Consider the following 57,671-nt stretch of genomic DNA (forward strand, 5'->3'; position numbering starts at 1 on the left):
CAACTTCGGCACCGCCTCGACGTTCTCCACCCAGCAGCGCACGGCCACCTCCACGACGGGGCAGACCATGCGCCTGCGCTGCACGCAGGGCGTCACCCTGAGCATGACCATCGATGGCGGCACCCATTCCAGCAGCGGCCAGCGCAACCTCCAGCGCGCCGCAACCACCTCGCGCATTCCCTATACCCTGTGCCGCGATGCCGCCTGCACGCTGCCGATAGCCATCGGCACCGCGTACAACTCCGTGATCACCACGAGCAACAGCGAGGACGTGCGCCTGCCGATCTACGCCACGCTGACCCTGCCCGGAACGCTGCCGCCGGGCACTTATACCGACACCCTGACCGTCACTCTCGCATGGTGACCCGCCATGTTTCCAGGAGCCCGCCGATGCGCACCGTCTTCCGTTTCCTCGGCCTGGCGATGCTCTGCTTCCTCGCGATCCTCCTGCCTCTTCCAGTCGCCGCGCAGTCGCCGGGTTCGCTGCTGATCTGGCCGATCAGCCCGGTAATCGAGGGCGATGCCCCGGCAGCGGCGCTCTGGCTGGAGAACCCCGGCAAGGCGCCGATCACCTTGCAGATCCGCATCTTCGCCTGGACCCAGCAGAACGGCGAGGACCTCTATGGCGAGCAGAAGGACATTCTCGGCACCCCGCCGATCCTCAGCATCGAACCAGGCCAGCGCCAGCTCATCCGCCTGACCCGGCTGGTGCCGCCGCCCGGCGTTCCCGAAAAGCCCTACCGCGTCATCGTCGACCAGATCCCGACCGCCGACGCCGCAGCCACGCCCAGCGGCACTCAGGGTGCCGCAGTGACATTCCGGATGCGCTATTCGCTGCCGCTGTTCTCGCTTGCCAAGACCGGAGATGGCAACAAGAAAGCCGTTCCCCCGCCGCCGCAGCTCGGCTGGAAGACCGGAAGCGACGGCCAGGGCCGCTACATCGAAATCCGCAACAGCGGCACCGGGCACGCGCGGCTCAGCGATGTCGCCTTTTCGCGTACCGGCAAGCGCTCCGGCCTTGGCGAGGGGCTGTTCGGCTACGTCCTGCCCGGCGCGACCATGCGCTGGCCGCTGCCTGAGGGCACGGATGTTCAAGGCGTGTTGACGGCAACGCTGAACGGCAGGGCGCTGGCCCATATCGAGCATCTGCCGGAATGATCCGCAAGTGTCCGGAGCCGAGCCATCGCGGAGACGTCCGAAGCGAGTCCCGACCGGGATCGCCACCGGCGTCGTCGCGCTGCTGCTCGCAACGGACTGCCTCGCTGCGCCCGATGCACCGGACGCCCCCGATGCGGCCCCGCGCGCGGATTTCTTCTCCGACCTGCCGCCGCCGGTCGACCGGGCGGATTTCGACGCCGAGCAGACGCTACAACTCGAACTCTACGTCAACGGCATGGCCAGCGGCGTGCTAGCTTCGGTGCTCAAGCGCGACAACCGCTTCCAGCTCCGCACGGCGGACTTGCGCCGCGCAGGGATGGTACTGCACACGACCGATGAAAAGCTGTTCCTCGATACGCTGGACGGGGTGAGTGCCGACTACGATTCCGCACGCCAGCAACTGCACCTCACCGTTCTGCCCGACTATCTCCCTAACCAGCAGATCGGCCCGCACGGCCGCCCCCACGAGCGGGCGAAGCGGGACACCGGCGCCCTGCTCAACTACGACGCCTTCCTCACCGGCGGCGGGGGTCTGCCCCTCCAGGCCTCGCTCTGGCACGAGGCGCGGGTGTTCGGTAAGTTCGGCATGGTCTCGACCACCGGCGTCGTCAGCACCTCTCCGGGCAACACCTCCGAAGACCGCCGCCACCGCCCCTACATCCGTTACGACACATATTGGCGCTGGTCCGACGAGCGCAGCATGACGACGGTGGAAGCGGGCGACATCATCACCCGCACCCTCCCCTGGGCACCAGCAATCCGGCTGGGCGGGGCGCAGATCTCCCGCGATTTCTCGGTGCGGCCGGACATCGTGACCTATCCGCTACCCGAATTCGCGGGGAGCGCCGCCCTGCCCTCCACCGTCGATCTCGTCGTCAACGGCCAGAGGATCGCCGGCAGCCAGGTCAATCCCGGTCCGTTCTCGCTCGGCACCCTGCCGCCGATCAACGGCTATGGGCAGGCCAACCTGATCGTCACCGACATGCTCGGGCGCAGCATCGCAACCTCCGTGCCGTTCTACGTCAGCAGTGCCCTGCTGCGTCCGGGGCTGACCGAATATGCGCTGGCTGCAGGCTCGTTCCGCCGCAACTACGGCATCCGCAATTTCGACTATGAAGGCCTCGCCGTCAGCGCCTTCGCCCGGCACGGGCTGACCAGCGCGCTTACGCTGGAACTGCGCGGCGAAGCGGCCGAGGACATGCGCCTGTTCGGGGCCGGGGCGGTGTTCCGGGTGGGCGAGCTGGGGGTGGTCAACGCCTCCTACAGCCGCAATTTCGGGCAGAGTTCCGGGGGAGAGCTGACGGTCGGCTACGAATACCAAGCCCGGCGGTTTTCCGTGGGCGTGCGGCATATCCGGCACGACGCCGACTACGTGGATCTCGCCCTGCTCGACCAGCCCTACCGCCGCGGCTGGGAGCGCCAGACTTCCGCCACCGCCAGTTTCTCGCTCGGCGGCGGCGGGACGCTCGGTCTCGGCTATTTCGACCTTGCGCGGCAGGGCGCCGACAGCGGCAAGCTCGCCAACCTCTCCTGGACGGTGCCGCTCTGGCGCGAAAGCCGAATCTATGCGGGCGTGTCGCGAGACTTCGCCAGCAAGAGCTGGTCCGGCGCGCTGACGCTCACCGTACCGTTCGGCACCGGCTATGCCAGCGGCGGCGTGGCGCGCGATCAGGACGGGCGGACCGGGCTGACGGCGGACTACTCGCGGCCGATCCCCACCGAGGGCGGGTTCGGCTGGAACGCCAGCGTCTATGGCGAGCCCGGAGACCAGCCCTACTTGCGCGGCGACCTTGCCTGGCGCACCCAGCCGATCCAGCTGCGCGCCGGGGCCTATGGCCAGGGCGACTACACCGGATGGCTGGGGGCGAGCGGATCGCTGGTCTTCATGGACGGCGCCCTCTTCGCCGCCAACCGCGTGACCGACGCCTTCGCGCTCGTCACCACCAACGGCGAGGCGGGCGTGCCGGTGCGCTACGAGAACCAGCTGATCGGCGAGACCAACCGCGACGGCCGCCTGCTCATCCCCACGGCCAGCGCCTGGTATCCCGCCCATTACGATATCGACACGCTGTCCCTGCCGCCCAGCGTCCAGGCCGATGTCGTCAGCCGCCGCGTGGCGGTGGCGGCGGGTAGCGGCTATGTAGTCCGCTTCCCGATCGACCGCACGACCGTCGCGCGCGGCGTTCTCGTCGATGCCTCGGGCAAGCCGGTTCCGGCCGGTTCCGCCATCCTGCTCAACGAGAAGACGCGGACTTACGTCGGATGGGACGGAATGATCTTCCTGGAGGGCATCGCCGCCGAAAACGCGCTGGTGGCCACGTTCCCCGAAGGCGGCACCTGCCGCGCCCGCTTCGCGGCGCACCTGCCCGCCGAGGATATTCTCGACATCGGAACCCTGACATGCCGACCGTAAGCCGCCTTCTCGCGCTGTTCACGGCCATGCTGACATGCGTGCTGCTTTCGGCCCGCGCCGAGGCCTGCACCGTTTCCGCGGGCAGCGCCAACCTGGGCCAGGTGAGTTCCTACACGGTCGGCACCACGTCCCAGCAGGGCAGCGGCTCGGCCGGCTTGCAGTGCGACATCACGCTCGCTCTGCTGGCCACGCACTATCTCGGCCTTCGTATCGAGAACACCACGCTCCTGCTGACCGGACCCGGCGGACTGACGATCCCCTATATCCCGTCCGCCACGCAGAATGGCGCCGCCCTGCCCCTGAACACGTTCGAGAACGTCTCCTCGACACCCCTGCTCAGCCTGTTCTCCGGCGCGGGCGGCACTGTGCCGATCTACATACGCACCACGGCCACGACAGCCCTGCGGGCCGGAGACTATACCGGCTCCTTCGATCTGCGCTGGTACTATTCGATCTGCACGGTCGGCGTGGCCGTCTGCCTTGCTTACGACAACAGCCCCGGCCTCGTGCGCCCGCTGCTGACCGCGCCGACGAACTGGGGTACGGGGGTGGTCGCGCGCATAACGGTAACGCTCACCGTCCAGAACGACTGCATCATCAACGCCCCCGCCGCCGGGTTCGGCTCGGCTCCGCTGGTAGGCAGCTTCAACCCGATCACCCGCACGATCCAGATCCGGTGCAGCGCGGGAACCTCCTATACGGTGGGCCTCGACGATGGCGCCAATCCCAGCGGCAGCGTGCGGCGGATGCGCTTTACGTCCGGCACGACCTCCAACTACCTCAACTACGAGATCTACAAGACGACATCCTCCACCGAGCGCTGGGGTTCGGTCGGCGCGGCAAGGCGCGGCAGCGGCACGGCGGAAACCAATCCCGGCATCTACGACTCCGTGACCACGCAAAGCTATACCTACCGCGCGGCGATCCTGCCCGGACAAGTCACCCCGCCCGGCGGGACCTATACCGATACCGTCCGGCTCGACGTGGCATTCTGACCCTTCGCCTCTTGCAATTTTTATATCTCGATACGATATAAAATGGGAAGGTCTCTGGGAGAGGAGCCTGCCATGTCCGTCCTGAAAATTCTATTCGAGGCGATACTCGAAACCGGCGCAAGCATGCTTATCGTCGCCGCCGTCACGGCCCTCTGCATCAAGGCGGCCATGCGCATTCATCATGCCTTTGCCGCCGCTCTGGCGATGACCGCATTTCTGGTCGTCTTTGTGGTATCGGGCCTGGGGAGCGGAAATCTGCGGGCCATGATGCTGACGTTCGGATGCGTCGCCGCGGCAGGTCTCGTGCTCTGGGCCCAAAATGGCAAGCGGCCCTCAGCCAAGGGCTCAACCGAGGGAGGAGGCCTTCGACAAGGATGGCACTACCCGGCCCTGATCGCCCGCATCGGTGAGGAACGACAGCCCACGCCCGCAGAGCTTCGCGCCTTGCTGACGCGCCTGCGCACGGAAATGCAGCCTTCGCTCCCTGCCGACCGACCGGCGTGCCACGAGATCAAACGCGTGGCCAGAAGGGTAACGGCCAGAAGGGTCACAGAAAGCCCGAACTAGGCGGCGAGCGCCATTCCGGGCGGCTTTCCCGAGCCTCGCCGCAGCCGCCGCAGCAGCGGCACTTCGATCAGATGATGCACGGAAAGGCCGCAAGCGAGCGCACCGGCCAGCAGGAAGACGTAGCAGGACACGGGATGGGCGGCGGTGTCGATCCCGCTACGCAGCCAGACCTGCCAGGCCACGCCTATGCCCAGAAGGTGGAAGAGATAGAGGCTGTAGGACGCCTCGCCCAAGGCCACCGGCAGAGCGGGAACCCACCGCTGCGCGCCCGATTCCCACAGGGCCAGCCCCGCGATCAGTAGCGCGCAAGGCAGACCGTAGGCCAGCCGGGCGAGATTGCCGTAGCCATCGATCCGGCCCAGTGCCTCCATCGTCCCCACCAGCACGAGAAGCGCCATGGCCGCGAGCGCCAGCAGTCCTCCGCGACGGATCCAGCCCCGGTTCACGGCCAACGCCGCCCCCATGCCGAACAGGAACTGGAGATTGAACAGGCTGGTGAAGCGCGGCAGGCCGAAGTCCGTCAGCAGCCCGATCCCTTGCGCCATGCCCCAGAGCAGCCAGAGCGAAAGGCAGGCCAGCCCGAGCCTCCGGTCGAGTATCAGCAGCCCGAAGGCGGCGTAGAACAGCAGCTCGTGTTGCAGGGTCCAGGCGACGCCCAGCAGCGGGTCCTGCGCGACCGGCAAGAGGCTGGCGGAGAACAGCACGCGGGCCGGCGTCACGTCGCCGCCGTGATGCGGCAGCATCAGCGCGATCGTCGCCGCCAGCGCCACCCAGTAGATCGGCATGAGCCGCGCGAACCGCTGCCAGGCGTAGCGCCCGAGCGCCTGCGGATGGCCGATATCCTGCCGGTGGACATGAAGGATGATGAAGCCGGACAGCACGAAGAACAGGTCCACCCCCGCATGGCCGGGCTGGGTCAGGCGGGTGATCGCCGATGCGTCCACCGCCTGACCGAGGTGCCGGGCGGCATGATAGGCGACCACCGCCAGCACGGCGATCCCGCGCAGGGCCTGGATGCTCCGGAGCTTCGGCGTACGCGTCCCACTCACGCTTCAGCGCTCCGGCTGCGGCGGGACCATCGCGATCCAGCCGTCTCCGATACGGCGGAAATCCATGTTCCCGACAGGAAAACCGGAAGCCCGCAAATGCGCCGAGACGGCACCGGCATCGAACTGTTGCTTGCTGTCATGCTCGCCCCAGAACACCGTCGGGCAGCCATTCGCCATCTCCCGCGATCCCACCTGAGCAACCGAAAAACCGAAGGAGCGCGCCACGTACCGATAGGCGAAAGGCACGACCTGCGCATTGTCGCGCGGCAACATCGCCATGATTTCGGCATTCCAGAACGGGTCGACATGCACCACCGTACCCGGACAGCGGGCGACTTCCTGCGCGATCGCGCGGCCGGTGGTGAACCAGCTCACCCGGCTCACCGCAAGCGGCACGTTCTGGACGAGCGCCAGCAGCGTCGCCGCGAAACCGGCCAGCAGCGCCAGCAGCCGCCAGCGCGGCGACAGACCTTCGAGCAGCCGCCCTCCTGACAGCCCGACCCCGACCGAGACCGCCGCAACCAGCGCCATCAGATACTTCTCGATCAGGATCGGCCGCAGCATGTGCAGGGCAACGAGACCGCCCGCCGCCAGCACGACGCCGATCGCCAGCAGCGCCAGCGCTCCGGCCTCGCCGCTCGGCTTCCGGCGCTGGAGGACGTCGCGGCCCAACAGGACCGCCCCTGCCAAGGCCCCCGCCAGCACGACCGGATTGGCCTCCAGCGTGCGCAGCAGCGCCCATTCCACCGACCAGCGGGCGGAATCGAAGCCCGGCTCGATCCAGAACACCTTGGTATTGCTCAGCCAGATCGGAAGCTGGAGCGCGGTGATCGCGGCGAAGACCAATCCGGCGACTACCACCGGCACGCCGATCGCGCGTGTCTCCCGCCAGTCGCGGCGCACGGCGGCGGCCAGCAGGAACGGCAGGGCCAGCGCCGCGCAGGTCAGCGAGGTGATGATATGGACATTGAAAGCCGTGAGCGCGGCGATCCAGAACACCGCCTGTCGCCGGACCGAGCCCGCCTCTCCGGTCAGCCGGACGGCACAAAGCCCCAGCGCAAACACGACGACGGCGCAAAGCGAGAGGAAATACGAGCGCAGCTCGCTCCCGGCGATCAGCGACCAGGGGTTGGCGGCCAGTTCCAGCACCAGCACCGCTGCGGCAGGCGCGAGGCGCGGCACCTCGCGCACGAGAACCGCGCCGCCCGCCACCGCCAGCACTCCGAGCGCCGCATTGAGCAGGCGGTGATGTGCGATCGAGCCGAGCCACGCAGTCGCGCGGGCCAGCACGTAGTAGAGCGGCGGATGGTTGTCCGCGAGCCAGCTTTCGCGCAAGGCCGCCGTCCAGGGCACGCCGGGGCGCGTCACGAACTGGGTGTAGAACTCGTCGTACCACGGTCCGCGCTGCAGGCAGGTCCAGACCAGCGCGCAGCCGAGCAGAAGCAATGTGGCGAAAACCAGTAACCGGCTGGACGAACGGATCAACGACAGGCTCCGCAACTTGCGCGCCCGCTTCGGACGCAGGCAAGGCGTTTAGGCAGGTTTGGCGAATGAAGCGTTAACTCTGCTTCGGCGCCAAGCCAAGGTCCAGCCGTCACAAGCGCTTGAAACCCGGCCGCTCTCCGCGTTAGCATGGAGGCATGCGGAGACATGTTTTCCTGGCCCTCGCTGCGCTTTCCCCGTGCCTTCCGGGTATGGCCCTTGCCAACGATTCTTCCGCCCACCTGGCGGCAGGCGGCCTCGTGCTGACGCGCAGCGATGCCATCGAGATGCAGACCGAGGATCTCGAAATCTCCCGTTCGGCGGTCAAGGTGCGCTATACCTTCCTCAACACCAGCGGCAAGGATGTGGTCAGCCGCGTCGCCTTCCCGCTGCCACCCGTGGGCGGTCGAGAGATGTTCGAGATCGACGTCGCGATTCCCGTCGATTCTCCCGACAATTTCCTCGGCTTCGAAACCCGCGTGGACGGCAGGCCCGTGAAGATGGAGATCGAGCAGAAGGCCATGGTCGGCAAAGTCGACCGGGCCGCCTGGCTGCGCGCCAACGGGATTCCGCTCGCCCCGCATCTCGGCCCCGCGCAGGAAGCGCTGGAGCGCCTGTCCCCGGCGCTGCAGGCGGAAGCGAAAGGCCTGGGCCTCGTGGATGAGGAAGGCTACCCCGACTGGAAGCTGGAGACGACCTACCATTGGCTCCAGCGGTTCCCGGCAGGCGTGCCGGTGCTGGTCGAGCACGACTACAAGCCCTCGGTCGGCGGCACGGTCATGACGATGCTGGGCCGGGATGCGGCGCCGGAGACCGTGCGGGGCTACTGCGTCGATCCCGCATTGCTCACGACAATGCGCCGCGCCGCCGCGAAAGAGGTCATCTATTCGGAAAACTGGCTCGACTACATCCTCGTCACCGGCGGCAACTGGAAGAAGCCGATCGGCAAGTTCCGCCTCGTCGTCGACAAGGAACGACCCGAAGATCTCGTGAGCTTCTGCGGCGACGGCGTCCGCAAGATCGCGCCGACCCGCTTCGAAATGACGAAAACGAACTGGCGACCGGAAAAGGACCTCTCGATCCTGTTCCTCGAACGCCGGACCGAAGGAGAGTAAAGTTTCCTTAAAGACAGCCCGCATTATGAAATCTCAACGGGCCGCCGCCTGACCTCGTCTGGAATTCACACGCACCTCCTTTTAATTTTCGAGGCATCGGCCCGGTCGTTCCGAGGCCGATTGTCTACGTAACTTTGAGGAGCGTATCGTGATCGAATCCTTCGGCACTGCGGAGCCCGATCAACAGGGGTCCGTGCTCTATGTCGGCCAGGACCGGGCCGGACACTGGCTGGTCCAGGAAAACCACGGCCTTCTGGAAGGCAGGTTCATTTCCCGCGACGCCGCCTGGCGTTTCGCGCGCAGCGAAGTCCACGGCTTTCCGGGCGCGGTGATCGCCTTGGCAACGGAATGGCTCGTGCCCGCGATCCCCTTCGAGCCAACGCTCGAACGCGCCGCCTGACGGGAGAATCGACCATGCCTTACGCGCTTTCGCTGAAAGGTGCCTCGCCCTGGCCCGCCGTGTCGATCACGGCGGCGCTACGACCCCTGAAAATCGCCCCCGCCCCCTGCGAAGACCCTCGCTGGCCCGCTCTCTCGGCCCGGCTCGAAGTGCTGCGCGAAAGTGGCCGACGCGCCCTGCGCATCGTCCACGTCCCGTGCGGCGACGGCGCCCTGCTCATCGCAGCCGCCAGACGGGCAAGGTCTCTCGGCTTTCTGTCGATCGAGGCCGTTGGCGCGGATGTGGACCCCGAGCGCCTCGAACGCGCTCGCCGCCGTGCGAGCCTTCACGCGGACTCCGCCATCGGGTTTGCGTTCAAGCTAGCGCAGCCGCTCGCAAGCCTCGAAGCGGAGGCGGAGTTTCCGGCCGATATCGTGCTTTGCGAAGCACCGGCAGGCGCTCCGAAAGACCTTCTGGAGGCAGCGGCGCGCGCCGGCGATCTTGTCCTGCGTGCGCGGCTCTCCGCATGACACGGCGGGACTTTCGCTGGCGAGCGCTCGGCGCGGTGCTCTTCGTCGGTGGGCCTTGCCTGGCGCTGCTGACGCCGGGCCGGGCTGCCGGGCCGCATGGCCTCGTCACCGTGCTGTGCCTTGTGGCGACGCTGCTGGGCCTTGTCCTGCTGATACGGGGCCGGAAGGTCGCGCTGGCCCTGCGCGTCGAAAACAGCCCGCATCGCATGTTGCCCGCAATGCTGCACGAACGACGCCTGAAACGCCGCAGGCGGCGGGGCTGATCGCTATATCGAAAAAGCCCGGCATCCCCCGATGCCGGGCTTTCCTCCCTGTCAGAATGCCGCCGTCACCGAGGCAACGACAGCGGCATCGGCAATGGAGCCGGTGCCGTCCTGCCCCTTGCTGAAGTTCGGCTGGAGCCGCGCAGCATCGGCGCCGCCGATATCGGTATCGACGTAGGACACGTTGAAGGTCAGGTTGCGCCAGGCAGCGTCCAGCCCGAGCGACCAGTCCCAATAGCTGCCGGTGGGCGCGACGCTGGTGCCGTTGGGACCGAGACCGGGATTGCCGTTCGAATGGCCCAGATGGGCCTTGGCCGTCAGCGGCGTTCCGGCAATCGCCAGCGCACCGTCGCCCCAGAGGTAGAGGTTGTCCTGCTTCTGGCCCCGGCTGTTGGGCGCGTTCGAGACATTGGCGAGCGCATATTGCTTCGGCGCATAAGCCGCGCCTGCCGTCAGGGTGGCCGGGCCGGCGGTGCCCGAGAGCTTGACGTAGGGCTCGGCGAAATCGGTATCGTCCGCGCCGCCCGGATACATGTACCAGGTCAGGCCGACGTCCAGGGCGGCGTTGTCGCTGAGCTTCGCCTTGTAACCGCCGATCAGGTCCAGCTCCATGTTGGCGCCGCCGAAGGTGCCCCAGCCCGAAAGGTTCGACGCCCAGGTTCCGACGTAGAGTCCGCTCTCATGGGCGATGGTAAGGCCGCCCTGAACCGCCATCGCCTTGTCCGACTGCGAGGCGCCGCGGAAGCGGTAGTCGGACGTCAGCGTGGCGGAGCCGGACACGGTCACGGCGCTCGGTACGGCCTCCTCCTGGGCCTGAACGGCCAAGGGCGCGAACCCGGCAAAAAGAGCGACCAGCAGAGCGGCGGGGGTAGCAATGGATTTCATGATGTCCTCTTGAGTTCTCCGCAAAAGGGCGGAGCGATTCGAGGACGCCCAAGTAGAACAGGATCGCATTTGATATCGAGAGCGAGGCAAGTGCGATCGCATAGTGTTTTCATTACTTTATTATCGCGGCGACAGTTCAGGCAGCGGAGCGGCGGGTATCACGAAGTGGCAGCACGGTTCTGGTCTCCGGGAAATCGATGATTTCCTCGGCCGCTGCATGTTCCGGATGGCCGAACACCTCGACCTCTCGGGGAGCGACCAGAACGGCGCTCCACCGGGCCGGAATCGCGACCTCCCTCCATAGCCCCGGCCCGACGAACAACAGGGCATTCCCAGTCACCAGCAGCAGGACCAGCAAGGCGCAGAGCCCCAGTTCGCCCAGGCTCGCCGCCCTCGGCGGATGCGCATGAACGCTTTTGTAGAGCAGCGAGCCGACGAACCAGGCGGCGCTCAGCAGAGCGCCGCCGCCGAGCCGCAGACCGAGCCGGGCTGCGAGAGTTTCATGCCATTCGGCCATCGTGCACCTCCTTGGGGAGGCACACCATCTATAGGCGCGCGCATAGCAATTCGAGAGCAGGGAACGGCCCGCGGCATAGAGATTTCACAATGCCGCGGGGCCGATTTCAGGCCGCGTCTTCGGGAAGGCGCAGGCGGTAGCCGATGCCCACGTCGTTGCTGATGATCTGCGGCCGCTGGGGATCGGTTTCCAGCTTCTGCCGCAGCGACCGCACCAGAACGCGCAAGTATTCGACGTGACGCTCGGACTCGTTGGGCCAGACGTTCACCATGATCTGGTCGTGGGTGATGACCCGCCCCGGAAACTTGGCGAGCTGCGCCAGCACCGCGTATTCCTTGGGCGTGAGGTGGACTTCCTTGCCCGCCTTGGTGATCTTGCGGTTCATCAGGTCGATGGAAAGATCCCCGGCGGTCACCGCCGGCACGCCGCCGCCGCGCGTCATGCGGTTGCGCAGCGCGACGCGGACGCGGGCCAGCAATTCGTCGGTATCGAACGGCTTGGTCAGGTAGTCGTCGGCGCCGAGATCGAGCGCGGCGACCTTTTCCTCGGTCGCCTCGCGGGCGGAAACGATGATCAGCGTGGTGTCGCTCTGCTGCTTGATGATCGGCACGAGTTCCAACCCGTCGCGGTCCGGCAGGCCGAGGTCGAGCAGCACGATGTCGGGCCGCTCCTGCCGCAGCCGGTCGAGCGCCTCGCGCCCGTTCACCGCCTCGATGGCGAGATAGTCGGCCCGCCCGAGCGCGGCGAGGATGAGGCGGCGGATCTGCGGCTCGTCATCGACGATGAGGACCTTGTGGCGGATGGTCATGGTACGTCCCTATCCTCGAAACTCTTGAGTATCAGCGCATTCGGAATGCGGATGGTGAAGCAGGCGCCGTGCGGGGTCTCGTTGTTCGACGCTTCCACCGAAAGCCCCATGGCCTCGGCGAAACCCTTGACGATGGCGAGGCCGAGGCCGGTGCCGTGGCGCACGCGGTCCGATCCTTCCAGGCGCGTGAACGTCTCGAACACGCGCTTTTCCTGGCCTGCGGGAATGCCCGGCCCCTGGTCGATCACCGAAAGCAGCAACAGGTCCGGCGCCCGGCGGCAGCGGATCACGATCGGCGTGCCGGAATCGGCATAGCGTCCGGCATTGTCGAGCAGGTTGATGAGGCAATGGTGCAGCAGGACGGGATCGACGCGCACCAGCGGCACGTCGGGCGGAATGTCGAGCTGCACCGCGTGCCCGTGCAAGGCGGCGCGGGTATCGTGGGCGGCACCGGCCACCGCGTCGAACAGGTCGGTCGGCTCCGGTTTCATCGGCAGGGCACCGGCCTCGACGCGGGCCATGTCGAGCAGGTTGGCGACGAAGCGGTTGAGCCGCAGCGCCTCGGTCTCGATGGCCTCGGCCAGTTCGCCCGAGGGGTGCTGGCGCATCTCCTGCGCCGCCGTCAGGATCGTGGTAAGCGGGGTGCGGAGGTCATGGCTGACCGAGGAAAGCAGCGCCGAACGCAGCCGGTCGCGCTCGCCCACAGCCTGCGCCTTGAGGTTCTCCTCCTCCAGCATCAGGCGGTCGAAGGCGATCGAGGCCTGGTCGAGCAGGCTCATCAGCAGCGGCAACTGGTCGGAGCGCAAGGGATCGGCGGCATCGGTGCGGGCAATGCCCAGCACGCCGAGGACGCCGCGCCCGGACGCGGCTGAACTCCGCAGGGGGTTGAACAGCCAGTCGGAGGCAGTGAGCGTGGCGGAACCGCGCCCGGCGGGCTGGTCGTTCTCCATCGCCCACTGCGCGGCGGCGCGCTCGATCTGTTCGAGCCGGTCCTCGGGTGGCAGCGCGGCGGCGAGCACCGGGCCGTCGGCGGAGGGCAGCAGCAGCACGGCGCGCACGTCGAGCAGGCGGGAGACTTCCGCGCAGATCGCCTGCATCAGTTCCTCGCGGGTGACGGCGGCGGTAAGCTGGCGCGAGAAGCTGGCGAGCGCGGCGTTCTGGCGCGCGCTCGATCCCGCCAGATCGGCCTGCGCGCGCACTCCGGCGGCGAACTGGCTGGTGACGATCGCGACGCCCAGCAGCACGAGGATCGAGATCACGTTCTCGGGATTGCTGACCGTCAACGTGCCGGTGGGCGGCAGGAAGAAGAAGTTGTAGGCGAGGCTGGAGGCGAGGCCCGCGAACAGCCCCGCGCGCAGCCCGAACGTCGCCGCCGCGAACATCACCGGGACAAGGAACAGCAGCGCGATATTGCCGAGATCGAGCGCTTCAAGCAACAGCCGCCCGATCACGGCCATCGTCGCCACCATCAGCAGCGACCAGAAATAATCGACCGGGTTTCCCCATTTCCCGCGCCGCCGCTGCCGTTCCCTGCGGCCGGGCACGGTGTCCTCGCCCGAGGGCAGGACATGGACCGCGACATCGCCCACCGAACGCACCAGCCGGTCCACCACCGAACCGTGGCGCATCTCGAACCACCAGGAGCGGCTCGACTTGCCGATGACGATCTGCGTCGCCCGCGCCTCGCCCGCGAACTGGCGCAGGCCCTCCACCACGTCGGCTGCGGGAATGCTGGCGGTCGAGGCGCCCAGCCGGGTGGCGAGCGCCAGCGTGTCCGCAAGCTGGCGGCGCTCCTCGTCGCTGAACTGGCGGTGGCGCTGGGTCTCGATATGCACGGCAGTCCACGGCGCCCTCAAGGCGTCCGCCATGCGCTTGCCCGCGCGGACCAGCCCGGCGGCGTGCGGCAGCTCGCTCACCGCGACAACGATACGTTCCCCGACGGCAAAACTGCCAGCCAGCGCATTGGCCCGCACATGCTCCAGCATCTGCGCATCGACCGCCTGCGCCGCGCGGCGCAGCGCCAGTTCGCGCAGGGCCGTGAGATTGGATTTGGAAAAGAAGTGGCCCAGCGCCCGCGTCGCCTCGTGCGGGATATAGACCTTGCCGTCCTTCAGCCGCTCGATCAGTTCGTCGGGCGGAATGTCGACGACTTCGATCTCCGCCTGTTCGAGGATGGAATCGGGCACCGTCTCCCGCACCCGCACCCGGGTGAACGAGGCGACGACATCGTTCAGGCTCTCGACGTGCTGGATGTTGATCGTGGAATAGACGTCGATCCCGGCGTCGAGCAGTTCCTCGACATCCTGATAGCGCTTGGGATGGCGGCTTCCCGGTGCATTGGTGTGGGCAAGTTCGTCCACCAGCACCAGTTGCGGAGCGCGCGCGAGAATGGCGTCGATGTCCATCTCGCCGAGGCTATGGCCCTTGTGCTCGACATCGCGGCGCGGGATCACTTCGTGCCCTTGCACCAGCGCCTCGGTTTCGCGCCGGCCATGAGTCTCGACGACGCCCACCACCACGTCCACCCCGGCATCGCGCCGCTGGTGGCCCTCGGTCAGCATTTCCCAGGTCTTGCCGACACCGGGCGCGGCGCCGAGGAATACCTTCAGGCGGCCGCGGCCTTCCTGCGCGGCAGCGCGCAGGAAGGCTTCCGGAGAGGGTCTGTCGTTTTGAGTCACGGGGTCTGCTTAGCGCCGATACCGTCCAGTCGTCGATTGAGTTCGAACACGTTTACGCGCGGTTCGCCGATGAAGCCGAGCAGCGGCCGCTCGACGCTCTCTTCCACAAGGCGGCGGACGGCGGCGGGGTCGAGACCCCGCACCCGCGCCACGCGCTCGACCTGATAGACGGCCGCCTCGGGTGTGATATCGGGATCGAGACCCGAACCCGAAGTGGTCACAAGATCGGCGGGGATCGGCTTGCCGGGTTCAGCCGCCTGCATCGCGGCGACCTGATCCTTCACGCGGTCGTGCAGGACTTGCGAGGTCGGACCGAGGTTCGATCCGGACGAGGCCAGCCCGTCATAGCCCTTGCCCGCCGCCGAAAGGCGCGTCTGGAAATAGCGCTCCGAGGTGAAGGCCTGGCCGACCACGGTCGAGCCGATCACGCGCCCGCCTTTTTGGCCGCTTTCCCGAACGAGGCTGCCGTTCGCCTGACTGGGGAAAAGCAGCTGCCCCACGCCGGTCATCGCCAGCGGATAGCCGAGGCCGAGCAGTGCAGCGAACAGCCCGGTCATGACGATCGCGGGGCGAAGGGATGAAGTTATATCGTTGGTCATTGTGTATCTCCTTGGCCGGAGCCAAATTCCTTGCAGTCGCCAGGAACACCTGCGCCCGCCCCCTTCGTCACCCTGAACTCGTTTCAGGGTCCATTTCGCCGTTCACACCGCCGGTCGATCGGCGCGATGGATCCTGAACCAAGTTCAGGATGACGATGAGGAAGGGCGCCGCGTTCCGAAGGCCTGCTCCCTTACGCCAGCCCCAGCCCGTTCACGGCCAGGTCAATGAGCTTGATGCCGATGAACGGCGCGATCAGGCCGCCGAGGCCGTAGATCGCCAGGTTGCGCGCCAGCAGCGGACCCGCGCCCATCGGCTTGTACTTCACGCCCCGCAGCGCCAGCGGCACGAGGCAGGGAATGATCAGCGCGTTGAAGATGATCGCCGAAAGGATCGCGCTCTGCGGGGTCGCGAGGCCCATCACGTTGAGCACGCCCAGCCCCGGATAGAGCACGATGAACATGGCCGGGATGATCGCGAAGTACTTGGCGACGTCGTTGGCGACCGAGAACGTGGTCAGTGCCCCGCGCGTCATCAAGAGCTGCTTGCCGAGGCCGACAACCTCGATCAGCTTGGTCGGATCGCTGTCGAGATCGACCATGTTGCCCGCCTCGCGCGCGGCCTGCGTGCCGGTGTTCATGGCGACGCCCACGTCAGCCTGCGCAAGAGCGGGCGCATCGTTGGTGCCGTCTCCGCACATGGCGACGAGCTTCCCGCCCTGCTGCTCCTTGCGGATCAGCGCCAGCTTGTCTTCGGGCGTGGCTTCGGCGAGGAAGTCGTCCACGCCCGATTCCGCCGCGATCGAGGCAGCCGTCAGCGGGTTGTCGCCGGTAATCATCACCGTGCGGATGCCCATCTGCCGCAACTCGCCGAAGCGCTCGCGAATGCCCGCCTTGACGATGTCCTTGAGGAAGATCGCACCCAGCAGGCGGCCGTCTACGGCCACGGCAAGCGGGGTGCCGCCGGCGCGGCCGATCTCGTCAGTCACGCGGCGCAGTTCGGTGGCGGCAGCGGTCGTCCCGGCCTCCGGATTGGCGCGAAGGATCGCCTGCACCGCACCCTTCTGGATCACCCGGCCGCCCGTGTTCACCCCGGAGATACGGGTCTGCGCGGTGAAGGGGATGACCTCCGCGCCTTCGGGCAGCACGGCCGTGGTCAGGCCGAACTTCTCGCGGGCGAGGACGACGATCGAGCGGCCTTCCGGCGTCTCGTCGGCGAGGCTGGCCATCAGCGCGGCTTCGGCCAGTTCGCTGATGTTCACGCCGCCCACGGACCGGAATTCGGTGGCCTGGCGGTCGCCGATGGTGATCGTTCCGGTCTTGTCGAGCAGCAGCACATCGACGTCGCCCGCCGCCTCCACCGCGCGGCCGGACTTGGCCAGCACGTTGAAGCGCACCAGACGGTCCATACCGGCAATGCCGATGGCCGAAAGCAGCGCCGCGATCGTGGTCGGGATCAGCGTGATGAGCAGCGCGGCGAGGATCGAGACCGGCACCGAACCGCCCGCATAGCTGGCAAAGCCCGGAATGGTCGCCACCGCGATCAGGAAGATGATCGTCAGGCCGACGAGCAGCAGGGTCAGCGCGATCTCGTTGGGGGTCTTCTGGCGCTCGGCGCCTTCGACCAGCGCGATCATGCGGTCGAGAAAGCCCTGCCCCGGATTGACGGTGACGCGCACGCGGATCTCGTCCGAGATGACACGGGTGCCCGCAGTCACCGCCGAGCGGTCGCCGCCCGCCTCGCGGATGACGGGCGCGGATTCGCCGGTGATCGCGGCTTCGTTGACCGAGGCGACGCCGGAGATGACTTCGCCGTCCGAAGGGATCAGGTCGCCGGTCTGCACCAGCACCACGTCGCCTTTCTTCAGCTGACTGGCGGGCACGTCGTCGAACCGTGCGCCGTCACCCTTGAGGCGCTTGGCGGTCAGTTCCGCCTTGGTGGCGCGCAGCGAAGCCGCTTGCGCCTTGCCGCGCCCTTCGGCCAGCGCCTCGGCAAAAGTGCCGAACAGCACCGTCAGCCAGAGCCATACGACGAGCTGGAGCTTGAAGCTCGCGGCCAGACCGTCATGGCCGACGATCAGCAGCACCGTCAGCAGCACCGCGACGACGGCGGTGGTGAACATCACCGGGTTGCGGATCAGTTCCCGGGGATCGAGTTTGCGGAAGGCGTCTCCGATCGCCGGAACGATCAGGTCTGCCGTGAAGAGAGATTTGGTTTCGGAAGCTTTTGCAGGCCGGGCCATGTTGCAAGGTTCCTTAGAAAAGCTGGCCACGGATCATCGCGAGATGATCGGCGATGGGACCGAGCGCGAGGCTGGGCAGGAAGGTCAGGCCGCCGACGATCAGCACGATGCCGATCAGCAGGCCGGTCCAGAGCGGTCCCGTGGTGGGGAAACTGCCTGCGGTCTCCGGCGTGTACTTCTTGGCGGCAAGGCTGCCTGCCACGGCCAGCATCGGGATGATGATGAAAAAGCGGCCGATCCACATGGCCACGCCCAGCATGCCGTTGTAGAACGGCGTGTTGGCGGAAAGTCCCGCGAAGGCGGAGCCGTTGTTGGCGACGGCGCTGGTGAAGGCGTAGAGGATTTCCGAGAAGCCGTGCGGCCCCTTGTTGAGCGGTCCGGCAAGACCCGCAGGCAGCACCGAGGCCACCGCGCTCATGCCCAGGATCGTCAGCGGCAGCACCGCGATCGCCAGCACGGCCAGCTTGACCTCGCGGCTCTCGATCTTCTTGCCGACATATTCGGGTGTGCGTCCGACCATCAACCCCGCCACGAAGACAGCGAGGATGGCGAACAGCAGGAACCCGTAGATGCCCGCGCCGACGCCGCCGATAACGACTTCGCCAAGCTGCATGTTGAACAGCGGGATCATGCCGCCGAGCGCCGTGAAGCTGTCATGCATGGCGTTGACCGCGCCGCAGCTCGCCGCCGTGGTGACGACCGAGAACAGCGACGATGCGGCAATGCCGAAACGGACTTCCTTGCCCTCCATGTTGCCCCCGGCCACGCCGAGGTGATGGAGCACGGGATTGCCTGCCGCCTCCTGCCAGTAGGTCACGGCGGTTCCCGCGAGGAACAGCGCCATCATCGCCGCCAGGATCGCCCAGCCCTGGCGCGTGTTGCCCACGGCCTTGCCGAACGTATAGGTCAGCCCCACGCCGATCGCGAAGATCGACAGCATCTGCACGAGGTCGGTCAGCGCCGTCGGGTTCTCGAAGGGATGGGCCGAGTTGGCGTTGAAGAACCCGCCGCCGTTGGTGCCCAGCATCTTGATCGCCTCCTGCGAGGCGACGGGGCCGAGCGCGAGCGTCTGCTTCACGCCTTCCAGCGTGGAAACGTCCACCGAGGCGGCCAGGGTCTGCGGCACCCCGCTGGCGATGTAGAACAGGGTGAGCGCGATGCAGAGCGGCAGCAGCAGGTACAGCGTCACCCGCGTCATGTCGGCCCAGAAATTGCCGATGCCCGATGCGCTACGGCGTGCGAAACCGCGAAACAGCGCGAAGGCCAGCGCAATGCCGGTCGCCGCCGAGAGGAAGTTGTGAATGGTCAGCGCCAGCATCTGCGACAGGTTCGACATCGTCGATTCACCGCCATAGCTCTGCCAGTTGGTGTTGGCGCCGAAGCTGATCGCCGTATTGAACGAAAGGTTCTCGCTCAACGCGCCGTAGCCCAGCGGATTGAGCGGCAGCAGCGCCTGCGCGCGCAGCAAAACGTAAGTGAGCAGGATCAGCACGGCGTTGAAGATCAGCATGTGCACGGCGTAGCGGCGCCACGACTGGTCCTCTTCGGGATCGATCCCGGAAAGCCGGTAGAACCCGCGCTCGACAGGCCCGAACACCGCATGAAGCGGCGTGCGGCGCCCTTCGTAAAGCGCGTGGAGCCACAGTCCCATCGGCTTGGTAAGCGCCAGCAGAATGCCGACGAAGGCCGCAATCAGCAGCCATCCCTGTAGGGTCATTGGGGCGCGCTCCTAGAAGCGTTCGGGCCGTGCGAGCACGGCAACGAGATAGACGAGAAGGCCGAGCGCGGTGAATCCCGCCAGCCAGAGGTCGATGGTCATGTCCGGCTGCCCCTCACGCCTTGTTGCACAGGCCGACATAGCCGAGGCTAGCCGCCAGCAACGCGAGGGTCAGGCCGATCCAGAGGATGTCCTGCATGGGTATTGCTCCTGCAAGCTCACGTCGCGGGAGGCGCGGCATGAGTCGAATGCAGCAGACCCATTAGGATAATCCGCCGTTGAAGTTCGAGACGAGCTGTTCGGCGAAGGCGTAGTATTTGCATATGATTCATCGTTTGCTTCAGCATTTGAAGCAGCGTTGGATTTCGTGTTTCGACTTCGCCGCGCAGGCGCTATCGGAGCAGCGATGTTCATGCCCCCCCATGAAGCGCCGCCCAACGCCCTGTCCCGCGCCGCCGCCCTGCTCGAAGAGGATGCGGATCACCGGGTCTTGCGCCGCCTGCGCACCGTCTCGCGGTTCCATGCGCCGCGCCCCGGCGTGCCGTGCCGGATCGGCGTGGCCGTGGATGTCGAGACGACCGGGCTGGACAATACGTCCGACCGGATCATCGAACTCGCCGTCCAGCGCTTCCGCTTCGACGACGCCGGGCGCATCGTGCAGGTCGGCCAGCCCCGCGTCTGGCGTGAAGACCCCGAGCGCCCGCTCGATCCGCGCATCACCCAGCTGACGGGCCTGACCGACGAGATCCTGAAGGACCAGGCGATCGACGAGGAAATGGCCGTCGAGATCCTCGGCTCGGCGGACCTGATCGTTGCGCACAATGCCGCGTTCGACCGGCCCTTCATCGACCGGCGCCTGCCCGCCCTCTCCGGCAAGGCCTGGGCCTGCTCGATGGCCGAGCCGGACTGGCTCGAACTCGGCTTCGACGGACGGGCGCTGGGCTATCTGGTCTCGCAATGCGGATGGTTCTTCGAGGGCCACCGCGCGGAGAACGACATCCTTGCCCTGCTCTACCTGCTGGCGCACGACCTGACCGACGGCCGCACCGTGCTCACCGACCTGCTCGCCCGGTCGGAGCGGCCCAGCTACCGGGTGAACGCGGTGGACGCGCCGTTCGAGGCCAAGGACCGCCTCAAGGCACGCGGCTATCGCTGGAACGCGGCGATGCGGTTCTGGTCGAAGGAAATCGCCGAAGCCGAGCACGAGGACGAAGCGGCCTGGCTGGCGGCCGAAGTCTACACCGGCCACGGCAGCCCCGCGTTCTTTCCGGTGACCGCCAACGATCGCTACAAGGGCGCATGACCGTTCAGGATTGCCAGCCGGGGCACCGGGCACTTATGGCTGCGATCCATCCATCTATCCGCCGGGAATCCTTCCGATGCTGCGTTACGTCATTCCAGCCCTCCTCGCGACTTTCGGCGCCGCGCTTCCGGCAGAGGCCGAGGAGCGGCTCAGCATCGACATCTACGCGATCCCATCCCGCCCCATCGTCGATGCGGTGGAGAAGGCCAGCCGCGACCTTGCCGGGCGCGGCATGACAACGTTCTTCGCGAAAGGCCAGGCGCCCCATGTCACGCTCTACCTCACCCAGTATCCGGCGGATGCCGCACCCCGGCTGAAAGCCGCCGTGGCCGCCGCCGCGCAAGACTGCAAGGCGATCCCGCTGACCGTCCGCGGCACCGAGCTTACGGCTTCCAACTGGCTGTTCCTGCATGTCGAACACAGCGCCGACCTGCAACGGCTGGCGGACCTCGTGACCCTCGCGGCCGAACCGCTGCGCGATCGCACCGTCACGCCGCCCGGCTGGATGAGCGCCTATCCGGCCAAGCTCCCCGCCTTCGAACGCTACGGCTCGCCCAACGTGTTCACGCAGTTCGAGCCGCACCTGACCCTGCTCGCCAACGAGAGCAACCCCGGGCTTGCCGGGTTCATGGCCGACATGGCGCGCACCCCGCCCGCCGCGACCGGCGCCGTGGACGGCATCGGCATCGGCCTCGTCGACGGTGACGGGCAACTGGTGAAGACCCTCGCCGAGTTCCGCTGCACCGGCGGCGCCTGACCGCAACCCAGCGGCGTTCCCACAATACCATTGCGTTTCAGAAGGCTGGAGGCATAGTCTCCCCCGATAAAGCCGGAATGAAAAGGGCATGAGGACGTGGAGAGCGAAAACGATACCGCGATGTCGTTGACCGAGATCGCCTCGGATCCGCGCTACCGCGAACTGGTCCGCCGCCGCGCCCGCTTCGGATGGATTCTGACCGGGGTGATGCTGGTCGTCTTCTTCGGCTTCATTCTGGTGATCGCCTTTCGCAAGGACCTGCTGGCCCGGCCGATCGGCGATGCGACGACGACCTGGGGCATCCCCGTCGGCCTCGGCGTGATCCTCGTGGGGATCGTGCTCACCGGCCTCTACGTCCTGCGCGCGAACCGCGATTTCGACCCGATGGTAGAGGCGATTTGCAAGGATGCCGCGAAGTGAGGGGCGGTCTCGGCGCCGCTGCGCTCGCTCTAGCCTGCTGCCTTCCTTTCCCCGCCCTTGCCGATGCCCTGACCGGACAAACGCAGCAACAGGCCACGAACTGGCCCGCAATCCTGATGTTCGGGGTCTTCGTCCTCGCCACCCTCGGGATCACGCGCTGGGCCGCCAGCAAGACCCGCACCACCGCGGACTTCTACACGGCAGGCGGCGGCATCACCGGCTTCCAGAACGGACTGGCGATCGCCGGTGACTACATGTCGGCGGCCTCGTTCCTCGGCATTTCGGCGCAAATCTTCGCCGACGGCTATGACGGCCTGATCTATTCGACGGGGTTCCTGGTCGGCTGGCCGATCATCCTGTTCCTGCTGGCCGAGCGCCTGCGCAATCTCGGTCGCTACACTTTCGCCGACGTCGCCTCGTTCCGCTTCGCCCAGACCCCGGTGCGGCTCTTCGCCGCCTCCAGCACGCTGGCCGTCGTGCTGTTCTACCTGATCGCGCAGATGGTCGGCGCGGGACAGCTCATCAAGCTGCTGTTCGGGCTGCCCTATTCCTATGCCGTCGTGATCGTCGGCGTGCTGATGACGCTCTACGTCCTGTTCGGCGGCATGATCGCCACCACCTGGGTCCAGATCATCAAGGCGGTGCTGTTGCTGGGCTGCGCCACGCTGATGGCCTTCGCCGTGCTGGCGAGCTTCGGCTTCTCTCCCGACGCCCTCTTCGCCCGCGCGGTCGAGGTGAAGACGGCCCTGGCGGTCGATGCCGGAGCCGATCCGGCGACGGCGGCAGCCAAGGGGCGCTCGATCATGGGGCCCGGCAACTTCATCAAGGACCCGGTCTCGGCGATCTCCTTCGGCATGGCATTGATGTTCGGGACGGCGGGCCTGCCGCATATCCTGATGCGCTTCTTCACCGTCCCCGATGCCACGGCCGCCCGCAAGTCGGTGCTCTGGGCCACCGGCTGGATCGGCTATTTCTACATCCTGACCTTCATCATCGGCTTCGGCGCGATCGTGATGGTCGCCACCGAACCGGCCTTCCTCGATCCGGCGACGGGCGCCCTGCGCGGCGGCGGCAACATGGCCGCACTCCATCTCGCCGATGCGGTCGGGGGAGACCTGTTCCTGGGCTTCGTCTGCGCCGTCGCCTTCGCAACGATCCTTGCCGTCGTCGCCGGGCTGACCCTGGCCGGAGCCTCCGCCGTCAGCCACGATCTCTACGCCTCGGTCCTGCGCAAGGGACAGGCGAGTTCCGCGGACGAACTGCGGGTATCGCGGCGGACAGTGCTGGTGCTCGCGGTCGTCGCGATCCTGCTCGGCGTCCTGTTCGAGAACCAGAACGTCGCCTTCATGGTCAGCCTGGCTTTCGCGCTGGCCGCTTCGGGCAACTTCCCGGTGCTGCTGCTCTCGGTGCTGTGGAAGGGTTGCACCACGCGCGGGATCGTATGGGGCGGGTCCATCGGGCTGACCCTGGCGCTGGTGCTGACCGTGCTTTCCCCGGCGGTCTGGGTGTCGGTGCTGGGCCACGAGGAGGCGATCTTCCCCTTCACCTCGCCGACGCTGTTCTCGATGCCGCTCGCCTTCTTCACGATCTGGATCGTGTCCCGGCTCGACCGCAGCGGCCGTGCGGCCGTCGATCGCGCGGGCTATCTCGAACAGCGCGTCCGTTCCGAAACCGGGATCGGTGCCGCCACCGCCAGCACGCACTGACCCCGCTTCCCCCGCAGCGCTGCGCCGAGGGGCTTGCCCGCAAGGGAGAAAATCATGCTACGGTGGGCCTGATCGGCAACGGACGGCACCTGCATTCATGACGAAGCGTTTCACATCGGCATCCTCGACCGCCCTCGGCGCAGCCCTCGCGCTCGTGGCGCTGCCCGGCTCCGCCCTGGCGCAGGAAAGCGTCGAGCGGCTGATCGGCCATGTCGCCCCCGGCGAGGACGGCGGCGCGCAAGTGGACGTGCGCTTGCTCAACACCGGCACCGCTGCCGTCACCGCCGAACTGCCCGAAACCGTCGAGGCCCGGCTTTCCCGTCCCGGCGCCTTCGGCCGGGGCCGCACCGTCACCCTGCACCGCGACACCGCGACGCCCGCCGCGCTCCCCGTCGCACCCGGCAGCTTCGCGAGCGCCCGCTACCGGCTGGCGGCGCCCGACGTCGCCGACGGCGCGCTGCTCTCGGTGCCCGGCTGGGGCGGCCAGTCGGTAACGCTGGCCGTGGCTCCGGCTTCCGCCCCCACGGCATCCCCGAATGCAGCGGAAGTCAGGGTCGCCGCCGCCGATCCCGCACCAACGCAAGTTCCCGCCACGCCGCCGCCGAGCGACCGCACCGTGGGCAATGCCTTCATCGAGAACATGAGCGCCTACGAGCCGATCTACGCCGTCTACGGCCCCGGCACCGACGACGAGGCGCGCATCCAGCTCAGCTTCAAGTACCAGCTGTTCGGCAGCCGCGCGCGGGCGGACCGGCCCGCGCTGGGCGACGGTCTGTACTTCGCCTATACCCAGCGCATGTTCTGGGACCTCGGCGCGAATTCCTCGCCGTTCCGCAACATCGATTTCCAGCCCGAGGTGTTCTACATCACCCCGCCCAAGGCCCTGTCGGACAAGACCACGGTCAGCGCGCAAGTGGGGCTGCGACACGAATCGAACGGGCGCGACGGCGTTTCCTCCCGCAGTCTCAACACCGTCTACCTCGCCCCGGCGGCAGCCTTCTCGCTGAGCGGCGATCTCCGCCTGACGGTGGCCCCGCGCGCGTGGTTCTACGCCGGAGATCTTTCGGACAACCCGGATATCCGCCGCTATCGCGGCAATACCGGCCTGTTCGTGGAGATCGGCGAGGCGGACGGGCTGCGCTTGTCTTCGTCCAGCCGCTTCAACTTCGGCAGCGGCAAGGGCGCGATCTCGGCGGACCTGTCCTATCCGCTGCGCCGCCTGCTGGGCGGCGGCCCGGACTTCTACCTCTTCGCGCAGAGCTTCGCCGGCTATGGCGAGAACCTGCTGGACTACAACCGCCGCGTCACCCGCCTGCGCGTCGGCGTGGCCCTGGTGCGCTGACGGCAGGACCGGCGCGAAAACGCGATCAAACCGCTTCCAGCACCCGTTCCATCTCCCTGCCGACGCGATTGCGCCCGCCGCGCTTGGCCTCGTAGAGCGCGCGGTCGGCGCCATCGATCAGCGCCTGAGCATCGGCGCTTCCGGGCATGAGCTGGGCCAGCCCTATGCTCACCGTCACCCGCCCGCTCGGCGCAGGCGACGCAAGATGCATGTCCTCCACCGCCGCGCGCATACGCTCGGCCAGCGGCACCGACTGGCTCGCCTCGGTCCGGGGCAGGATCACGGCGAATTCCTCGCCGCCGTAGCGCGCCACCAGATCGCTGCCGCTCCTCGCGCAGGCCTGGAGCGCCGAGGCGACGCTGCGCAGTCGCACATCGCCGACCGGGTGGCCGAGATGGTCGTTGAGCAGCTTGAAATGATCGATATCGATCATCAGCAGCGCCAGCGGCGTCCGGTCGCGCTGCGCACGCAGCACTTCGCGCTGGAGCACCTCGTCGAACAGCCGCCGGTTCGCCACCCCCGTCAGCGCATCGTTGTGCGACAGGTGGGTCAGGCGATCCTGCTCGTCGTAGCTGCGCAACTGCACGAGCACGCTGCGAACCCCGTAGCCCGCCGTCGCGAAGAAGGCCCCGGTCAACACCAGCGGCACGTCGTGGGAGACGAGCAGCGCCGAGACGGTCAGCAGCGTGACCGGGATCATCAGCGGACTGCCCGCCTTGACGACCAGCGCAAATCGCCGGGACACCGCAGGCACCGGGAACCGAGGCGATCCCGCCGCCGCGAGCGCGAGGAACAGGAACGGCAGGTCGACCAGAAGGTCCGGCCAATGGCCGAACTCGGTATCCGATTCGACATGGTTTATATAGGCCGCGACCAGCATATAGAGGCCCGCATAGACGGTCAGCACCCGCAGGAACCGGCTTTGCGCGGCATCGGTGCAGGCGGCGAGGCGGATGGCGGCGAAGACCAGGATATAGATGTTCTCGATGTCGAACATCAGCCGCAGCGCGACCGACCCCGCCACAGCCGTCCCGGTCATCGTCGACATGATCGAGACGTATCGGAAGAACACGTAGCCCAGCGCCGCCGCGAGCAGCGCGTCCACCACGCGGACGTACCACGCTTCCTCGGCCGGGCTGGTGAGGGCGAAGATGATCGGCACGCCGTAGAGCACGTAGAGCAGCATGCTCAGGCTCAGTTCGCTTTCGACCTCCAGCGCCATCAGGCCGAGCACGGTGGCGGCCATGCCAGCCGCCCAGAGCAGCATGGCGAAGGCCAGCGGCAACCAGCCCTCCCATCCGTCCCGCTTCGCCCGCAGCATGCACAGGATGCCCGCCATCACCGGGGTGCCGATCAGGAAAACGAAGGTCCCGGGAGCCGCCCCCGGTCCCGCCAGCAGGACGAGACCGTGCACCGCAAACACGAGCAAGGCCGCCGGGGCCACGAACCTGGCCGTGGCGCCCTCTCCCCCCGCCGATAGAAGACCGGTATCGACTTTCATGGCCTTACCCACGCTGACCGCAATCCGGTAAGACCCTAGATCCCAAAGGTTAAGCCATTGCTGCGCGCCGGATGACGGGGCAGCGTCATGCGCCGGTGAGCGGCGTCCACTTCCGATCCGATGCCGCATCGGCGATGACGCTCTCCACGAAGGCCATCGTGCGCAGCCCGTCCCCGACCGAAGGGAACGTGCCTGCCATGTCCTCACCGGCAATGCGCTGGGCGAAAGCGCGGTAGAGGTTGGCGAAAGCCTCGATATAGCCTTCCGGATGCCCCGCAGGCGTGCGCAGGCGGCGCAAGGTGGACTCGCCAAGCCCCGGCCCGCCTGCGCGGACGATCTCGGTGGGGCGATCCAGCCAGCGCAGGACCAGGCTGTTCGGCTCCATCTGCGACCATTCCAGCCCGCCGCGCTCGCCGTGGATGCGCAGTTTCAACCCGTTCTCGTCCCCGGCGGCGACTTGGGTGGCGTTGAGGACGCCGCGCGCGCCGTGGTCGAGGCGAAGCAGCACGCTGACATCGTCGTCCAGCCTGCGGCCGGGGACATGGGTCGCAAGGTCCGCGCAGAGTTCCTGCACCCGCAGCCCCGAGACATGTTCGGCAAGGTGGAAGGCATGCGTGCCGATATCGCCGAGACAGCCGCCAAGCCCGGCGCGCGCGGGATCGGTCCGCCATTCCGCCTGCTTGTTGCCGTCCCGGTCGATCGGCTGGCTGAGCCAGCCCTGCGAATATTCGACCTGGACCAACCGGATCTTGCCGAAATCGCCGCCCGCCACCCGGGCGCGGGCCTCTTCCACCAGCGGATAGCCGCTATAGGTGAAGGCCAGCGCGAAGTGGCGGCCGGAACGCTCCGCAGCCTGCGCAATTGCCTTGGCCTCTTCCATGTTCAGCGCCATCGGCTTTTCGCAGAAGACGTGGAAACCGGCGTCCAGCGCGGCGATCGCCATGGGGGCGTGGAGGTGGTTGGGGGTGACGATCGACACCGCATCCACCCGCTCTCCATCCGGCAGGGCGGCTTCCGCCGCCAGCAGGGCTTCCAGCGAGGCATAAGTGCGATCCGGCGCGATACCCAGCCCTTCGCCCGAGCGGCGATTGCGTTCGGCATCGCTGCTGAAGGCCCCGGCCACCAGCCGCCAGTCGCCATCCAGAGCCGCCGCCGCACGGTGGATCGCCCCGATGAAGGCGCCCTCGCCGCCTCCGACCATGGCCAGACGCAAGGTCCGTGTCATCACCCTCTCCTTTTTCTTCGCTTTCGATAAGCCGCTTATTTCAGGCCTTGATCCGATATGATTTACCGGTAAACGTAAGGCAACGAGAAAAAATGCAACAATAAATAAGACGGAGAGTCGAGGATGCGCATGACAGCAAGCCTCTGCCTGACACCGATCGTCGCTGCCGCGGCGATGTTCACCGTGCCCTTCACGGTTCAGACTGCCATGGCACAGGCAGCGCCTTCCGCGTTCAATGCCTGCCGTGCCTGCCACAGCGTGGAAAAGGGCGGCAAGAACGGCATCGGCCCCAACCTGAACGGCGTCGCCGGCAGGCAGTCGGCCTCGGCCCCCGGTTTCAATTATTCGCCGGCGCTCAAGGGCTCCAAGCTGCGCTGGGACGATCAGAGCCTCGACACGTTCCTGGCGGCACCCGCAAAGAAGGTGCCGGGCACCCGCATGCCGATCGGCACGCCGGACCCGGCCAAGCGCGCGGCGATCATCGCCTATCTCAAGAGCCTGAAATGACGGAACGAAAGGCCATGCGCGGCCCGGCAGTCTTCCTGGCCCAGTTCATGGGCGACACGGCTCCGTTCGACACCCTGGACAATGCCGCGCGCTGGATGGCCGAGGCCGGCTACAAGGGCATCCAGGTGCCGAGCAACGATCCCCGCTGCATGGATCTGGCCCTGGCGGCGGAAAGCCAGGACTATTGCGACGAACTGGCGGGACGGTGCCGCGAGGCAGGCGTCGAGATCACCGAACTGTCCACGCATCTTCAAGGCCAGCTGGTCGCGGTCCACCCCGCCTACGATGCGGCGTTCGACAATTTCGCCCCGGCCGAACTGCGCGGCAAGCCCGCCGAACGGCAGGCCTGGGCCGTCGATCAACTCAAACTCGCCGCCAAGGCCAGTCGCCGCCTGGGACTGACCGCACATGCGACGTTTTCCGGCGCACTCGCCTGGCCCTTCGTCTACCCCTGGCCGCAGCGCCCGGCGGGTCTGGTGGAAGAGGCCTTCGCGGAACTGGGACGCCGCTGGCGGCCCATTCTCGATGCTTTCGAGGAACAGGGCGTCGATCTCTGCTACGAACTTCATCCGGGCGAGGATCTGCACGACGGCTTGACCTTCGAGCGGTTCCTCGATGCCGTCGGCGGCCATGCGCGGGCCAATATCCTCTACGACCCCAGCCATTTCGTGTTGCAGGCGATGGACTATCTCCAGTTCATCGACATCTATCACGACCGCATCAAGATGTTCCACGTCAAGGATGCGGAGTTCAACCCCACCGGGCGGGCGGGCGTCTACGGCGGCTATGCCGACTGGATCGATCGTCCCGGCCGCTTCCGTTCGCTGGGTGACGGCCAGGTCGACTTCACCGGCATCTTCTCGCGCCTGACCCAGTACGGATACGCAGGCTGGGCGGTGCTGGAATGGGAATGCTGCCTGAAGCATCCCGAGGACGGCGCCCGCGAAGGCGCGCCTTTCATCGAAGCGCACATGATCCGCCGTCCGGAACGCGCGTTCGACGATTTTGCGGGAGGCGGCGACCCCGCCGACAATCGCCGCTGGTTGGGGCTGTCCTGACAGCAAGACAAGAATGACCCCGACAACAGATAACACGCGGGGCAAACGGGTAGAGGATCGGGCATGACGGGCATAAACCGGCAAAGACTGTTCTGGCTGAGCGTGCTGGCGCTGTTTACAGCGTCGATGAGCGCATCGCTGCGCGCCGCCGTGGCAAGCAGCCTCAAGGCGGAGTGGATCGATCCCGTCGCACCCATCGCCGCCGGGGAAATGATCGGCGCGGCGCTGGGTTCCGCTTTCCTCGGCTTTTCGATCACCGTCTTCGTGGTCAGCGCGGTGCTGGACCGGATCGGCATCCGCCGCGTCCTGATCGGCTGCGGCGTGGCCTTCCTGATCGGCACGACGCTGATCGTGGGCGCGGGCCTGTTCGCCACCGGCATGGCCGTCTACCATCTCGTCTGGCTGGGCATGCTGCTGAGTGGCATCGGCTGGGGCTTCGCCGAAGCCTCGATCAACCCGCTGACCGCGCGGCTTTATCCCGAAGACACCACGCATCGCCTGAACGTCCTCCACGCCTGGTATCCGGGCGGGCTGATCGTCGGCGGTCTTGCCGGGGTGTTCCTCGCCCCGCTGCTGCCCTGGCAGGCGATCATGGCGCTGGTCTACCTCCCCGCCGTCTTCGTCATCCTGATCGGCGCGACGACCCAGTTCCCGGAACCTCCCGCTGCCGCCGGTAGCCGGGCCATGAAGGACATGATGCTGGAAGTGGTGCGCCGCCCCAGCTTCTTCGTATGGTTCGGCGCGATGTTCCTGACCGCCTCCTCGGAACTGGCGCCCGGTCAGTGGATCGACGTCGCGCTCAGCAACCGGGTCGGCATGCGCGGCATCCTGCTGCTGGTCTACGTCAGCGCCCTGATGTTCGTGTTTCGCCACTTCGCCGGACGGATCGCCGGTCGCCTGTCCAATCCGGGCCTGCTCTGGGTTTCGAGCCTGCTGGCCGCGATCGGCCTGTTCCTGCTGTCACAGGCACAGTCGCCGGTCTCGGCGATCCTCGCCTCTACCGTCTGGGGCCTCGGCGTCTGCGCCATGTGGCCGACGATGCTGGCCTCCGTCGCCGAGCGCTATCCGCGCGGCGACTCCTGGGCGCTGGGTCTGGTCGGATCGGCGGGAGCCCTGGCGAGCTTCTTCGTATTGCCGCGCCTCGGCGAGATGTTCGACCAGGCGAAAGTCGAGATCGCGGGCGGACCGGAAGCCTTCACCCGGTTGAGCGGCACCGCGCTGCGCGCCGTGGAAGACGCCGCCGCCTCGCAGTCCTTCGCGCGGCTGACCTTCGTGCCGCTGACGCTGCTCGTCGTATTCGGCGCGGTCTGGCTGGCCGAAAGGCGCGCCGCCCGACCGAATGCTCCCGTCGCGGAGGGCGCGGCATGAGCCTGACCCGTCGCTCCGTGATCGCCAGCGGCCTTGTCGCAGCCGCCGCGCCCGCTCTTTCGGCAGCGACCGGCAAAGTCGGAAGCCCGGGCAGCTCCAATGCCGCGCATTTCTCGCTCGGTTATGCCCCGCACGAAGGCAGCTTCGCCAGCCGGGGCGGTCTGCTCGAACAGATCGCCTTTGCCGCCGACCAGGGCTTCCGCGCCTGGGAGGACAACGAGGCGCGCAATCGGCCGGTAGAACAGCAGGAGGCCATGGCCCGCGCCCTGTCGCAGCTGGGGATGACGATGGGCGTCTTCGTCGCCAGCATGCCGAAGTGGTCCGATTTCCGGCCCGTGCTCGGCGGCAACGACAATGGCGACCGGGAAGCCTTCCTGGCCGATATCCGCACCTCGATCGAGGTCGCAAAGCGCCTGAATGCAAAGCACATGACGGTCGTGACCGGCTTCATGGACCGCAAGGTGCCCGAAGCGATCCAGACCGGACGGATCATCGACTGCATGCGCCGCGCCGGAGACATCGTCGCGCCGCATGGCCTGGCTCTGGTGATGGAGCCGCTCAACACGCGGACCAACCATCCCGGCGTGTTCATGCAATCGATCGCGCAGGGCTATGCCGTCGCGCGGGGGGCCGACAACCCCGGCGTCAAGGTTCTGGCCGACGTCTATCACGAGCAGATCCAGTCCGGGAACCTGATCCCGACGCTCGACGCCTGCTGGGCGGAGATCGGCTATATCCAGTTCGGCGACAATCCCGGCCGCAAGGAACCGGGCACCGGCGAAATCAACTACGCCAACATCGTCCGCTGGCTGCGCGCCCGTAACTATGCCGGGGTCATCGGCATGGAACACGGCAACTCGCTGGCCGGACGCGCAGGCGAGGAGCGGCTGATCGCCGCCTATCGGGCCATCGACAGAACATAAGCAAGGGGAGCGAGAGGATGAAGATCATCCCAATCGGCGTGCTGGCGGCCGTCACTATCGGCGCCTGCTCATTGGTCGAAGCGCAGGACAAGCCGGGTTTCAAGGACACGCCGATGCTGCCGGGCGGCCAATGGCACGTCCATGATCCGGACCGACCGGCACCTGCCGTCATCACGCCCGCGCCTGTTCGGGATGGCGCGCCATCCGATGCCGTGGTGCTGTTCTCCGGCACCGCGCTCGACGCCTGGCGCGGCGAGCGCGGTCCGTGGACGGTGGAGAACGGCGTGATGACCGTTCCGCCCCGAGCGCAGAGCGGCGGCGAGAACAACCTGATCTCGAAGCAGGAATTCGGCGACGTCCAGCTCCATCTGGAATTCCGCTCCCCCAATCCACCCGAGATGAGTTCGCAGGACCGGGGCAACAGCGGCATCTGGTTCATGCAGCGCTACGAGGTTCAGATCCTCGACAGCTATGAGAACCCGACTTACGCCGACGGGACCGTGGGCGCGGTCTACGCCTGGAAGCCGCCGCTGGTGAACCCCTCCCGCCCACCGGGGGAATGGCAGAGCTACGACATCGTGTTCGAACGCCCGCGCTTCGACGCGAAAGGCGGTCTGGTCCGCCCCGCCTATGTCACGGTGCTGCTGAACGGGGTGCTGGTGCAGAACCATCAGGCCATGCTGGGCACCACGGCCTGGCGCAAGGTCGCCGCGTATCAGGCGCACGGCGACAAGGCCCCGATCCAGTTGCAGGACCACAACTCGCCGGTTTCCTTCCGCAATATCTGGGTTCGGCCCCTCCCCGAAGAGGCCATTGCCCAGGACCTGAAAGGGGTACAACGATAATGGATCGCAGAAATGCGCTTGGCGGCATGCTCGCCCTGTTCGGCGCCCAGGTCTTCGCCCCGCTCGCCCGCGCCGCAGGGCTCACGGCGCCTCCGGCTATCGACCAGGGCGTACCCCGTCTTCAGGTCTTCACGCCGGACCAGCGGGCGCTGATGACCGCCCTTTGCGAGCGGGTGATCCCCACCACCGACACCCCCGGCGCCATCGCCGCGGGCGTTCCCGCTTACGTCGAGAAACTGCTGGCCGACTGGGCTTTGGCGGAAGACCGCCTGCCGATCCTGTCCGGTCTGGCGGAAATCGATGCCCGCAGCCGGCAGGACTACAAGGTCCCCGCCGTCCAGGCGAAGCCCGAGCAGCAGGACGCCCTGCTGACCCTGGCGATGAACGATCAGATTCCCGATGGCGAGGAGTTCTTCAAGGCGTTCCGGCAGATGGTGATCGTCGGTTACTACACCTCCGAGATCGGCATGACGCAGGAGCGCGAATACCTGCCCGTCCCAGGCGAATACAACGGCGCCTTCCCCTATTCTCAGGTCAACAAGGTCTATTCGGCATGATCCTCAATCGTCGTTCCCTGATGCTGGGCGCCGGCGGCGTTGCCGCGCTCGCCACGCAGCCCCTTATCGCCGGTCTTGCCCGCGCCGCGCAGCTCCGCAGCATCGGGCTGCAACTCTACACGGTGCGCGAACTCTTCACGGCGGATCCCGTCGCCACGCTCGAGAAAGTGGCGAAGATCGGCTACCGTGAAGTCGAATACGGCGGCGGCGGCTACGATACCATGGACCATGCGCTGCTGCGCAAGACCATGGACCGGCTCGGTCTGAAGGCGCCGTCCATCCACGTCGGCTACGATGCCCTGCTGGACAAGTTCGACGCCAGCGTCGCCATGGCCAAGACCCTGGGCGGGGACACGATCGTCCTGCCCTACATGGTCGATAAGTACCGCAATGCCGCGGCATGGGATGCCGCGCTGTTCAATATCAACCGCTTCGGCGAGCAGTTGAAGGCAGTCGGCCTCGGCTTCGCCTATCACAACCACGACTTCGAATTCACCGTGAAGCCGGACGGCGTCAGCCTGTTCGACCGCCTGGTGAAAGCCTGCAATCCCGCGTTCGTCAAGATCGAACTCGACCTCTACTGGGCGATCTATGCCGGTCAGGACCCGCAGGCCCTGATCCGCAGCCTGGCCGGGCGCATCTATGCCTATCACGTCAAGGACATGCGCCCCGATCGCAGCATGACGTCCGTGGGTCTCGGCACGATCGACTTCGCCTCGATCTTCAAGCTCAACGGCCTGGCCGGAGCGCGGCACTTCTACGTCGAGAACGACCAGTCGCCGGCGCCCTATCTGCCGGACATCACCAAGAGCTTCCAGACGCTCAACACCCTCAAGTTCTGATTTTCCGAGTCATCAGGTGTTTCCACCTGATTAGAAAACATTCGAGGGAGAGGATCACGATGGCTACTACGGACAGGTTCGATGCGATCGTCATCGGCTCGGGCATCAGCGGCGGCTGGGCCGCCAAGGAACTGACCGAAAAGGGACTGCGCGTGCTGATGCTCGATCGCGGCCACATGGTCGAGCACGTCGACGACTATACCTATGACGGCAAGCCCGCCTACGAAGTGCCCGCGCGCAACATCATGCCCGACACGCTGCGCGACAGCGACTACTTCATTGCCCAGCACGGCTATGTCGCGCCCAGCAACCAGGCCTTCTACAACAACGACCGGCTGAATCCCTACGACTACGGGGAAGGCAGCAAGTTCTACTGGATCCGTCCGGCCGCCGTCGGCGGCAAGTCGCTGATCTGGGGACGGTGGAGCTTCCGCTGGAGCGCGGCCGATTTCGAGGCCAACAAGCGCGACGGCATCGGCGGCGAATGGCCGATCGGCTATGACGATCTCGCGCCCTGGTACAGCTATGTCGAGAAATACATCGGCGTATCGGGATCGCGTGAGAACCTCGATTATTTGCCGGACAGCGAATTCCAGCCGCCGATGCCGATGAACATCGCCGAAAAGTGGATGAAGCAGCGGCTGGAAACGGCCTTCCCGGGCCGCAAGATGATCAATGCGCGCCTGTCCAACATGACCGAGGACAAGCCCGAGCAGAACCGTTCCAAGTGCCAGCTGCGCAACCAGTGCGGCAACGGCTGCTCGTTCGGCGCCTACTTCTCGACGCAGGCCGTCACCCTGCCCGCCGCGCGCGCAACGGGTCGCCTGACACTGCGCAGCGATGCGGTGGTCACCAATCTCGAATACGATCCGGCGACGAAGAAAGTCACCGGCGTTCGTTTCATCGATGCCCAGACCGGGCAGGCCGAAGTGGTGCGCGCCCGGGTCGTCTTCCTGAACGCCTCGACGCTGGGCTCGGTGCAGATCCTCATGAACTCGCGCGCGGAGGGCAGCGAACGCAGCCATTTCGACACCAGCGGAACCCTGGGCCGCTACGTGATGGACCATATCTTCCGCGTCGGCGTGAAGGGCGACATTCCCGGCATGGAGGAATTCATCGAATATGGCCGCCGCCCCGGCGCCATCTACGTTCCGCGCTTCCGCAACAACGACCGGGACGAAGACCTCGGCTTCCGGCGCGGCTACGGCTATCAGGGCGGCGCCTATCGCGAACCGTCCAAGCCGGTCGGCTTCGGCGCTTCGATGAAGGAAGGCATGCGCCGCTACAGCGGCTGGAAGTTCCAGATGGGTGCTTTCGGCGAATGCCTGCCCTATGAGGACAACCGCGTCACCCTGAACCCGAACAAGGCGGACCGCTTCGGCCTGCCGCTGATGCGCTTCGACGTCACTTTCCGCGACAACGAGCTGCGGATGATGGCCGATGCCCGCGAGCAGGGCGAAAAGATGCTGCGCGCCGCGGGCCTCAAGAACATCGAGAGCAAGGTCAAGGAGCACGTGCCGGGCGACGCTATCCACGAGATGGGCGGCGCGCGCATGGGCGACGATCCGCGCGCCTCGGTGCTCAACAAGTGGAGCCAGGCGCATGACGCCTCCAACCTCTTCGTCACCGACGGGGCGCAGATGGCGTCGATTTCCTGCGTCAATCCTTCGCTGACCTTCATGGCTCTTACCGCACGGGCAGTGGATCATGCCGTGAAGGGGCTGAAAGCGGGAACCATCTGACACAGGCGGGTGCGGGTTTTCAACGCTGCGAAGGCGCTGGAAACCCGCTATCGGAGGATATGGAAACACAAATCTGATGGCGAGGCGCAACGAAAACGGCGTGACGATCCGCGCGGTCGCGCAGCGCGCGGGCGTGTCCGCCATGACCGTGTCCAACGTCATCAACGGCGCCGGGCGCGCCAGCGCGGCGACGGTGGCGACGGTCCGGGCGGCAATCGCGGAGCTGGGCTATATCCCCAATCTGGCGGCCCGAAGGCTCGCCAAATCGCGCGCAACGACGGTGGGCCTGCTCTACAGCGACCGGCGCACGCCCTTTCTCGATGCCGTGCTGGTGGGCGCCCTGCGCGCAACCAACGCCCACGGCCTGCAACTGATCCTGCGCGACGGCGAGGGCGTCAGCCGCGAGGAGGCCGAACGTATCGCGCAGGACCTCGTCCGCTCCGGTGCCGACGCGCTGCTGCTGATCCCGCCCTTTGCCGAGCAGCTCAGCGGATCGGACGTCCTGCCCGCACTGGGCGTGCCCCTCGCCGCGATCGCGACCGGCACGGCGATGCCCGATGTCACCACCGTCCGGATCGACAACCGCGCCGCCATGCTGTCGCTTACCCGGGAAGTCCTCGCCGCGGGACACCGGCGCATCGCCTATGTCGCCGGTCCCGAGCACTACAGTGTGGTCGGCGCCCGGCTCGAAGGCTTTGTCGCAGCCTTGCGCGAAGCCGGTCTTCCCGAAGAACCCGACCTCATCGTGCGCCATGGCGAGTTCGACTACGAAACCGGCAAGGCGGCGGCGCAGCAACTCCTGTCCCGCCCGGCTCCGCCGACCGCGATCATCTGCAGCAGCGACGACCTCGCCGCCGGGGTCGTCGCCGAGGCCAATCGCCTGGGACTGCAATTGCCTGCCGACCTGACGGTCACGGGCTTCGACGACACCATCCTGGCCTCGCGCATCTGGCCGCCGCTGACGGTCGTGCGCCAACCGGTCGAGGACATGGCGTTCCGCGCCGCCCAGTGCCTGATCGCCGCGCTCGGCAAGACCGAGACCGGGGTGAGCGACGAGATCTTCGACCACGCGATCATGACGCGCAAATCCATCGCGCAGAGGCCTGCGCCATGATCCGCAACGCACCCACCCTCAACAAAAGGAAAGCCGCACCATGGAAGCAAGCAGACGGGAACTGGCAGCCATGATCGCCCTGGGAAGCACCGGCATCGCCCTTTCCACAGCGGGAAGCGGAGCCGCAGCGGAGAGCGGGGCCGAGGCGGCGACCACGCGCCCCAAGCTGGTCCACCACGTCTTCTTCTGGCTCAAGCGGCCCGGTTCGCAGGAGGATCGCGACCGGCTGATTGCCGGTCTGCGCACCCTGCGGGGTATCCCCGTGATCCGGAACCTGGAAATCGGCATTCCCGCCAGCACCGAGGCGCGCGATGTCGTCGATGCCAGCTACGACGTATCCGAACTGATGTTCTTCGACAGCGTGGAAGACCAGAAGTCATACCAGGACCACCCGATCCACCAGGCCTTCGTCAAGGCCTGCGAGCCGCTCTGGGCGAAAGTCGTGGTCTACGACATGGCCGTGGTCAGGGAATAACGACCTCTCAAACGAGGTCGTTCAGGCGCGGTCCGATCCTGGGGCCGTGGGCGAAGGTGGCCGCCGCTTTCACCGCATCGGCGCTCGGCCGGACGCCGGTATAGAGCACGAACTGTTCGACGGCCTGAAGCACGATCACTTCCGCGCCGGAGATGACGGTCTTTCCGGCAGCCAGTGCGGCCTTGATGAACGGCGTTTCAGCAGGCTGGGCGACGACGTCGAAAGCGACCTCGCAGGCGGCGATCTGGGCTGGCGTGAAGGACAGTTCGTCAGCCTGCGCGCCTTCCATGCCGAGCGGGGTGACGTTGACCAGCATCGCCGCGCCCTCTTCCGGGAGTTCGGGTAGCCAGCGGAAGCCGTACTGCGCGGCCAGCGCCTGCCCCGCCTCGGCATTGCGGGCCACGACCGTACCGTCGCGGAAGCCGAGATCGCGCAGGGCCGCAACCACCGCCTTGGCCATGCCGCCGCTGCCGCGCAGCAGGAAGGGCGTCGCCGGATCGATACCGCGCCGGGACACGAGATCGCGCACGGCGGTATAGTCGGTGTTGTAGCCGGTCAGCACGCCGTCGTCGTTGACGATGGTGTTCACGCTGTCGATGGCGCGGGCCGAATCCTCCAGCCCATCGAGCAGGGGGATGACGGCTTCCTTGAACGGCATAGAGATCGCGCAGCCGCGAATGCCCAGCGCCCGCAGCCCGCCGATCGCGGCCGGCAGGTCGGTGGTGGAGAAGGACTTGTAGACGTAGTCCAGCCCGAGCAGCCCGTAGAGCGTGTTGTGCAGGCGCGATCCCGCATTGCCGGGGCGGGCGGAGAGCGACATGCACAGCCGCGTGTCGCGGCCGATCGATTGTTTGGCGCTGAAGTCGGTCATGATGGTCAGGCTCCGATAGGCTGAGTTGCGGAAGCGCGAGGGCCGCTCGATCCGCGTGTGATGAGGCGTCCGGCCAGCACGACCTTGCGTGCGGGCGCATCGGGATGGTCGAGCCGGTCGAGCAGCATGGTCATCGCATTGCGGCCGATTTCCTCGACCGGCTGCTCGATGACGCTGAGGCCGCCGCCGACGAATTCCATCCAGTCGTTGTTGTCGAACCCGGCCAGCGCGATATCGGCGGGCGCTTCGAGGTTCAGGCGGCGCAATGCCCGCAGGACGGTCAGCAGCATGACGCCGTTGCTGGCGACGAGCGCATCCGGGCGGACCGGGGCGGAGAGCAGGTCCATCACCGCGCGCTCCGCCGCATCGGCGGCGTGGGGCATCTCGACGGTGGCGGCATCCATGCCGAGCTTCTGCGTGGCCAGTTCGAAACCGGCACGGCGTTCGAATCCGGTGCTGCTGGCGGCGCCGAACAGCCCCGCCACCCGGCGATGGCCCTGCGCATGGAGATGCGCAACCAGCTCGGCGGCCATGCTCTCGTTGTCGAGCAGGACACTGTCGAGACCGGCGGAGGGCAGGCTGCGGTCGATCAGGACGACGGGAAAGCCCGGCTCCAGCCGCTCGGCCTTGTCGACCCATTGGCGGCAGGGCGCGAAGATCACCCCGGTCACGCGTTCCTCGTGCATGAGTTCGAGGTAGGCGGCTTCCTTGGCCGGGTCCTCGTCGGTGTTGCACAGGATCACCCGCAGCCCGCGCGCGGCGGCGAGGCTTTCGATGGCGCGCGAGACGGCGGTGAAGAACGGATTGCGGATATCGGCGACGATGAGGCCGATGGTATTGGTGTGCTGCGAACGCAGGCGCCGGGCTGCAAGATTGGGGCGGTAGCCGGTGGACTTGACCGCTGCGAGCACCCGTTCGTGCATCGCGGGATCGACGCTGCGGCCGGAAAGCACCCGCGAAACAGTGGCGGGCGACACTTCCGCGACCCGCGCTACGTCCTTGATTCCTACTGCCATCAGCGTTGCGCCACCCGGGAAATCGTTCTCACCAATCAGGGCGTCATGGCCCTCTCCTGCCGAGGACTATGCATCACGTCGTCGCATGATCGCAAGCATTGTCTTGACAAGAGCCTTGAGAAAACGTTTTCTAAGCACGTCACGGACTCGTTATCAAAACGGTCAGGAGAGGCCTGAAATGCTCGCAGATGCGCCCGCCTCGGGGATCGAGGATCTCGTTCGAATCGATGCCCGCGCGGCCGACAAGGTCGATGCGATTCGCCAGGTCGGCCAGCTTCTGGTCGCCGCCGGCTGCGTCGCCCCCGGCTACGAGGACAGCATGGTCCGCCGCGAGGACGTGGCAAACACCTTCCTCGGCGCAGGCGTCGCGATCCCGCATGGGTTGGGCGAGGACAAAGGGCTGGTCCGCCGCGACGGCGTGGCGATCCTCCAGCTGCGTGAAGGGGTGGAATGGAACCCCGGCCAGCGCGCCCATCTGGTGGTCGGCATCGCCGCCAATTCGGACAGCCATATCGCCATCCTGCGCCGGCTGACCCGCCTCATTCAGGACGAGCCGCGCCTTGCCGCGCTTGTCGCCACCGACGATCCCACGGCCTTTTCCCGCGCCCTGTGGGAAGACGGCGAGGCTTCCGCCCCGTCCGAACCGGCCACCGACTACGCTGAAACCACCGAATGGACGGTCGATTACCCAACCGGCCTCCATGCCCGCCCCGCTTCGGCCTGGGTCGAAGCGGCGCGTGCCTCTGGCGTGCGCCTGCGCGTACGTCACGGCGGGGAGAGCGCCGATCCTCGCAGCCTCGTTTCCCTCCTCCAACTGGGACTGCGTGCTGGTGATCGGGTGACTCTTTCCGCCGAAGGGGCTGGCGCGCGGGCCGCACTGGACGGCTTCGCCGCCGTGGTTCGCCGCCTGACGGCGCGTGAGAAGGAAGACGCCGCACGCGCCGCCGAGAAGGCCGCCGCGCCGATCCGGGGCTGGAAGCCCGAGGGCGAGGCACAGATGATCGCGGGCGTCGCCGCCAGTCCGGGCCTCGCCCTCGGCAAGGTCCATGTCCTGTCCGCGCAGGAACTCGACGTGCCCGACCGGCCGACCGATCTGGCCAGCGGCGGCACCCAGTTGAACGATGCGCTCGCTCGAACGCGCGGACAGATGAAGGCGCTGGTGGATGACACCACGCGCCGTCTCGGCGCCGGGGATGCGGCAATCTTCAAGGCCCAGGCCGAACTGCTCGACGATACCGACCTCATCACCCTCACCTGCCAGTTGATGGTCGAGGGCCACGGCGTCGCCTGGTCGTGGCACCGGGCGGTGGACCGCATCGCCGGACAGCTTTCGGCGCTGGGCAATCCGGTGCTCGCCGCCCGTGCCGCCGACCTCCACGATATCGGTCGCCGCGTTCTGGCCGAGATCGACCCGACGCTCGCGGCCGGATCGCTGACCGATCTGCCCGAGGAGCCCTGCATTCTCGTCGCGGCGGACCTCTCGCCCTCGGACACCGCCACGCTCGATACCGCACGCGTGGCGGGCATCGCGACCGCCCTCGGCGGGCCGACCTCGCACAGCGCGATCCTGGCCCGCACGCTCGGCCTGCCCTCGGTGGTGGCGGGCGGTGCGGACTTGCTGGGCCTTGCCGCCGGAGCCACCGCCATCGTCGATGGCGACAGCGGCCGCGTCTGGCTGAATCCCTCCGAGACCGACCTGGCTTCCGCCCGTGCGTGGATCGCCGCGCTCGCCGAAAAACGCGCCGCCGAAGAGGCCGAGCGCGGCAAGCCCGCCCAGACCCGCGACGGCCACCGCGTCGAGATCGCCGCCAACGTCAACCGCCCCGACCAGGTCGCTTTCGCGCTGGCGCAGGGCGGTGAGGGTGTCGGCCTGATGCGCACCGAATTCCTGTTCCTCGAACGCGGCGACAGCCCCGGCGAGGACGAGCAGGCGGAAATCTACCTCGCCATGGCGAATGCCCTGGACGGTCGCCCGCTGGTGGTGCGCGCGCTCGATATCGGCGGCGACAAGCAGGTTCCGCACCTCGACCTGCCGCGCGAGGACAACCCCTTCCTCGGCGTGCGCGGCGCGCGCCTGCTGCTGCGCCGTCCCGACCTGCTGGAGCCGCAACTGCGTGCGCTCTACCGCGCCGCGAAAGCGGGCGGCGATCTGTCGATCATGTTCCCGATGATCACTTCGGTCCACGAACTGATCGCCCTGCGCGCCCGCTGCGAGGAAATCCGGCTGGAACTCAATGCCCCGACGATCCCGGTCGGCATCATGATCGAGGTTCCCGCCGCCGCCATCCAGGCGCGCTCGCTGGCGGCCCATGCCGACTTCTTCTCGATCGGTACCAACGACCTCACCCAATATGTCCTCGCCATCGACCGGCAGAACCCGGAGCTGGCGGGCGACGCGGACAGCCTGCACCCCGCCGTCCTGCAAATGATCGCCGCGACGGTGGAGGGCGCCAAGGCGCACGGCCGCTGGGTCGGCGTCTGCGGCGGTATTGCCGGCGATCCCTTCGGCGCGGCGCTGCTGGTGGGACTTGGCGTCAGCGAACTGTCGATGACCCCGCGCGACATTCCGGCGGTGAAGGCGCGCATTCGCGAGGCCAGCCTCGAAGGGCTGCGCGCACTCGCCGCTAGGGCGCTTAAGATGGAAGGCGCAGCCGAAATCCGCGCACTGGACATGCCGAAAATCGAAGAGGGGGAAGGCTGATGCGCACTCTTACGGTCACCTTCAACCCGGCCATCGACCAGACCGTCACGATCGACCGGCTGGTCGTCGGCGAAGTCCACCGCGCCCGCTCGGTGCGCCAGAACGCGGGCGGCAAGGGCGTGAACGTCGCCAGTTGCCTTGCCGACTGGGGCATGCCGGTTGCCGCCTATGGCCTGCTGGGCAGCGACAATGCCGCCGCGTTCGATGCGCTGTTCGCCGCCAAGGCCATCGAGGACCGCTTCATTCGCATCGCCGGAGCCACGCGCGTCAATCTCAAGCTGGTCGATGTGACGGGCACGACCGACATCAATCTCGACGGGATCGCCATCGATGCGGGCCGCGCCGAAATGGTCGCGGCGACGATCTGCGAAGCCGCCCGCGACGGTGATCTGGTGGTACTGGCCGGAAGCCTGCCGCCGGGCTGCCCGCCCGACAGCTACGTCACATTGGTGGCGCGCTTGCGCGCGGCGGGATGCAGGGTGGTCCTGGATACCAGCGGGTTGCCGCTGAAGTGCGCGCTCACGGCCGATGTACTGCCCGACGTGGTGAAGCCCAATCGCGACGAACTGGCGCAGTTGCTGGGTCGTCCCCTGCCCGATCTGGCGGCGCTTGCCGAAGCGGCTTCCGAATTGCACGCGCGCGGCGTCTCGCTGGTCGTCGTGTCGATGGGCGAGGAAGGCGCGCTGTTCCTGTCGGAGGAAGGTGCGGTCACCGCACGCCTCGCCATCGGGCAGATGGCGAGCACGGTCGGTGCCGGAGACGCCATGGTCGCCGGAATCGTCGCGGCCCTCGGCGAGCAAGCGGATCTGGAACGCACCGCGCGTCTCGCCACGGCCTTCGCGGTCGCCAAGCTGGGCATGGCCGGGCCGAACCTGCCCGATCTGCCGACCGTCCACGCACTTGCCGAAGACGTGAGCGTCGCCCCGTTCCTGCTGCAAGGCGGGATCGAGCAGCACGAAATCATTACCGGAATTGGGGCCGGAGAGGAATAATGGCCAAGCTCTACGCAGTTATCGAAGCGGCCGATTCAGCCGTACAAGGCGTGCTCGCCGGGGAAGCGCTGCGCAAGGCGGCGCGGGCCGAGGGCCGCGATATCGAAATCGAAGTGCGCACCGGACAGGGCGTGCTCAACCCTCTGCCCGAGAACTTGCAGGCGGGCGACACGCTGCTGCTGGTCGCGGCCAACGACGAGACCGCAGCCACGCTTCCGCTCGCCCCGCGGCGCCGGGTGACGCTGGAAGCAGTGCTGGCCGATCCGGCTTCGGCGCTGGTGCTGGAACCGCAGGCGGCCGCCGATACGCCCCGCGTGGTGGCGATCACCTCGTGCCCCACCGGCATCGCGCATACGTTCATGGCAGCCGAGGGCCTTCAGGAAGGCGCGAAGCAACTGGGCTATCCGATCCGCGTGGAAACGCAGGGTTCGGTCGGCGCCGGTTCGCCGCTGACGGCGGAAGAGATCGCGGCTGCCGACGTGGTCATCATCGCCGCCGACCGTGAGGTCGACCGTGGGCGTTTCGCCGGAAAGCGGGTCTTCGCATCGAGCACCAAGCCCGCCATCTCCGGCGGCAAGGCGCTGATCGAACGCGCGCTCACCGAAGCCAAAGTACAGGGCGGAGCGGCCTCGGCCGAGGCTGCCGGTGCCGCTACCGAGCGTGCCGGTCCCTACAAGCACCTGATGACCGGCGTTTCCTTCATGCTGCCCTTCGTGGTCGCGGGCGGCCTGTTGATTGCCATGGCTTTTGCGCTGGGGGGCATCGATGCCAACAGCGCGGCGGCCGAGGGGACGCTGGCGGGCGTCCTGTTCCGCATCGGCGCACAGGGCGGCTTCGCACTGATCGTTCCGGCACTGGCAGGCTATATCGCCTATTCGGTGGCCGACCGTCCCGGCATCGCGCCGGGCATGATCGGCGGCATGCTCGCCGCCAATCTGGGCGCGGGTTTTCTTGGCGGTATCGTTGCGGGCTTCATTGCCGGTTACGGTGTCGAGTGGCTCAACCGGCTCATCAAGCTGCCCAAGAACCTCGCGGGCCTGAAGCCGGTGCTGATCCTGCCGCTGCTGGGCACGCTGCTGACCGGGCTGCTGATGATCTACGCGGTCGGCACGCCGGTCGCCGCGGCGCTGGCCTTCCTCACCGAGTGGCTGCGCTCGATGCAGGGATCGAGTGCGATCCTGCTCGGCGTGATCCTGGGCGCGATGTCGGCCTTCGACATGGGCGGTCCGGTCAACAAGGCGGGCTATGCCTTCTCGGTCGGGCTGATCTCCAGCCAGGTCTACACGCCGATGGCCGCGACGATGGCGGCGGGCATGGTGCCGCCGCTCGCCGTGGGCCTTGCCACCCGCCTGTTCCGCGACCGCTTCACGACCGAGGAGCGCGAGGCCGGAGGCGCCGCCGCCGTGCTGGGCCTGGCCTTCATCACCGAAGGCGCGATCCCCTTCGCCGCGCGCGATCCGTTCCGGGTGATCCCGGCCCTGATGGCGGGTTCGGCGATTGCCGGAGCCATTTCGATGGCGGCCGGTGTCGAACTCAAGGTGCCGCATGGCGGCGTGTTCGTTCTGCCGATCCCCGGCGCGGTCACGCATCTGGCGGTTTACGGGCTGGCCATTCTGGCGGGCGTGCTTGTCAGCGGGGTCCTCGTGGGCCTGCTCAAGCCGCGCCCGGCCTCGGCGGAAGCAGCCGCAGCCTGACATAGATCGGCCCGGCGGAAGACCCGGCCGATCCACGAGAGGAAAAGTTTCGATGCGGTTCGCACTGCTCAAGGGCGCCTGCTGCGCAGGTGTCGCCGCTCTAACCTTGTCTGCCGCCATGGCCCAGGAAGCGGTTTCCGACGACACGACAGCCAGGGACACTCAGGCCGAAGCCCCCAGGCCGTGGCAGCCGCTGGCGGATGACGGAATTACCATCGCGCTCAGCTACACTGGAGAAGCGGCGACGAACGCCACCGGCGGCCTGCGCCGCGACGGTGCCTACGCCGGGCAGGTCTACGTCGGCGCCGATCTCGACATGGACCGTATCGCCGGCATCGGCGGCGGTACGATCCACGCGGCGATCACCAACCGCCACGGGGATAGCCTCTCGGCGTTGGCGCTGGGCAACAACACGTCGGTTCAGGAAATCTGGGGCACCCAGAACACCCACCTCGCGATCCTGACCTGGGAGCAGAAGCTGCTCAACGACCGCCTGATGATCGAGGTGGGCCGCAGCCAGGCGAACATCCATTTCCTGAACGCGCCGATCTACTGCAATTTTCAGGGCAATTCCGGATGCGGCAACCCGACGTTCGTCTTCAAGAACAGCAATTTCACCTATTTCCCGGCATCGAGCTGGATGATCCGCGCCAAGGCCGAAGTCGTGCCGCACGTGACCGTCCATGTCGGCGCCTACGAGGTCAATCCGGACCGCAAGCGCGCCAATGACCACGGCTTCAACTTCAGCACGAAGAACGCGACCGGCGTGATCGTGCCGTGGGAACTGGGCTACTCCAACGACAGCGCCAATGGGGGCAAGAGCGTGCGCTTGCCCGGCCATTATATCGTCGGCGGATGGTTCGACCGAGGCGACTATGCCGATTCGCTGCGCGACGATCAGGGCGGCCTTGCCATTCTCACCGGACGCGACCCGCAGACCCACAAGGGCCGCTCGGGCATCTACTTCCGCTTCGACCAGCGCCTGACCCGGCCCGATCCCCATTCGGAGCGCGGCCTCAGCGTGTTCGGCGTGGCGATGACCAACCTGTCCGGCCGCGTCGAGGAAAGCCGCTTCCTGGACTTCGGCGTGGTGCAGACCGGCACTTTCGTCGGGCGCGATGCCGATACCATCGGCTTCATGATCAGCGACCAGCGCTTCAGCGACCTCGCTATGGAGCGCATGCGCGCCGCGCGGGTTGCGGCGGGCGGCGACGGAAACATCCACCGGCACCAGTACATGATGGAACTGGCCTACGGCGCCCAGCTCGGCCCGGCGATCCGTATTTCGCCCAATGTGCAGTACATCCTCCACCCCGACCAGACCGGCGCGCCCTTCCGCCCGGCAGGCATCGGGGACGCGCTGATCTTCGGCTTCAAGTTCACGGTAGACGCCCCTGCCCTGCTGTCACGCTGAGGCGCGCTCGGCCCAGTCGAGGGCGGCATCGGCGACCTGTTCCCAGCCTTCGTCCAGCAGGGTCCAGTGCGAGCGGTCCGGGAATTCGATGTAGTCCGTCCGCGTCGGCGCGCGGCGCTGCTTGCGATGGATCGCGCGGGTCATCCCCGCGTCGGCGATCAGGTCCCTGCCGCCGCCAATCAGCAGCAGCGGCGGGCGCAGCGGGTTGCTCCAGTCGATCTTCATCGGCCCGACCACGCCGTCCCAGTAGACCCTGCCCGGCGTCGGGACGATGTAGCGTTCGTAGGCAGCCTCGGCTCTGTCTGCGGAAAGCGTCTGGGCGAAGCGCCGGGCGAAGAAGCGACGCGACATGTGCTTCGCCCTGCCGCGGCTGAACGGGTCGAGGAACACCGGCAGCGCCGATACCAGCGCATGGGGGAAGATCGGCACGCCGGGGGTCGGCGCCGGGTCGATCGCCACGCCCGCAAGGCCCAGCCCCCGGTCGAGCAGGTGCTGCACAAAGACCCCGCCCAGCGAATGACCGATCAGGATCGGCTTTTCCGGCAGGGCGCGAATCACCGCTTCGTAGTGATCGACGATCCGGCGCTGGCCCAGCGTGCCGAGTTCCGGGTGCGGCCTTGTACGCAGGGCGGCGGGGTCGCCTTCGTCGAGCGGCCAGTCGGGCGCGAGGACGGTATGGCCGCGCGCTTCGTAGCGGGCCTTCACATGCTCCCAGCTCAGGGAATTGAGCCAGGCGCCGTGGATGAGAACGATGGTCTTGCTCATGGCAGCGTCTCCTTCGCCGGTCGTTCGCCTTTAAGCGGTCACGCTTGGTAGCGTTCGGCGGGGCGGTTGCGGGACAAGTTGGGGCGCAATGCGCGGCGGGCATCCAGATAGGCGTCGAGATCGGCGGTGTCGGGCAAGGCGGGAATGGTGATCGTCTCTCCGAGGTCCAGCCCCTTCAGCGCCGCGTCGACCATGTCCTCCACGTCCATGACCATTTCGGCGGGAAGGCTCGCCAGTTGCTCCTCGGTCCAGATCGGCGTGCGGGTGATCCCCGGCAGCACCGCCTGAACCTGCACGCCCCTGGCCCCGAGTTCGACGTGCAGCGCCTCGGTGAAGGCGAGCACATAGGCCTTGCTCGCGGGATAGACCGCCGTGAAGCCGTCGGGCATCAGTGCCGTCACCGACGTCATGTTGACGATCGTACCGCTGCCGCGTTCGGCCAGACGCGGGGCGATGGCGGCGGCAAGCCGCGTGACCGCGAGCACGTTGAGGGCGATCATGCCGGTGAGATAGGCCGGGTCGGAACCGACGAACGTGGTCTCTCCGGCGATCCCGGCATTGTTGACGAGACCGGTGATCGCCGCATCCTCGCGCAGCCGCCGTTCGATGCGGGCGAGGTCTTCGGGCCATGCAAGATCGGCGCTAAGCGTTTCGACCTTCACGCCGGTCTCGGCGGTGAGGATTGCGGCCAGCGCTTCCAGCCGGTCCGCGCGGCGGGCGACGAGGATCAGGTCGTGGCCGCGGCGCGCGAGGCGGTCGGCATAGACCGCGCCGATACCGTCCGACGCGCCGGTGATGAGGAAAGTGCCCTTGGTCATGTGCATGTCCTTTCGTGGATAGGGTTCGTGGGAGGTTTCAGGCGCGGATGAAGTCGAGGAGATCGGCGTTGAAGCGGTCCTGATGCGTCTCGGTCAGACCATGGTCGGCTCCCCGATACACCTTGAGCACTGCATTCGGCACGATCTTCACCGTTTCGAGAGCCGAGGCGCCGATCGGCACGATCTGGTCGTCGTCACCGTGAAGGACGAGCGTGGGCACGTCGAAGCGGGCAAGGTCGCGGTGGAAATCGCTCTCGGAGAAGGCACGGATGGAGTCGAGCTGGCCCTTGAGGCCGCCCATCATGCCCTGCCGCCAGAATTCCTCGCGAATGCCTTCCGAAATCGCCGCGCCTTCGCGGTTGTAGCCGTAGAAGGGGATGGTCAGGTCGCGGAAGAACTGGCTGCGGTTGTCGAAAGTGCCCTTGCGGATCGCATCGAAGGCATCGATCGGCAACCCGCCGGGATTGGCCTCGGTCTTGAGCATCAGCGGGGGGACCGCGCCGATCAGCGCCACTTTGGCGACGCGGGCGGTGCCGTGGCGGCCGATGTAGCGGGTCACTTCGCCGCCGCCGGTCGAATGGCCGACCAGGATCGCGTCGTGCAGGTCCAGCGCCTCGATCAGTTCGGCCAGGTCGTCGGCGTACTGGTCCATCGTATTGGCGTTCCACACTTGGTCGGAGCGGCCATGGCTGCGACGGTCGTGGGCCACGGTGCGGAAGCCCTCATCGGCGAAGAAGACCATCTGCGCATCCCAGGCGTCGGCCGAAAGCGGCCAGCCGTGCGAGAAGACGATCGGCCGGGCGTCCTTCGCGCCCCAGTCCTTGTAGAAGATGCCGGTTCCGTCCCTAGTGGTGATCCTGGTCATGTCCCTTTTCCTTTCTCGATGGGGCCGTTGCGCCCCGTGAGAAGAGGGATAGACTGCCCCCCGAACCGGCAGGATCGGCGGTTCCGACATAAAGCAGGCCAAAACCGACAAAGAGGGAATTCGGGCATGTCCGAGCCGCCGCGCATCCGGGCCGAGATCGGCCTCGTCCTCTACCCGAACTGCCAGGCGGCGATGGTCCACGGGATCACCGACCTCTTCGCCATCGCCTCGCATTTCTCGGCAGGGCGCGACGGGCCGGGGCTGCGGGTCAGCCACTGGGCGATGGAGGGCGCGGATACATTCGCGCGCAGCTTCGATACGCATCCCGGACTAGACGGCAGCCCCGCGTTCCTCATCGTGCCCGGCCGCCTGTCCGGCCCGGCCGATGCCGAGGAAGCGGCGCCCTATGCCCGCTGGCTGCTCGACCGCCACGGCCACGGCGCGACGCTCGCCTCGACTTGCGGCGGCGCCTTCATGCTCGCGGCGACCGGGCTGCTCTCCGGCCGCCCCGCCACCACCCACTGGCTCTTCGCAGAGGCTTTCCGCACCCGCTTTCCGGACGTGCGGATGGAGCCGGACAAGATGGTCATCGAGGACGGCGACATCATCACCGCCGGAGGCCTGATGGCCTGGACCGACCTCGGCATGAGGATCGTCGACCGCCTGCTGGGGCCGACGGTGATGATCGAGACCGGCAAGTTCCTGCTGGTCGACCCCGCCGGACGCGAGCAACGCCACTACAGCAGCTTCGCCCCGCGCCTGACCCACGGCGACGAGGCGATCCTCAAGGTCCAGCACTGGGTTCAGGGCCGCGCCGAGCGGCCGCTCAGCGTGCCCGAAATGGCCGGACAGGCGGGGCTGGAAGAGCGGACCTTCCTGCGCCGCTTCAAGGCGGCCACCGGCATGAAGCCGGTCGAATATGTCCAGAACCTGCGCGTCGGCAAGGCGCGCGAACTGCTGGAATTCACCCGCCGCTCGGTAGACCAGATCGCCTGGGCGGTCGGCTACGAGGACGCCACGGCATTTCGCCGCGTGTTCCATCGCATCCTCGGCCTGACGCCCGGCGAGTACCGCACCCGCTTTTCCAGCGGTGCCGACCTGGAGATCGCCGCCTGAAGCCGCGGGAGCGGCCCCCGTCCCTGCCCCGCATGCCCGTGCCGGCGCTTGAACTTCAAGGCCAAGGTCCATAGGCATCCGCCATCACCGAGAGCCGCTTGCATTGGGAAGGCTCCATTCGCCGGGAAAGTCTGGTTGCGTCGCCCCCTTGCAAGTTCTCTCTGTGTGGTATCCGGCCTGGTCGCGGCGGCGGCGTGCGCGCATGCGCAAGTCTCGCAAGTCGATGTCCCCGCCCTGCCCCTCTCCGCCGCGGTCGGCGTACTGGGGCGGCAGGCCGGGGTCGAGATCCTGCTCAACGCCCCCGGCCGCGAGCGGCTGCGGACCAGAGCCGTCCATGGGCACCTTTCCGCAGGAGACGCGCTGACAAGGATGATCCGCGGGCTGGGCCTCGCCGTCCGCCGCGCCTCTTCCGGGGTCTACGTCATCGTCGCCGCTCCGGCCGGACGTCCCGCCAGGGCCCAGGCCGGACCGTCCCCCCGGCCCGAGCCGCTGGAAATCCTCGTCTCCGCCCGCCGCCGTCCCGAACGCGAGGAGGACCTCCCGCTGCTCGTCAGCCATGTCGACGGCAATGCGCTCGACAAGGCGGCGGCGCGCACGATCGCCGACGTGGCCCGCCTCACCCCCGGCTTCATCGCCACCGGACAGACCAGCAGCGCAACGCCGCTGCTGGTGATGCGCGGCCAGCGGCGCTCGATCAGCGACGAGAACCGCCTGCCGCTGGTCGTCTATCAGGACGAGATTCCGCTGCCTAACCAGGCTGCGCTCTCGCCGCTCTTCGACATGGCCTCGGTCGAAGTGCTGCGCGGCCCGCAGGGTACGCTGTTCGGCCGCAACGCCACGAGCGGCGCGGTGTTGCTGCGCGCAGTCCAGCCCGGCACGGGCGCGGCCTCCTATCTGGAGGCGGAGACCGGAAACTACGGCCTCTCCCGGCTGGAAGGCGCAGTCGAACTGCCCGCAAGCGGACCGTTCGCGCTGCGTATCTCGGGCCAGCACATGCGCCGCGACGGCTATACCCGGCTGCTGACGGGAGGGCATGCCGACAACGTGCACAGCGACAGTGTGCGGGCGATCCTGCGCTTCGATCCGGAAGGCCCGCTGCGATCGACCACGAGCTTCGACATGCTGCGCGCCGAGGAAGTCGGCGCCGCGTTGATCCTGGCGGGCGTCTATCCCCAAGGCAGCGCCCGCGACGCCGTGAATACCCCCTATTTCGATTGCGGTTCCGGCGCCTGCGACATCGACAGCTATTTCGACGCGCAGCAGGGGCTGGGACGGCGTACTTCGCAGTCCAGCCCGGCCCTCTCGTTCGGACGGCACTTCAAGGGGCTGGGCAACGTCACCGAATATGGCGACGAGGACCTGCTCTTCCGCAACATCGCCGGACTGCGCTCTACCAGGGTGCATTACGAACTCGACGGCGACGGCACCCCGCTGCCGATCAACGATTCCATCACGGTATCGCACATGCGGCAGATAACGGAGGAGTTTCAGGTACAAAGGCGCAGCGGAAACCTGCGCTACATCGTCGGCCTGTTCTATCTGGACAGCGCGCCCGACGGGCCGGTGCTCCAGACGGTGTCACGTCTGGTGCGTCCGGACAATCCGCCGTCGCATATCGCCAGCTACCAGACCTTCCGCAGCGGCGCGCTGTTCGGCCAGGTCACGGCGACGCTGGGAGGCGGCTACGTCGCCGATCTGGGCCTGCGCTACACGCGGGAGAACAACTCAGGCTGCTCGCTGCGCGCAGTCGATGCCATGCCGCAAAACGAACGGGAGTGCATCGCCGATGGCGGCACCCAGGCCCGCTCCCGTTTCGGTCGCCTCACCTGGACCCTGTCGCTGATGCGCCGGCGGGGAGACCACAGCATCTACCTCACTACCCGCCGGGCGTTCCGCTCCGGGGGCTACAATACCCCGGCGCTGGGCGGCAGCCTGCGCCCCTACCAGACCTTTCGTCCGGAAACGCTCACCGATCTCGAAGCGGGCGCCAAGGGACGCTGGGACATCGCCGGGATATCGGGTTCCTACGCCGTCGCGGCCTATGTGGGTCTCTATTCCGACGTGCAGCGCGCCCTGTTTCCCGATGTCGACTACGACGGCGACGGCGACATGACCACCGACCCGATCACCCTCTACGTCAACAGCGCCCGCGCCCGCGTGGCCGGATTGGACGGTGACCTCTCGCTCGACCTCGGCGCGCGGACCCATGCGACGCTGAGCGCCTCGTGGATCGACGCGCGCTATACCAAGGTGATCGCGCCCGCCGCGCTGACGAGCCTGCTGGGCAGCGATCCGCTGCACAACCGCTTCACCTATACGCCCAGGTTCAGCGGCACCGTGACGCTGTCGCACGAGGTCGACCTGCCGGGGCGTCTCGGGGTGCTGGAACTGCGGGCGGACTACGCCCATGTCAGCAGCGTGCGCTTCAGCGAGCGCCTCACCGAAGACTTTGCGCTGCAGTCTGCCTACGGCCTGCTCGGTGCCTCGCTGAACTGGATGCACCCGGCGGGAATGCCGCTGGAATTGCAGCTCTGGGGCCGCAACCTGACCGACCGCTTCTATGCAAGCGGCGGCGGAACGCTCAACCCCGCCTACACGGCTGCGACAGTGATCCCCGGCCCGCCGCGTACGATCGGCGTGCGGCTGCGCTATACCTTCGAATAATCGGAAAAACCCTGGAGCAGGTTTCGAGCCATCAGGTGATGCCACCTGATTGGACAATGCTCTAAGGCGCGACAAGTTCGGCGCGTGTCGCGCTTTCGTTTTCCACGCGGGCGATGCCTGCCGCTTCCAGGCTTTGCAGGAAGCCGCGCGTCACCCCGATGCGGAAAGTCCCGCTGATCGGATGGCGTGCGAGCGACGGGCTGGACACGATGATTTCCTGCGGGCTGTAGCGATTGATTTCCGCCACGGCCTCGGCCAGCGGAACCCGGTCGAAATCGACGACACCCTTGCGCCAGGCCAGCCGCCGCTCGACCTCGACCGCGCCGGTGCGATAGCCGCGTCCGTTCCAGACCAGTTCCTGCCCCGGCAGCAAGGTGGCCGACTGCGCAGGCCTGCCGTCCACTGCGGGCATATCGACGCGCACGCGGCCTTCGGCCAGAGTCACGTCGACGCGGCCGTCAGTCTCGCGCACCGCGAACTGAGTGCCCAGCGCCGTCACAGTGATCCGGCCCGCCGTCACCACGAAGGGCTTGCGCGGATTCTTGGCGACTTCGAAGAACGCCTCGCCATCGCGCAGGGCCGTGCTGCGCCGGGTGTCGCTCTCGGCCACGGTCAGCACGGTCGCGGTATTGGCGGTGATGACCGAACCGTCGGCCATGCGCAGCGTGCCCTGCTGCCCGACGCCAGTGGACAGCTCGCGGCTGTCGGCCACGGCAGGGGCCACCGGGGAAACGGACTTGTACTGTTGAAAGGCGAGCGCGCCGCCCAGCACCGCCAGCGCCATCGAGGCCGCGATGGCCGGGCGCACCCAGGCCTTGCGCCGATGACGATTGGCAAGCGCGCGCTCACGGATTTCAAGGATACGCGCCTCGGTGCGCATGGCGCCGGAACCGTCCCAGGCCCGCTCCACCCTGGCCCAGGCGATGCGGTGTGCCTCGTCCCGCGCGTGCCAGCTTTCGAAATCCTCGTAGTCCCGCGCAGTCGCGCGGGGGGAGCGGAAGATGCTGAAATAGGCCGCCGCCGTCGCTTCGGGCGAATCGATCCGCTCCAGCGCATGGGCGTCGAACGGCCTCGGGTCCGGGGAACGGCTCATGGCAGGTCCCTCGCGGCCAGAAAGCGGATGGCCTTCATGATGTGGCGCCCGACCGCGCTGTTGGAGATGCCCAGATACTCGCCGATCGCATCGTAGGACATCTCCTCGAAGCGGTGGAGCACGAAGACGTCGCGCGTCATCTCGGGCATGTCTTCCAGGGCGTTGGCAAGCCGGTCCACGTCCTCGCGCCCGCGCAGCACGCGTTCGGGCGTCAGTTCGTCGACCGGGTGGAAGGCCTCGGTCATTTCGTGATGCGCGCCGCGGTGGCGCACGCTGTCGCGCCGGGCGCGGTCGGTCAGCACGCTGGCGGCGACCTGGAACAGATAGCCCTCGACATTGGCGATGGGATCGGCCTGCCCGCGTACATGCATGCGCACCAGCACGTCCTGCACCAGATCGTCGACATCGCCCGGCTGTGCGCGCTTGGCGATGTAGCGGCGCAGCGCGGGAACGTGCAGGGACAGGTCCGGTCCGCCGGGACGGCCCGCTTCCTGCCTTTTCGGCGATGTCCTGCGCAGCGAGAAAATGGGTCGGGCCTTCCGGTATCGAATGCCCGGCTTCCTTAGCCTCCGGCGGCCCGGCGCGTCATCCGGAATATTTTTTCGATCGAAGCGAATGATCGGCGACGGACTGCGTCTTGCGACTATCGGCCTGCGATCAGGGACAGGCCGGATAAAAGGGGAAATAAAAAAATGACCTGTCGCAGCCTTTCGGCTCTGCTTCTCGCGTCCAGCATCCTCGCCGCCGCCGCGCCCGCCCAGGCGCAAGTCCAGAACCGCGAACCCCAGACCCAGTCGCTCGACCAGCCGGGCGGCGACATCGTCGTCACCGCGCGCCGCCGTGAGGAAAGCGCGCAGACCGTGCCCGTCTCGGTCACCGCCTTCAACGCGGAAATGCTGCGGGAGAAGGCCGTCGTCAGCACCCAGGATCTGACCTACACGACCCCCGGCCTCAACGTCGCGCCGCAGACCTCGCGCGATACGCCCTCCATCGTCATCCGCGGCCAGCGCCGCGCCACGGCGGGTGCATCCGCGCCTTCGGTCGTCACCTACTTCGCCGACGTGCCGCTGCCCAACGAAGGCAGCCTGGTGCCGACGTTCGATGTCGGCTCGATCCAGGTGCTCAAGGGCCCGCAGGGCACCCTGTTCGGCCGCAACACCACCGGCGGCGCGCTGCTGCTCTATCCCGTCGCGCCAGACTACGACCTCGGCGGCTACGGTCAGGTCACGCTCGGCTCCTATGACGAAACCACGTTCGAAGGCGCGGTGAACCTGCCGATCGTCGACGACCACGTGGCCCTGCGTGTCGCCGGCCAGATCGCCCGCCGCGACGGCTATACCAGGAACCACGGCAACGGCGGCGATCTCGACGACCGCCACAACGACGCCTTCCGCGCCTCGTTGCTGCTGGAACCGGTCGACGGACTGAAGAACACCACCGTGTTCGACTGGTATCGCGCGCATGAGTACGGCACCGCCAACGTGCTCAGCGGCGTCTACCCGAACCCTGCCGTCAGCGGCGGCGGCACCGCGCGCACCGCCGCGAACCGCCCCTACTTCGACTGCGGCGTCGCCGGCTGCGACATCGACATCGCTCTCGCCGAACAGCAGGCCGCCGGCGTGCGCGACGTCAGCACCAGCATCGATCCCTACTCGAACCGCACGTTCTGGGGCATTGCCAACACCTCCGAACTGGAAGTGGGCAAGGTCACCTTCAAGAACATCTTCGGCTACCGCCGCAGCAAGGTCGCCGCCGCCCGCGACATGGACGGCACCTACCTGGCGCTCTACGACGGGATCTCGAACACCAACGTCAAGCAGGTCTCGAACGAGTTCCAGATCCTCGGCTCGCTGCTGAACGACCGGCTCGACTGGATCGTCGGCGCCTTCTATCTCAAGAGCGACCCGAGCGGCGTCAACGGCAGCGTCACTTATTCGGCGGTGATCCCCGGCAAGACCTTCACCTACAACGAGAACTACAACTCCTCGACCAGCAAGGCGCTGTTCGGCCAGATCGGCTATGCCTTCGGCGGCTTCGCGGAAGGCCTGCGCTTCAACGGCGGCTTCCGCTACACCTGGGACAAGTCCTCGGGCTGCTCGGTGGCCACGCTCGACACCGCCGCCCACATCGGGCCGGACGGCTGCGCCTCCGAGGGCGGCAAGACCGGATCGGAAAGCTCCAAGGCGCCGACCTGGACGCTGGGCTTCGACTACAAGGTCAACGACGACCTGTTCCTCTACGTCACCAACCGCCGCGGCTACCGCTCGGCAGGCTACAACCAGAGCGGCATGTCCTCCTACTTCGACGGGTTCGAGACCTTCAGGCCGGAGAAGGTCACCGACTACGAAGCGGGCATCAAGTCGAGCTGGGAACTGGGCGGCGTGAAGGGCCGCGTCAACATCGCGGCCTACACCAGCAAGTACAGCAACATCCAGCGCTCGATCTTCCCCGGCGCGGACTTCGACGGCGACGGCAACTCCGCCAACGACCCCGCCAGCCTGATCATCAACGCCGCCAAGGCGACGATCAAGGGCACCGAATTCGACTTCTCGATCACCCCGACGAACGGCTTCACCCTCTCCGGTTTCGGCGCCTACACCGATGCCAAGTACGACGAATACGACGCCCCGGCCGCCTTCATCCCGCTGCTCGGCAACAACCCGGTGAACAACAAGTTCTCCTACACGCCCAAGTGGACCATCGGCGGCGGCGCCCGCTATGCGACCTATCTCGGCGATTTCGCGGAAATGGTGTTCAACGCCAACTGGTTCCACAGCACCAAGGTCTGGTACGTCGAGCGTCCGCTGGATACCAACGGCATCCAGAAAGCCTACGACACCGTCAACCTGAAGCTGGACTTCAACAATATCGAGAACCGCGGCATCGACCTCGGCTTCTTCGTGCGTAACCTGTTCGACGTGACATATGCCGCTGCGGGCGGTGTGGTCACGCCGTCCGTCACGTCGACCACGCTCGTCTACAACGAACCGCGCGTGATCGGGGCCCAGCTTCGCGTCTCCTTCGGGAAGCGCTGACCTTTTCCTACCGGCCCCGCGCGGATACGATCTGTGAAGATACGATCCGGGCGGGGTACATTTCCGATACGACCCTGCATGAGGATAGCCTGATGAAATCCTTCGTTCGTACCGCCCTGTTCCTCCTCGCCGCCGGAGCTTCCGCGCCCGCGCTCGCAGGTCCCCTCGCCGAGGCCGACCGCACCGCGATCCTTGCCGACGTCGATCGCGGCTCGGCCGCCATGTCGCGCAATGCGCTCCAGATCTGGTCCTGGGCCGAAGTCGGCTTCCAGGAGACCAAAAGCTCCGGCCTGCTCCAGAAGGACCTCAAGGCTGCGGGCTTCCAGGTAACTCCGGGCGTCGCCGGAATGCCGACCGCCTTCGTCGCCAGCTTCAAGACCGGAGACGGCCCCGTCATCGGCATCCTCGCCGAATTCGACGCCCTGCCCGGCCTCGCCCAGGCTGCCGAGCCGGAGCGCCGAGTGATCGACGGCGTGGCCGGGCATGCCTGCGGCCACAACCTGTTCGGCGCAGCCTCGATCGCCGCCGCCATCGCCACCAAGAACTGGATGGTCGCCCACGGGATCAAAGGCGAACTGCGCGTCTACGGCGCCCCGGCCGAGGAAGGCGGCTCGGGCAAGGTCTTCCTCGTCCGCTCGGGCCTGACCAAGGAAGTCTCGGCCATGCTGCACTGGCACGCCGGCGACGGCTACAGCGCCATGCAGGGCCACGCCCTCGCCAATGTCAGCGCCAAGTTCCGCTTCCACGGTGTGGCCTCGCACGCCGCCGCCGCGCCGGAGCGCGGCCGTTCGGCGCTCGATGCGGTCGAGGCGATGGACAACATGGTCAACATGATGCGCGAGCATGTCCCGCAGGAAACCCGCATTCACTACGTCATCACCGATGGCAGCAAGGCGCCCAACGTCGTGCCCGAGACAGCCGAGGTCTATTACTACGTGCGCCACCCCGACCAGCAGCAGGTGGCCGAGATCATGGAGCGCGTGAAGAAGGCCGCCGAAGGCGCCGCGCTCGGCACCGGAACCACGGTCGAGTACAACCAGATCGGCGGCACTTTCGACCTGCTGCCGAACGACACGCTCGGCCATGTGATGTACGACAACCTCAAGCAGGTGCCGTTGCCCACCTATACCGCGCAGGAACAGGCCTTCATCGACAAGATCGCCACCTCGCTGCCCAAGGGCGGCCGCCAGCGCACGACGGGCGTGGCGCCCTATTCCAGCGGCGAGATCATGTCGGCGTCCACCGACGTGGGCGACGTCAGCTACACCACGCCGACGGCGGGCATGTCCGCCGGAACCTGGGCGCCGGGCACCCCGCCGCACAGCTGGCAGGCGGTCGCCGCCAGCGGCAACAGCGTCGGCACCAAGGGCGCCGAAGTCGCCGCCAAGACCCTGGCGCTAACCGCCGCGCAGCTGTTCCAGAGCCCGGACACGCTGGCCGCCGCGAAGAAGGAACTCGACGAACGGCGCGGGCCGGACTTCGTCTATCGCTCGCTGCTCGGCGACAAGGCGCCCTCGCTCGATTACCGCAAGGCCGCTTCGTCCAAG

52 protein-coding genes (1 of these 52 running past the window's edge) are annotated in these 57,671 nt (G+C 67.2%); 32 read left to right on the forward strand and 20 right to left on the reverse strand.

The features are described from left to right. The 5 genes from V7066_RS16090 to V7066_RS16110 all read left to right on the forward strand — a co-directional run. The coding region (locus V7066_RS16090) for a Csu type fimbrial protein (RefSeq protein ID WP_334183996.1) at positions 1-364 on the forward strand (364 nt) is incomplete at its 5' end. Positions 365-390: 26 nt separating this feature from the next. Then, positions 391-1,158 (forward strand): fimbrial biogenesis chaperone, encoded by a 768-nt coding sequence (locus V7066_RS16095; protein ID WP_334183997.1) that lies wholly within the window; start codon positions 391-393, stop codon positions 1,156-1,158. A gap of 7 nt (positions 1,159-1,165) precedes the next feature. Continuing rightward, entirely contained in the window at positions 1,166-3,571 is a 2,406-nt protein-coding gene (locus tag V7066_RS16100) for a fimbria/pilus outer membrane usher protein (RefSeq protein WP_334183998.1), read from the forward strand. Then, a complete protein-coding gene (locus tag V7066_RS16105) occupies positions 3,559-4,566 on the forward strand; it encodes a Csu type fimbrial protein (RefSeq protein ID WP_334183999.1) in 1,008 nt (335 codons plus the stop codon). The genes V7066_RS16100 and V7066_RS16105 overlap by 13 nt, the downstream gene beginning before the upstream one ends. A gap of 123 nt (positions 4,567-4,689) precedes the next feature. After that, complete coding sequence (locus V7066_RS16110) at positions 4,690-5,133, forward strand: hypothetical protein (protein WP_334184000.1); 444 nt, start codon at positions 4,690-4,692, stop codon at positions 5,131-5,133. Here the strand turns inward: V7066_RS16110 and V7066_RS16115 are convergent. Continuing rightward, the gene (locus V7066_RS16115; protein ID WP_334184001.1) at positions 5,130-6,182 is read right to left on the reverse strand and encodes an acyltransferase family protein; all 1,053 of its coding nucleotides are present in this window, start codon (positions 6,180-6,182) and stop codon (positions 5,130-5,132) included. The genes V7066_RS16110 and V7066_RS16115 overlap by 4 nt on opposite strands. A gap of 3 nt (positions 6,183-6,185) precedes the next feature. Continuing rightward, positions 6,186-7,667 (reverse strand): hypothetical protein, encoded by a 1,482-nt coding sequence (locus V7066_RS16120; protein ID WP_334184002.1) that lies wholly within the window; start codon positions 7,665-7,667, stop codon positions 6,186-6,188. A 155-nt stretch (positions 7,668-7,822) separates the two neighbouring features. On the opposite strand from V7066_RS16120, the gene V7066_RS16125 reads away from it, so the two are divergent. The 4 genes from V7066_RS16125 to V7066_RS16140 all read left to right on the forward strand — a co-directional run bounded on the left by V7066_RS16125 (position 7,823) and on the right by V7066_RS16140 (position 9,951). After that, positions 7,823-8,779 carry a DUF4424 domain-containing protein gene (locus tag V7066_RS16125; protein WP_334184003.1) on the forward strand — a complete coding sequence of 319 codons (957 nt, stop codon included), beginning with the start codon at positions 7,823-7,825 and terminating at the stop codon, positions 8,777-8,779. Between the two features lie 148 nt (positions 8,780-8,927). Next, a complete protein-coding gene (locus V7066_RS16130; protein WP_334184004.1) occupies positions 8,928-9,179 on the forward strand; it encodes a hypothetical protein in 252 nt (83 codons plus the stop codon). Positions 9,180-9,193: 14 nt separating this feature from the next. Continuing rightward, entirely contained in the window at positions 9,194-9,688 is a 495-nt protein-coding gene (locus V7066_RS16135) for an SAM-dependent methyltransferase (RefSeq protein WP_334184005.1), read from the forward strand. Next, positions 9,685-9,951 carry a hypothetical protein gene (locus tag V7066_RS16140; protein WP_334184006.1) on the forward strand — a complete coding sequence of 89 codons (267 nt, stop codon included), beginning with the start codon at positions 9,685-9,687 and terminating at the stop codon, positions 9,949-9,951. The genes V7066_RS16135 and V7066_RS16140 overlap by 4 nt, the downstream gene beginning before the upstream one ends. 51 nt (positions 9,952-10,002) lie before the next feature. Here the strand turns inward: V7066_RS16140 and V7066_RS16145 are convergent, their stop codons facing one another. The 9 genes from V7066_RS16145 to V7066_RS16185 form a co-directional block, all read right to left on the reverse strand. Further along, positions 10,003-10,836, reverse strand: coding sequence for a TorF family putative porin (locus V7066_RS16145; protein ID WP_334184007.1), 834 nt, complete (start codon positions 10,834-10,836; stop codon positions 10,003-10,005). A gap of 136 nt (positions 10,837-10,972) precedes the next feature. Next, positions 10,973-11,353 carry a hypothetical protein gene (locus tag V7066_RS16150; protein WP_334184008.1) on the reverse strand — a complete coding sequence of 127 codons (381 nt, stop codon included), beginning with the start codon at positions 11,351-11,353 and terminating at the stop codon, positions 10,973-10,975. A 106-nt stretch (positions 11,354-11,459) separates the two neighbouring features. Next, positions 11,460-12,161: a response regulator transcription factor gene (locus V7066_RS16155; RefSeq protein WP_334184009.1), complete on the reverse strand. Its 702-nt coding sequence runs from the start codon at positions 12,159-12,161 to the stop codon at positions 11,460-11,462. Continuing rightward, a complete protein-coding gene (locus tag V7066_RS16160; protein WP_334184010.1) occupies positions 12,158-14,839 on the reverse strand; it encodes a sensor histidine kinase KdpD in 2,682 nt (893 codons plus the stop codon). Before V7066_RS16160 ends, V7066_RS16155 begins: the two co-directional genes overlap by 4 nt. Then, entirely contained in the window at positions 14,836-15,438 is a 603-nt protein-coding gene (gene kdpC, locus V7066_RS16165) for a potassium-transporting ATPase subunit KdpC (RefSeq protein WP_334184011.1), read from the reverse strand. The genes V7066_RS16160 and kdpC overlap by 4 nt, the downstream gene beginning before the upstream one ends. A 191-nt stretch (positions 15,439-15,629) precedes the next feature. Then, complete coding sequence (gene kdpB / locus V7066_RS16170) at positions 15,630-17,678, reverse strand: potassium-transporting ATPase subunit KdpB (RefSeq protein WP_334184012.1); 2,049 nt, start codon at positions 17,676-17,678, stop codon at positions 15,630-15,632. A gap of 13 nt (positions 17,679-17,691) precedes the next feature. After that, entirely contained in the window at positions 17,692-19,395 is a 1,704-nt protein-coding gene (gene kdpA, locus V7066_RS16175) for a potassium-transporting ATPase subunit KdpA (RefSeq protein ID WP_334184013.1), read from the reverse strand. A 12-nt stretch (positions 19,396-19,407) separates the two neighbouring features. Further along, positions 19,408-19,497, reverse strand: a complete 90-nt coding sequence (locus V7066_RS16180) for a potassium-transporting ATPase subunit F (protein ID WP_008829858.1) — start codon at positions 19,495-19,497, stop codon at positions 19,408-19,410. Positions 19,498-19,510: 13 nt separating this feature from the next. Continuing rightward, entirely contained in the window at positions 19,511-19,636 is a 126-nt protein-coding gene (locus tag V7066_RS16185) for a hypothetical protein (protein ID WP_334184014.1), read from the reverse strand. Positions 19,637-19,801: 165 nt separating this feature from the next. Between V7066_RS16185 and V7066_RS16190 the strand changes: the two genes are divergently transcribed. From V7066_RS16190 to V7066_RS16210, 5 genes are all read left to right on the forward strand, one after another. Further along, positions 19,802-20,698: a 3'-5' exonuclease gene (locus V7066_RS16190; RefSeq protein WP_334184015.1), complete on the forward strand. Its 897-nt coding sequence runs from the start codon at positions 19,802-19,804 to the stop codon at positions 20,696-20,698. Positions 20,699-20,774: 76 nt separating this feature from the next. Beyond that, complete coding sequence (locus V7066_RS16195; RefSeq protein ID WP_334184016.1) at positions 20,775-21,455, forward strand: 2'-5' RNA ligase family protein; 681 nt, start codon at positions 20,775-20,777, stop codon at positions 21,453-21,455. A gap of 96 nt (positions 21,456-21,551) precedes the next feature. Then, positions 21,552-21,875 carry a DUF485 domain-containing protein gene (locus V7066_RS16200; RefSeq protein WP_334184017.1) on the forward strand — a complete coding sequence of 108 codons (324 nt, stop codon included), beginning with the start codon at positions 21,552-21,554 and terminating at the stop codon, positions 21,873-21,875. Then, positions 21,872-23,581, forward strand: a complete 1,710-nt coding sequence (locus tag V7066_RS16205) for a cation acetate symporter (protein ID WP_334184018.1) — start codon at positions 21,872-21,874, stop codon at positions 23,579-23,581. The genes V7066_RS16200 and V7066_RS16205 overlap by 4 nt, the downstream gene beginning before the upstream one ends. A gap of 97 nt (positions 23,582-23,678) precedes the next feature. After that, complete coding sequence (locus tag V7066_RS16210) at positions 23,679-24,923, forward strand: phospholipase A (protein ID WP_334184019.1); 1,245 nt, start codon at positions 23,679-23,681, stop codon at positions 24,921-24,923. A 25-nt stretch (positions 24,924-24,948) separates the two neighbouring features. Here V7066_RS16210 and V7066_RS16215 read toward each other — a convergent pair whose 3' ends face one another. Beyond that, positions 24,949-26,424 carry a GGDEF domain-containing protein gene (locus V7066_RS16215; protein WP_334184020.1) on the reverse strand — a complete coding sequence of 492 codons (1,476 nt, stop codon included), beginning with the start codon at positions 26,422-26,424 and terminating at the stop codon, positions 24,949-24,951. 85 nt (positions 26,425-26,509) lie between these two features. Beyond that, positions 26,510-27,649 carry a Gfo/Idh/MocA family protein gene (locus tag V7066_RS16220; RefSeq protein WP_334184021.1) on the reverse strand — a complete coding sequence of 380 codons (1,140 nt, stop codon included), beginning with the start codon at positions 27,647-27,649 and terminating at the stop codon, positions 26,510-26,512. Positions 27,650-27,772: 123 nt separating this feature from the next. Here V7066_RS16220 and V7066_RS16225 point away from each other — a divergent pair, with 123 nt between their 5' ends. The 10 genes from V7066_RS16225 (at position 27,773) to V7066_RS16270 (ending at position 37,080) form a co-directional block, all read left to right on the forward strand. Then, a complete protein-coding gene (locus V7066_RS16225; protein WP_442947335.1) occupies positions 27,773-28,156 on the forward strand; it encodes a c-type cytochrome in 384 nt (127 codons plus the stop codon). After that, positions 28,153-29,214 carry a sugar phosphate isomerase/epimerase family protein gene (locus V7066_RS16230; protein ID WP_334184022.1) on the forward strand — a complete coding sequence of 354 codons (1,062 nt, stop codon included), beginning with the start codon at positions 28,153-28,155 and terminating at the stop codon, positions 29,212-29,214. Before V7066_RS16225 ends, V7066_RS16230 begins: the two co-directional genes overlap by 4 nt. 63 nt (positions 29,215-29,277) lie before the next feature. Then, positions 29,278-30,582, forward strand: coding sequence for an MFS transporter (locus tag V7066_RS16235; RefSeq protein ID WP_334184023.1), 1,305 nt, complete (start codon positions 29,278-29,280; stop codon positions 30,580-30,582). Continuing rightward, positions 30,579-31,505, forward strand: coding sequence for a hydroxypyruvate isomerase family protein (locus V7066_RS16240; protein WP_334184024.1), 927 nt, complete (start codon positions 30,579-30,581; stop codon positions 31,503-31,505). Before V7066_RS16235 ends, V7066_RS16240 begins: the two co-directional genes overlap by 4 nt. Before the next feature lie 17 nt (positions 31,506-31,522). Then, positions 31,523-32,350 (forward strand): 3-keto-disaccharide hydrolase, encoded by an 828-nt coding sequence (locus V7066_RS16245; protein ID WP_334184025.1) that lies wholly within the window; start codon positions 31,523-31,525, stop codon positions 32,348-32,350. Continuing rightward, a complete protein-coding gene (locus V7066_RS16250; RefSeq protein WP_334184077.1) occupies positions 32,347-32,907 on the forward strand; it encodes a gluconate 2-dehydrogenase subunit 3 family protein in 561 nt (186 codons plus the stop codon). Before V7066_RS16245 ends, V7066_RS16250 begins: the two co-directional genes overlap by 4 nt. After that, positions 32,904-33,749 (forward strand): sugar phosphate isomerase/epimerase family protein, encoded by an 846-nt coding sequence (locus tag V7066_RS16255; protein WP_334184026.1) that lies wholly within the window; start codon positions 32,904-32,906, stop codon positions 33,747-33,749. The genes V7066_RS16250 and V7066_RS16255 overlap by 4 nt, the downstream gene beginning before the upstream one ends. Before the next feature lie 59 nt (positions 33,750-33,808). Then, positions 33,809-35,491 (forward strand): GMC family oxidoreductase, encoded by a 1,683-nt coding sequence (locus V7066_RS16260; RefSeq protein ID WP_334184027.1) that lies wholly within the window; start codon positions 33,809-33,811, stop codon positions 35,489-35,491. A 76-nt stretch (positions 35,492-35,567) separates the two neighbouring features. Then, positions 35,568-36,605 (forward strand): LacI family DNA-binding transcriptional regulator, encoded by a 1,038-nt coding sequence (locus V7066_RS16265; protein WP_334184028.1) that lies wholly within the window; start codon positions 35,568-35,570, stop codon positions 36,603-36,605. 40 nt (positions 36,606-36,645) lie between these two features. Beyond that, entirely contained in the window at positions 36,646-37,080 is a 435-nt protein-coding gene (locus V7066_RS16270) for a Dabb family protein (RefSeq protein WP_334184029.1), read from the forward strand. A 7-nt stretch (positions 37,081-37,087) separates the two neighbouring features. Here V7066_RS16270 and V7066_RS16275 read toward each other — a convergent pair whose 3' ends face one another. Both V7066_RS16275 and V7066_RS16280 read right to left on the reverse strand, forming a co-directional pair. After that, positions 37,088-37,951 (reverse strand): shikimate 5-dehydrogenase, encoded by an 864-nt coding sequence (locus tag V7066_RS16275; protein WP_334184030.1) that lies wholly within the window; start codon positions 37,949-37,951, stop codon positions 37,088-37,090. Positions 37,952-37,956: 5 nt separating this feature from the next. Continuing rightward, positions 37,957-38,967 (reverse strand): LacI family DNA-binding transcriptional regulator, encoded by a 1,011-nt coding sequence (locus V7066_RS16280; RefSeq protein ID WP_334184031.1) that lies wholly within the window; start codon positions 38,965-38,967, stop codon positions 37,957-37,959. 178 nt (positions 38,968-39,145) lie between these two features. On the opposite strand from V7066_RS16280, the gene ptsP reads away from it, so the two are divergent. The 4 genes from ptsP to V7066_RS16300 are packed head-to-tail and all read left to right on the forward strand — an operon-like array spanning position 39,146 to position 45,768. Beyond that, positions 39,146-41,668 carry a phosphoenolpyruvate--protein phosphotransferase gene (ptsP, locus tag V7066_RS16285; protein ID WP_334184032.1) on the forward strand — a complete coding sequence of 841 codons (2,523 nt, stop codon included), beginning with the start codon at positions 39,146-39,148 and terminating at the stop codon, positions 41,666-41,668. Then, the gene (gene pfkB, locus V7066_RS16290; protein ID WP_334184033.1) at positions 41,668-42,660 is read left to right on the forward strand and encodes a 1-phosphofructokinase; all 993 of its coding nucleotides are present in this window, start codon (positions 41,668-41,670) and stop codon (positions 42,658-42,660) included. The genes ptsP and pfkB overlap by 1 nt, the downstream gene beginning before the upstream one ends. Beyond that, complete coding sequence (locus V7066_RS16295; RefSeq protein WP_334184034.1) at positions 42,660-44,354, forward strand: fructose-specific PTS transporter subunit EIIC; 1,695 nt, start codon at positions 42,660-42,662, stop codon at positions 44,352-44,354. The genes pfkB and V7066_RS16295 overlap by 1 nt, the downstream gene beginning before the upstream one ends. A 52-nt stretch (positions 44,355-44,406) precedes the next feature. Continuing rightward, entirely contained in the window at positions 44,407-45,768 is a 1,362-nt protein-coding gene (locus tag V7066_RS16300) for a carbohydrate porin (RefSeq protein ID WP_334184035.1), read from the forward strand. On the opposite strand, the gene V7066_RS16305 is transcribed toward V7066_RS16300, so the two are convergent. Genes V7066_RS16305 through V7066_RS16315 form a run of 3 tightly spaced genes read right to left on the reverse strand, consistent with a single transcriptional unit; the run spans position 45,760 to position 48,216 of the window. Further along, a complete protein-coding gene (locus tag V7066_RS16305; RefSeq protein ID WP_334184036.1) occupies positions 45,760-46,533 on the reverse strand; it encodes an alpha/beta hydrolase in 774 nt (257 codons plus the stop codon). The two genes, V7066_RS16300 and V7066_RS16305, sit on opposite strands and share 9 nt — an antisense overlap. 38 nt (positions 46,534-46,571) lie before the next feature. Beyond that, positions 46,572-47,351, reverse strand: a complete 780-nt coding sequence (locus V7066_RS16310; protein ID WP_334184037.1) for an SDR family NAD(P)-dependent oxidoreductase — start codon at positions 47,349-47,351, stop codon at positions 46,572-46,574. Positions 47,352-47,388: 37 nt separating this feature from the next. Continuing rightward, the gene (locus tag V7066_RS16315) at positions 47,389-48,216 is read right to left on the reverse strand and encodes an alpha/beta fold hydrolase (RefSeq protein WP_334184038.1); all 828 of its coding nucleotides are present in this window, start codon (positions 48,214-48,216) and stop codon (positions 47,389-47,391) included. Between the two features lie 126 nt (positions 48,217-48,342). On the opposite strand from V7066_RS16315, the gene V7066_RS16320 reads away from it, so the two are divergent. After that, complete coding sequence (locus V7066_RS16320) at positions 48,343-49,332, forward strand: GlxA family transcriptional regulator (protein ID WP_334184039.1); 990 nt, start codon at positions 48,343-48,345, stop codon at positions 49,330-49,332. Between the two features lie 165 nt (positions 49,333-49,497). After that, a complete protein-coding gene (locus V7066_RS16325; RefSeq protein WP_334184040.1) occupies positions 49,498-51,996 on the forward strand; it encodes a TonB-dependent receptor in 2,499 nt (832 codons plus the stop codon). A 61-nt stretch (positions 51,997-52,057) separates the two neighbouring features. Here the strand turns inward: V7066_RS16325 and V7066_RS16330 are convergent, their stop codons facing one another. Then, positions 52,058-53,089 (reverse strand): FecR family protein, encoded by a 1,032-nt coding sequence (locus tag V7066_RS16330; RefSeq protein WP_334184041.1) that lies wholly within the window; start codon positions 53,087-53,089, stop codon positions 52,058-52,060. Then, positions 53,086-53,856, reverse strand: a complete 771-nt coding sequence (locus V7066_RS16335; protein ID WP_334184042.1) for an RNA polymerase sigma factor — start codon at positions 53,854-53,856, stop codon at positions 53,086-53,088. Before V7066_RS16335 ends, V7066_RS16330 begins: the two co-directional genes overlap by 4 nt. On the opposite strand from V7066_RS16335, the gene V7066_RS16340 reads away from it, so the two are divergent. Next, complete coding sequence (locus V7066_RS16340; RefSeq protein ID WP_334184043.1) at positions 53,782-56,124, forward strand: TonB-dependent receptor; 2,343 nt, start codon at positions 53,782-53,784, stop codon at positions 56,122-56,124. The two genes, V7066_RS16335 and V7066_RS16340, sit on opposite strands and share 75 nt — an antisense overlap. A 92-nt stretch (positions 56,125-56,216) precedes the next feature. Beyond that, positions 56,217-57,671: the 5' portion of an amidohydrolase gene (locus tag V7066_RS16345; RefSeq protein ID WP_334184044.1), read on the forward strand. The gene runs 6 nt beyond the window's last position; only the first 1,455 of its 1,461 coding nucleotides appear in the window; the start codon lies at positions 56,217-56,219; its stop codon lies off the right edge, out of view.

The sequence above is a fragment of the Novosphingobium sp. genome (assembly GCF_036820275.1).
Lineage (GTDB): Bacteria > Pseudomonadota > Alphaproteobacteria > Sphingomonadales > Sphingomonadaceae > Novosphingobium.

Excerpts from the sequence above, each read along its gene's own strand:
- V7066_RS16190 (WP_334184015.1), top strand. The coding sequence starts at position 19,802 with ATGTTCATGCCCCCCCATGAAGCGCCGCCCAACGCCCTGTCCCGCGCC.
- V7066_RS16220 (WP_334184021.1), bottom strand. The coding sequence starts at position 27,649 with ATGACACGGACCTTGCGTCTGGCCATGGTCGGAGGCGGCGAGGGCGCC.
- V7066_RS16265 (WP_334184028.1), top strand. The coding sequence starts at position 35,568 with ATGGCGAGGCGCAACGAAAACGGCGTGACGATCCGCGCGGTCGCGCAG.
- pfkB (WP_334184033.1), top strand. The coding sequence starts at position 41,668 with ATGCGCACTCTTACGGTCACCTTCAACCCGGCCATCGACCAGACCGTC.
- V7066_RS16260 (WP_334184027.1), top strand. The coding sequence starts at position 33,809 with ATGGCTACTACGGACAGGTTCGATGCGATCGTCATCGGCTCGGGCATC.
- V7066_RS16255 (WP_334184026.1), top strand. The coding sequence starts at position 32,904 with ATGATCCTCAATCGTCGTTCCCTGATGCTGGGCGCCGGCGGCGTTGCC.
- V7066_RS16230 (WP_334184022.1), top strand. The coding sequence starts at position 28,153 with ATGACGGAACGAAAGGCCATGCGCGGCCCGGCAGTCTTCCTGGCCCAG.
- V7066_RS16315 (WP_334184038.1), bottom strand. The coding sequence starts at position 48,216 with ATGACCAGGATCACCACTAGGGACGGAACCGGCATCTTCTACAAGGAC.
- V7066_RS16240 (WP_334184024.1), top strand. The coding sequence starts at position 30,579 with ATGAGCCTGACCCGTCGCTCCGTGATCGCCAGCGGCCTTGTCGCAGCC.
- V7066_RS16210 (WP_334184019.1), top strand. The coding sequence starts at position 23,679 with ATGACGAAGCGTTTCACATCGGCATCCTCGACCGCCCTCGGCGCAGCC.
- kdpC (WP_334184011.1), bottom strand. The coding sequence starts at position 15,438 with ATGACCAACGATATAACTTCATCCCTTCGCCCCGCGATCGTCATGACC.
- V7066_RS16270 (WP_334184029.1), top strand. The coding sequence starts at position 36,646 with ATGGAAGCAAGCAGACGGGAACTGGCAGCCATGATCGCCCTGGGAAGC.
- V7066_RS16340 (WP_334184043.1), top strand. The coding sequence starts at position 53,782 with ATGACCTGTCGCAGCCTTTCGGCTCTGCTTCTCGCGTCCAGCATCCTC.
- V7066_RS16245 (WP_334184025.1), top strand. The coding sequence starts at position 31,523 with ATGAAGATCATCCCAATCGGCGTGCTGGCGGCCGTCACTATCGGCGCC.
- ptsP (WP_334184032.1), top strand. The coding sequence starts at position 39,146 with ATGCTCGCAGATGCGCCCGCCTCGGGGATCGAGGATCTCGTTCGAATC.
- V7066_RS16235 (WP_334184023.1), top strand. The coding sequence starts at position 29,278 with ATGACGGGCATAAACCGGCAAAGACTGTTCTGGCTGAGCGTGCTGGCG.
- V7066_RS16150 (WP_334184008.1), bottom strand. The coding sequence starts at position 11,353 with ATGGCCGAATGGCATGAAACTCTCGCAGCCCGGCTCGGTCTGCGGCTC.
- V7066_RS16105 (WP_334183999.1), top strand. The coding sequence starts at position 3,559 with ATGCCGACCGTAAGCCGCCTTCTCGCGCTGTTCACGGCCATGCTGACA.
- V7066_RS16140 (WP_334184006.1), top strand. The coding sequence starts at position 9,685 with ATGACACGGCGGGACTTTCGCTGGCGAGCGCTCGGCGCGGTGCTCTTC.
- kdpB (WP_334184012.1), bottom strand. The coding sequence starts at position 17,678 with ATGGCCCGGCCTGCAAAAGCTTCCGAAACCAAATCTCTCTTCACGGCA.
- V7066_RS16330 (WP_334184041.1), bottom strand. The coding sequence starts at position 53,089 with ATGAGCCGTTCCCCGGACCCGAGGCCGTTCGACGCCCATGCGCTGGAG.
- V7066_RS16300 (WP_334184035.1), top strand. The coding sequence starts at position 44,407 with ATGCGGTTCGCACTGCTCAAGGGCGCCTGCTGCGCAGGTGTCGCCGCT.
- V7066_RS16145 (WP_334184007.1), bottom strand. The coding sequence starts at position 10,836 with ATGAAATCCATTGCTACCCCCGCCGCTCTGCTGGTCGCTCTTTTTGCC.
- V7066_RS16275 (WP_334184030.1), bottom strand. The coding sequence starts at position 37,951 with ATGACCGACTTCAGCGCCAAACAATCGATCGGCCGCGACACGCGGCTG.
- V7066_RS16305 (WP_334184036.1), bottom strand. The coding sequence starts at position 46,533 with ATGAGCAAGACCATCGTTCTCATCCACGGCGCCTGGCTCAATTCCCTG.
- V7066_RS16280 (WP_334184031.1), bottom strand. The coding sequence starts at position 38,967 with ATGGCAGTAGGAATCAAGGACGTAGCGCGGGTCGCGGAAGTGTCGCCC.
- V7066_RS16135 (WP_334184005.1), top strand. The coding sequence starts at position 9,194 with ATGCCTTACGCGCTTTCGCTGAAAGGTGCCTCGCCCTGGCCCGCCGTG.
- kdpA (WP_334184013.1), bottom strand. The coding sequence starts at position 19,395 with ATGACCCTACAGGGATGGCTGCTGATTGCGGCCTTCGTCGGCATTCTG.
- V7066_RS16225 (WP_442947335.1), top strand. The coding sequence starts at position 27,773 with ATGCGCATGACAGCAAGCCTCTGCCTGACACCGATCGTCGCTGCCGCG.
- V7066_RS16110 (WP_334184000.1), top strand. The coding sequence starts at position 4,690 with ATGCTTATCGTCGCCGCCGTCACGGCCCTCTGCATCAAGGCGGCCATG.
- V7066_RS16310 (WP_334184037.1), bottom strand. The coding sequence starts at position 47,351 with ATGACCAAGGGCACTTTCCTCATCACCGGCGCGTCGGACGGTATCGGC.
- V7066_RS16195 (WP_334184016.1), top strand. The coding sequence starts at position 20,775 with ATGCTGCGTTACGTCATTCCAGCCCTCCTCGCGACTTTCGGCGCCGCG.
- V7066_RS16185 (WP_334184014.1), bottom strand. The coding sequence starts at position 19,636 with ATGCCGCGCCTCCCGCGACGTGAGCTTGCAGGAGCAATACCCATGCAG.
- V7066_RS16320 (WP_334184039.1), top strand. The coding sequence starts at position 48,343 with ATGTCCGAGCCGCCGCGCATCCGGGCCGAGATCGGCCTCGTCCTCTAC.
- V7066_RS16155 (WP_334184009.1), bottom strand. The coding sequence starts at position 12,161 with ATGACCATCCGCCACAAGGTCCTCATCGTCGATGACGAGCCGCAGATC.
- V7066_RS16295 (WP_334184034.1), top strand. The coding sequence starts at position 42,660 with ATGGCCAAGCTCTACGCAGTTATCGAAGCGGCCGATTCAGCCGTACAA.
- V7066_RS16180 (WP_008829858.1), bottom strand. The coding sequence starts at position 19,497 with ATGACCATCGACCTCTGGCTGGCGGGATTCACCGCGCTCGGCCTTCTC.
- V7066_RS16215 (WP_334184020.1), bottom strand. The coding sequence starts at position 26,424 with ATGAAAGTCGATACCGGTCTTCTATCGGCGGGGGGAGAGGGCGCCACG.
- V7066_RS16095 (WP_334183997.1), top strand. The coding sequence starts at position 391 with ATGCGCACCGTCTTCCGTTTCCTCGGCCTGGCGATGCTCTGCTTCCTC.
- V7066_RS16125 (WP_334184003.1), top strand. The coding sequence starts at position 7,823 with ATGCGGAGACATGTTTTCCTGGCCCTCGCTGCGCTTTCCCCGTGCCTT.